Raw genomic sequence first — 55,694 nt, 5'->3', positions numbered from 1 at the left:
TCCGCACGCCGCTCGGCCACCGGCACCAGGCCCAGGTGCCGCGACGGCGTCGAGACGGCGGGCGCCCGCCGCAGCACGCCCAGCACGGGCACCCCCGACTCGCCCAGCGCCTCCCGCAGCAGATGCTCGTGCCGGTCGGTGGCGACCTTGTTCAGGATCACCCCGCCGATCCGCACCTCCGGGTCCCAGGACGCGAACCCGTGCACCAGCGCCGCCACCGAGCGGGACTGCGACGACGCGTCCACGACCAGCACCACCGGCGCCCGCAGCAACTTCGCCACCTGCGCCGTCGACGCCAGCTCGCCCTGGTCGGCGGCGCCGTCGTACAGCCCCATGACCCCCTCGACCACGGCCAGGTCGCAGCCGCGGGCGCCGTGCGCGAACAGCGGCGCCACCAGATCCGTACCGCACATGAACGCGTCGAGGTTGCGGCCGGGGCGGCCCGTCGCCAGCGCGTGGTACCCCGGATCGATGTAGTCCGGGCCCACCTTGTGCGGCGACACCGCCAGACCACGGCCGGCGAACGCGGCCATCAGACCGGTCGCGACCGTGGTCTTGCCCGCGCCGGACGACGGCGCGGCGATGACGAGACGTGCTACCACTCGATACCCCGCTGGCCCTTCTGACCGGCGTCCATCGGGTGCTTCACCTTGGACATGTCGGTGACCAGGTCCGCGAAGTCCATCAGCTCCTGCGGGGCGTTGCGGCCCGTGATGACCACGTGCTGCTGCCCCGGCCGGCCGCGCAGCACCTCGATCACCTCGGCCGTGTCGATCCAGCCCCAGTGCAGCAGATAGGCGAACTCGTCCAGCACGTAGAAGCGGTACGTCTCCGCCGCCAGGTCCCGCTTGACCTGCTCCCAGCCCTGCCGGGCCTTCTCCTCGTGCGACAGCTCGCCCTCGGCCGGCTCGCGCTGGATCCACGACCAGCCCTCGCCCATCTTGTGCCAGGTGACGGGTCCGCCCTTGCCGGTCTCGCCGAGCGCCTTGAGGGCGTTCTCCTCACCGACCTTCCACTTCGCGGACTTGACGAACTGGAACACCCCGACCGGCCAGCCCTGGTTCCAGGCGCGCAGCGCCATCCCGAAGGCGGCCGTGGACTTGCCCTTGCCCACACCCGTGTGGACCATCACCAGCGGGCGGTTGCGGCGCTGGCGGGTCGTGAGACCGTCGTCCGGAACGACGGTCGGCTGTCCCTGCGGCATTAAGCGGCCCTCCTCGTAGTACGAACATCCTTGACCAGCCCGGCGATCGCGTCCGCGCGCAGCTCGTCCAGCGTCACGGCCGTACCGCCCAGTCCCTGTGCGAGCTCCGCCGCGAGTCCGAGCCGCACGGGCCCGGTCTCGCAGTCCACGACGACCGCCGCGGTGCCCTCCGCCGCGTGCAGCCCCGCCGCGCGCGCGGCGAGCCCCAGCGGCTCCGGGCCCCCGGTCGCCCGCCCGTCCGTCACCACGACGAGCAGGGGACGCCGCGCCGGATCGCGCAGCCGCTCCGCGCGCAGCACGTCGTGCGCCTTCAACAGGCCCGCCGCCAGCGGCGTACGGCCGCCGGTCGGCAGCCGCTCCAGCCGGGCGGCGGCCGCGTCCACCGACGAGGTGGGCGGCAGCACCAGCTCCGCGTCCCGCCCCCGGAACGTCACCAGACCGACCTTGTCCCGCCGCTGGTACGCGTCCAGCAGCAGCGACAGCACGGCGCCCTTCACCGCGCCCATCCGCTGCCGCGCCGCCATCGACCCCGACGCGTCCACCACGAACAGCACCAGGTTCCCCTCGCGCCCCTCCCGCACCGCCTGGCGCAGGTCGTCGCGGTGGACGACGAGACCGGTGCCCGTCCGGCCGCGCGCCCGCTGGTGCGGGGCCGCCGCCTGCACGGTCGCCGCCAGGTGCAGCTTCGTCAGCGCCCCGCGGGGCCGCCGCGCCCCGGTGGTGCGCCCGTGCTCGGTGCGCGCGCGGGAGCGGCGCCCGGCGGCGCCGTCACCGATGCCGGGGACGGTGAGCACCTTCGTACGGAACGGTTCGGCGGACGCGACCGGCGACTGCTCGCGCGCCGGCCCCGTGCCGGGCGCGGGCGCGGGGCCCGCACCGGGGGACGGCTCGGCCTCCGGGCGGTCGCCGGACGGCTCACTCCCGGCGGACTCCGCCTCGGGGCCGGGCGCCTGCGGGGGCACGCCCCCGCCGCCGGGTCCGCCGCCGTCCCCGTCGGGGCCGCCGTCGGGGCCGCCGTCGTCCGGGCCGTCGCCGGGGTCCTGCGGGTCCGGCTCCGGCTCGTCGCCGCCGCCGAACTCCTCCAGCGTCCGGTCGAGCTTCTCCTCGTCCAGGCCGGGCGCGTCGAAGGGGGAGCGCCGCCGCCGGTGCGGCAGCGCCAGCAGCGCGGCCTGCCGCACGTCGTCCGCGGTCACGTCGGTCCGCCCGGCCCACGCGGCCAGCGCCGTCGCCGTACGGGCCATCACGATGTCCGCGCGCATGCCGTCCACCTCGAACGCCGCGCACGTCGCGGAGATCTGCCGCAGCACACCGTCCCCGAGCCGCACCTGCGGGAGCAGCGCCCGCGCGGCCACGATCCGGTCGCGCAGCGCGGCCTCCTCGTCCGCCCAGCGGGCCGCGAACCCGGCCGGGTCCTCGTCGTACGCCAGGCGCCGCCGCACCACCTCGACCCGCTGCTCGGGGTCGCGCGACGCGGCCACCTCCACGGTGAGGCCGAACCGGTCCAGCAACTGGGGCCGCAGCTCGCCCTCTTCCGGGTTCATCGTCCCGACCAGCAGGAACCGCGCCGCGTGCCGTACGGAGACGCCCTCGCGCTCCACGTGCGACGCGCCCATGGCGGCGGCGTCCAGCAGGAGGTCGACGAGGTGGTCGTGCAGCAGGTTGACCTCGTCGACGTAGAGGATGCCCCGGTGCGCCCGCGCGAGCAGGCCCGGCTCGAACGCCTTCACGCCGTCGGCGAGGGCCCGTTCGATGTCGAGCGCCCCGACGAGGCGGTCCTCGGACGCGCCGACGGGCAGTTCGACCAGCGGCGTGGGGCGCGAGACGCCCGGCGCGGACTCGTGCGGCCCGTCCGGGCAGTCCGGGTCGGGCGCGTCGGGCGCGCACGAGAAGCGGCAGCCGGGCACGACGTCCATGGCGGGCAGCAGCGCCGCGAGGGAGCGCACCAGCGTGGACTTGGCGGTGCCCTTCTCACCCCGGACGAGCACCCCGCCGATGCGCGGCGATACGGCGGTGAGCACCAGGCTCAGCCGCATGTCGTCCATGCCGACGACGGCGGTGAACGGGTAGGGAACCGAGGCCATTAACGGGCACCCCTTTCGAGGGAACAGCTGCGAGTGGGCACGTCTGCCTGGCTGGGGACGAACCGGCCGGGGACGCACCGGCCGCGGGAGGAAGGACCGGCGGCGGAGGCGCCGGGGGCGAAGGCGCCGGGGGCGGCAGGACCGGTGGCCGTCGGGCCGGCGGCGCCGCGGCCGGACCGCGGGCGCCCCGCCGCGGGACGGCCGGCGACCGGGCGGCGGCCCGGCTCCTGGCGGCCGCTCACGGCGCACCCGGCGGGACGAACGGCAGATCGCCGGGCGGCCCGTTCTCGATGAGCTTCCACAGCGCGTCCGTGTCCGCGTGCTCCTCGATCAGGTCCCCGAGCCGGTCGAGCTGCTCCTCGCGCAGCGCGCCGAACGACGTGTCGGGCGCCGGGACGAACCGCCGCCCGGCCGCCGCGGCGACCTCCCGCAGGAACGCCCGCCGGAACCCGTCGCTCTCCAGCGAACCGTGCCAGTGCGTGCCCCACACGGACCCGACGCGGCACCCGTCCAGGAACGGCTCCCCGCCCCGCACGTCCGCGACGCCGTGGTGGATCTCGTACCCCTCCACCGGTTCGCCCAGCGCCTCGCCGACCGGCCTGGCGAGGGTCTTCTCGGGCGCGAACCGCACCCGCACCGGCAGCAGGCCCAGCGCCTCGACGGCGCCCGCCCGCGACTCGACGTCGTCCTCGATGTGCTCGCCCAGCGCCTGGAAGCCGCCGCAGACGCCCAGCACCGGGCGCCCCTCGGCGGCCCGCCGCACCAGCGCGTCGGCCAGGCCCCGCTCCCGCAGCCACGCCAGCGCCCTCACCGTGCCGCGCGTGCCGGGCACGACCACCAGGTCCGCGTCGGCCAGCTCCTCGGGCCGGTCCACGAACCGCACGACGACGCCCGGCTCGGCGGCCAGCGCGTCGACGTCCGTGAAGTTCGACATCAGCGGTACGGCGCACACCGCGACCCGCAGCACGTCCTCGCCGACCGGCGGCGCGACCACCGACTCCCGCACGGCGCCCCGCAGCGACACCCGCAGGCCGTCCTCCTCGTCGATGCCCAGCCCGTGCGCGTACGGCAGCACCCCGAACGTCCGGCGCCCCGTCAGGCCGTGCAGCATGTCGAGGCCCGGCTCCAGCAGCGTCACGTCACCGCGGAACTTGTTCACCAGGTACCCGGCGACGAGCGCCTGGTCCTCGGGCGCCAGCAGCGCGGTCGTCCCGAAGAACTGGGCGAACACCCCGCCCCGGTCGATGTCGCCGACCACGACGACGGGGAAGCCCGCCGCCCGCGCGATGCCCATGTTGACGATGTCGTTGCGCCGCAGGTTGATCTCGGCGGGGCTGCCCGCGCCCTCGCAGATCACCACGTCGTGCGTGGCGCGCAGCTCCTGGAGGCACTCCACGACGGTGCCCAGCAGCGCCTGCTGCCGTCCGCCGTGGTAGCCGCGCGCGCTCAGCTCGCCGACCGGCCTGCCCATCAGCACGACCTGGCTGGACCGGTCGCTGCCCGGCTTGAGCAGCACCGGGTTCATCAGCGCGGTCGGCTCGACCCGGGCGGCCTGCGCCTGCATGGCCTGCGCCCGCCCGATCTCGGCGCCCTCGCGCGTCACGAACGAGTTGAGGGACATGTTCTGCCCCTTGAACGGCGCCACCTTCACGCCCTGCCGGACCAGCCAGCGGCAGATCCCGGCCGTCACCACGCTCTTGCCCGCGTCGGACGTCGTCCCCGCGACCAGCAGCCCCCCGCTCACGCGCTCCTCCGCTTCCAGGCCCCGTACAGCAGCCGCCCGCCCGCGCACACGGCGAGCGCCAGCCCGCCGACGCGCCGCGAGAGCCGCACGGCCCGCTCGATGTCCGCCACCTCGACGTCCCGCCCCGGTGCGTTCAGGACGGGCCGGTGCTCGACCCGCCCCCCGTACGACAGGGTCCCCCCGAGCCGTACGCCCAGGGCCCCCGCGAAAGCCGCCTCGACGGGCCCCGCGTTCGGCGACGGATGCCGCCGCGCGTCCGCCCGCCACGCCCGTACGGCCCCGCGCCGGTCACCGCCCGCGGCCACCGCGAGCGCCGCCGTCAGCCGGGCGCCGGGCGCCCCGGCCACGTCGTCCAGGCGCGCCGACGCCCACCCGAAGCGGCGGTAGCGCGGGGAGCGGTGCCCGACCATGGCGTCCAGCGTGTTGACCGCCCGGAACGCGACGAGGCCCGGCACGCCGCCCAGCGCACCCCACACGAGGGCGCCGACCACGGCGTCGGAGGTGTTCTCGGCGACGGACTCCACGACGGCCCGCGCGATGCCGGGACCGTCCAGGGCGTGCGGGTCGCGCCCGCACAGATGCGGCAGCCGCTCACGCGCGGCGTCCACGTCCCCCGCGGCCAGCGCCCCGCCGATGGCACGCGCCTCCCGGCCGAGCGAGGTGCCGCCGACGACGGCCCACACGGTGGCGGCGGTCAGCGCGACGGGCGCGGCGCCCCGGCCCCGTACGGCACGGGCCGCGAGCGCGGCGGCCGCGGCGGCGCCGCCGGCGCACACGGCGGTGTGCAGCGCGCCCCAGCCGCGGTGGTCGCGCCACAGCGCGCGCTCCACGGCCCCCGCGGCGCGCCCGAAGGCGGCGACGGGATGGCCGCGGCGGGGGTCCGCGAAGACGAGGTCGGCGAGGAGGCCGGCGGTGGCGCCGTAGGCGAAGACTCGGTCGTCCCGCATCGGCTCAGCAACCCGGTGCGCCGGACCGGCCACGGACCCACGAGGCGGGCCGTGAGCTCCTCGGCGTACGCGGCGTACCGCCGGACGTGGATCTGCGGGAACGGGCAGGAACGCAGCCGGGCATGCGCAATGTCCTCACTCAGGGTCCGCGCCCTGGCTCGACGTGACCGGCGGTGAGAGTTCCTGGCTCCCGGACGCCCCGCGGCGGCTGCCGCGCGGGAGTCCGGTGACAGTGGCGGGACCGCGCCGGATTCGCACCGGGCTTCCTCTCCTGCCGCCGGATATGGCCTGGGCAGTCCACCACGGCCCGCGAAGGCCCGTCAACTCACCCTTGACCTGCGGCTACGCGGTGTGCCGAGCCCCACAGGGGCGGGGTGCGAAGACGGCCGGGCCGGTCGTACCACGGGGGTACGACCGGCCCGGCCGGATGCTTCGGCCCTGGTCAGGCCACGATCAGATAGATCCCGTACGCGATGGCCGCGGAGCACAGCGCGAAGCAGGCGTACGCGCCGGTGCGGGCCAGTGCGGCGGAACCGCCCCGGGCGGAGGCCTGCTCCTGCTTGGAGAGGCCGATGAGGCCGAGGGTGAACACGCCGACGAGTGCGACGGTGGTGACGAGGCCCACGCCGAAGACGGAGCCGAGGGCTGCCCAGTCGATGTCCATAGCGATGCCGTTCTTTCCTTACACCGTGGCCGTGGGGGCCGCGCCGGAGGCGGCGGCCGGGGCCGGGATGGTGGTCTTGAGGGCGTCGTCGTCCGCCGGGTCGGCGGCGACGGTGCCGGCGGGCGGCGGGGTGACGGCCGCGATGGCGGTGGTGACGACCCCGGCGGGCTCGGCCTCGGGCGCCTCGGCGGCGTCCTCGACGTCGTTGACGTTGGTGTGGTCGACGACCTGGCGGCGCGAGATGAACCAGATGGCGGTGGAGGAGGCGACGAGGAAGGCGGAGACGACCGCGACGCCCCAGTCGCCCTGGCGGGCCACGAGCTCGGCGAGCGCGGCGACCAGGCCGGCGGCCGGCAGGGTGAGGCCCCAGGCGACGAACATCCGGGTGGCGGTGGACCAGCGGACCACGCCGCCCTTGCGGCCGAGGCCCGCGCCCATCACGGCGCCGGAGCAGACGTGCGTGGTGGAGAGCGAGAAGCCCAGGTGGGAGGAGGCGAGGATCACGGTCGCGGCGCCGGTCTGGGCGGCGAAGCCCTGCTGCGGCTGGAGGTCCGTGAGGCCCTTGCCCATGGTGCGGATGATGCGCCAGCCGCCCAGGTAGGTGCCGAGCGCGATGGCCAGACCGGCGGAGACGATGACCCAGACCGGCGGGTTGGAGCCGGGGGCGAGGGCGCCGCCGGCGACCAGGGCGAGGGTGATGATGCCCATGGTCTTCTGCGCGTCGTTGGTGCCGTGGGCCAGGGAGACCAGGCCCGCGGAGGCGATCTGGCCGGCCTTGTAGCCCTTGCGGCCGGTCTTCTCGTCGATGTTCGCGCCGACCTTGTACGTGAACCGGGCGGCGACCATCGAGGCGACACCGGCGACCACCGGGGCGGCGACGGCCGGGATCAGGACCTTGGTGAGGACGACGCCGCCGTTGACGCCGCTGATGCCGATCGACGCGACGGTGGCGCCGATCAGGCCGCCCATGAGGGCGTGCGAGGAGCTGGAGGGCAGGCCGACCAGCCAGGTCAGGAGGTTCCACAGGATCGCGCCGACGAGCGCGGCGAGGATGACCTCCGGTTGGATGCCCGTCTCGTCGACGAGTCCTTTGGAGATCGTCTTGGCGACCTCCACGGAGAGGAACGCGCCCACGAGGTTCAGCACGGCCGACATGGCCACCGCCGCCTTGGGCCGCATCGCGCCGGTCGAGATGGTCGTGGCCATCGCGTTGGCGGTGTCGTGGAAACCGTTTGTGAAATCGAACACGAGAGCTGTCACGACCACAATGGCGAGCAGCAGCGTGATGTGTTCCATTTACCCAGGCAATCGTTCGACGTCAGTGGCTCGCTGAACGTAGGCAACCTGGGTGAACGGAAGGTGAACTGAGCCAGGCTGCATGGTGTCCCAACCTGTGAAACGGGATTCCGGTTACGCCCGGGCCCCGGAATCGGGGGCTTCGGGGGCCGAAAAGGCCCGCGCCGAGACCCTCGTCACTTTTCGCCCGACTCGGCCCGCTGGCATGATCGGCACATGGCGGAGGACCCCCGGCGAGGACAGGACGAGGCATCCGGCGCGGCTGTGGCCGGGGCGTGGGACGCCCTGCTGGAGACGGCCCGCAGGACGGTCGCGGACGGGCTGGTCGTCGGCACCTCGGGCAATGTCTCCGTACGCGTCGGGGACCTGGTGCTGGTCACCCCGAGCGGCGTCCCCTACTCCCGGCTGGGCGCGGACGACGTCGTGGCGGTCGACCTGGACGGCCGGCGGGTGCGCGGCGCCCTCCCGCCCACCAGCGAGCTGCCGCTGCACCTGGCCGTGTACCGCTCCACCGGCGCCGGGGCGGTCGTCCACACCCACGCCGTGTACGCCACGGCCGTCTCGACCCTCGTCGACGAGCTGCCCCCGGTCCACTACATGACCGCCGCGCTCGGCGGCCCGGTCCGCACCGCCCCGTACGCCCTCTACGGCACACCGGAGCTGGCCGCCCACACGCTGGCGGCCCTGACCGACCGCACGGCCTGCCTCCTGCGCAACCACGGCACGATCGCGTACGGCGCGACGCTGGAGCAGGCGTACGACCGGACGGCGCAGCTGGAGTGGATGTGCCGGGTGTGGCTCACCGCGTCCTCCCACCCCACCCTGACCCCCACCCTCCTCACGGACGCCCAGCTCACGGAAGCCACCGCCAGACTCCACACCTACGGCCACCCCCACCCCTGACCCACACCCCACGCCTGCCGCCGCCGCTGTGGGCATGCGTTTCTCCCAAGGACTTCGTCCAGGGGCCCGGGGGAGGGGGCCGCAAGGGGGACGGGGGTCACCCCGGGGCGTGCGCCCACTGGCACGACCCCGTACTCGTACGGACACTGGGCAGATGCGTTCCGCTACAGCCGCGGCGCTGACCGCGGCCACAGTGATCGGTATCGGCACGGCCGCCGTCGCGGCCGGCCGGTACGCCAGCGGCGTGGCGCTCAAGCCCCGCCCCGGCCGCCCCCTCCCCGGCGAGCCGCGCCTCACCGTCCACGCCACCGGCCCCGGCCGCGTCACCCTCACCCGCGCCCTGCCCTCCCTGCGCCCCGGCGTCTACGGCCTGGAGGGCCCCGGCGTCCACGCCGTCGTCGGCCCCGTCCTGGACGAGGTCCCGCACGCCCCCGACACGGTCGTGCGCCGCCTGGAACGGGTCACGCACGGCACCCTGGAGACCGGCACCCGCGTCCGCCTCACCCCGCAGATCCACTCCGGCACCCCCGCCTCCGCGCTCGGCATCGCGTACGAGGACGTCGAGATGGTCGGCGAGCTGGGCCCCCTGCCCGCCTGGTACGTCCCCGCCACCCGCAACACCTGGGTGATCACCGCGCACGGCCTGGGCGCCACCCGCGAGCACCCGCTGAACCTGCTGGGCTTCCTCAGCGGCCGCCTGCGCTTCCCCGTGCTGGACATCGCCTACCGGGGCGACCCGGGCGCGCCCCGCCCCGCGGACGGCCTCGGCCACCTCGGCGAGTCCGAGTGGCGCGATCTCGACGCGGCCCTCCACCACGCCGTGCGCCACGGCGCGCGCAGCGTGATCCTGCACGGCTGGTCGACCGGCGCCGCCATGGCCCTGCACACCGCCGCGCACAGCCCCCTGCGCGACCGGATCGCCGGCGTCGTCCTCGACTCGCCGGTCCTCGACTGGGAGGCCGCCCTGCGCGCCCTGGCGGCCGCCCGCCGCGTCCCGGCCGTACTGCTGCCGCTCGCCGTGCGGGCCGCGCAGGGCAGGACGGGCCTGCGCGGCCCCGGCCCCGGCCAGACCGCCGACCCGGACGCGCTGAACGTGCCGGCGCTCGTCTTCCACGGACCCGGCGACGCCGTCGCCCCCTGGGCCGCCACCCGCGCCTTCGCCGAGCGCCGCCCGGATCTCGTCACCCTGCACACGGTCCGCGACGCCCCGCACGCCGCGATGTGGAACGCCGACCCGCAGCGGTACGAGGAGGCCATGCGCCGCTTCCTCACCCCGCTGCTCTGAAACCCCGCCGCACACGCCCCGCGGGTCAGGTCACCGCCCTCCGTTTGGGCTTTCGGGCCGTCAACGGGAAGACTGCCCCCGTGACGTCTCGAAAGCCTGATGAGCAACTGGCGCGCAACTCCAGACTCCGACTCGTCCGGCCGCGGTCGCTGGCGACGACCGCCCGGAGGGCGGTGGCCGACCGGCGGACGAGGCCGGCCCCGCGTCCGCCCGAGGGGACGCCGCCGCGGGGCGAGCTGGCCCGCCAGGCCCGGCAGGTCCTGGCGGACGCCGTACGCGTCGCCCGATGGGCCGCCGCCGACCGCGGCACCGTCACCGCATCCGGCTCCGCGCGGGAACGCGCCGCGGCGGCCCTCGGCCTGACACCCGAACAGATCCGCACCGCCTGGGACCGCGCCCGGCTGGCCGGTCTGGTGGAGATCCACGGCGACACGGTCCGCCCCGGCTGGCGGCTGCGCGCCTGGGACCGCGACGACTCCGCGGCGCTGCGCGGCTGGGTCGCGCTCCTCGACGCCTGGTCGCTCGCCCACCCGGCCCCGCAGGACGCCGAACCGGCCGCCGTCGCCGAGGTGGTGGAGGCCGTCCCCCAGGTCCTCTCGCTCCTCCAGCTGTCCGCGGGACCGGTCCTCGTCCCGGCCCTGCTGGACCTGCTGCAGCAGCGCGTCGCCGAACTGCGCGAGCAGCGCTGCGAGGTCCCGTACGCCGCCGACGCCGAACCGGCGGCGAACGGCGCGCCGCGGCGCGGCGCGGCGGAGACCGGCGGGGACGTCCCGGACCCGGACGCCCTGCCGCGCCTCCTGGACTGGGCGCTGGAGGGCCTCGCCTCCGTCGGCGCCCTCACCCTGGGCCCCGGCCAGGCCACGCTGACCCCGCTCGGCAACTGGGCGGTGTGGGTGAAGCTGGAGCAGATCTGCGTCGCCGCGCAGAGCCCCGCCGGGCACATCGAGCAGTCCGCCGAGGACATGCTGCGCGGCTGCGTCCGGCTCACCCCGGGCCCGGCCCGCGCCGAGTACCGCGCCTGGCTCGCGGCCCGCCCCGTCGGCAAGGCCGTCGCCGAGCTGCTCACCGTCGCCCGCGGCGACGACGCCCTCCTGCGCGGGCTGGCCTTCGAGGCCCTCCGCGTGGTGGGCGCCGCCGCCGAGGCCGAGGTGCGCGCCGCCGCGGAGGAACCTTCCCTCCGCCCGTACGCGCTGCTCTGGCTGGCCGAGCACGACGGGGCCGACCCGGACGAGGCGGCCGACGTCCTCACCCGCGAGGAGGCGACGTGGCTGTGGGTGGACACGGCCGCGGCCGTCGTCGACCACGGCGAGAGCGACCTGCTCGTACGGCACCTGGAGACCGCCGTGCAGGGCACCGTCCCGGCGCTGCTGAACGAGGTCCGCGAGGTCGGCCACCCGCGCACGGTGCAGGTGCTGGTCGCGCTGGCCGCCGCGCACCCGGACCCGGCCCTCGCCAAGGCGGTCCGCCGCGCCGCGTTCCAGGTCCACACCGGCGGCTCCTGACCGATCACGACCCGGCCGCGGGCGGTCCCGCCCCGGCCGGGCCCCCGGGGGCGCCCGAAGCAGGACTCGCCGATCCGCGGCAGCGCCCCTGCGGGCAGGCGTACGGGCCGGGAGCCGACGGCGGCCGCGCCACGGCTCCGGGGCGCATCACGGCCCCGGCCGCGCCGGGACCCGGAGCCCACGGCCCGCACCGGCGCGGCGCGCCGGTTCAGGCCGGGGTGCCGGGGGCGTAGGTCCCGAAGCTCCAGACGTTGCCCTCGGCGTCCCGCGCCATGTAGTCCCGCGAGCCGTAGTCCTGGTCGGTCGGCGGCATCAGCACCTCCACGCCGTGCTCCACCGCCCGCGCGTGGTGGGCGTCCGGGTCGTCCACCACCACGTAGACGCCGACCGGTCCCGCGTCCGCCATGGCCTTGGCGAACACCCCGTCACCGCCCTTGGTGCCCAGCATCACCATGCCGTCGCCGTAGGACAGCTCGGCGTGGACGACGTAGCCGTCCTCGTTCTCGTACAGGCTCACCTGGCGGAAGCCGAACGCCTCCGTCAGCGTCCGGATCGCGGCCTTCGCGTCCCGGTACAGGATCGTCGGGCAGATACTCGGTCCGGCGGCCATGCCGATCACCTCGGTTCGCACTCGTCGGCCCACTGGTGTGACGTGGGTCTCATTGGTCCCCAGTCTGTCACCGGCCGCCGACAGCGCCCGCCGGCTCAGCCGAAGGTGTCGCACCGGGCCGCGTCGCCCGTGCGGTACCCCTCCGAGAACCAGTGCTGCCGCTGCTGCGCCGACCCGTGCGTCCAGGACTCCGGGGTCACCCGCCCCTGGTGGCGCTGCTGGATGCGGTCGTCGCCCACCGCCGCCGCCGCGTCCAGCGCGTCCCGCACGTCCTGCCCGGTGACCCGCGCCAGCACCGGGCGGCCCGTCCGCTCGTCGGGCGTCGTCGCGGCGTGCCGCGCCCACACCCCGGCGTAGCAGTCGGCCTGGAGCTCCACCCGTACGGCGTTGCTGCCCGCGCCCTGCCGCCCGTCGTGGGCCCGGCTCAGCGTGCCGCGCAGGTTCTGCACATGGTGCCCGTACTCGTGCGCCACCACGTACGCCTGCGCGAACGGCCCGCCCGACGCCCCGAAGCGGTCCCGCAGCTCCCCGAAGAAGCCCACGTCCAGATAGACCTGCCGGTCGCCCGGGCAGTAGAACGGCCCCACCGCCGAGGTCGCCTGCCCGCAGGCGGTGCCGACCCGGTCGGTGAACAGCACCGTCCGGGCGTCCTCGTACCGCCCGCCCTCGCGCGCGTAGGCGGACCGCCAGTAGTCCTGCACGCTGTTGACGAAGGCGACGACCCGGCAGTCGTCGCGCGCCTCGGCGTCCGCGCCCGTCCGGCACGCCTCGCCCACCTCGCCCGCCGCCGACGGGCCGACCGCCGGGTCGGAGGCGCCGTCCTCGGTCAGCCCCAGCTGGTCGGGGCCCACCCCGAAGACGAGGGCGAGCGCCAGGGCGATCAGCCCGGCGATGCCTCCGCCGACGGTGGCCCGCCCGCCGGGCAGCCGACTGCCCCGGACGTCCCGCACCTCCGACGTGTCCAGGTCCGCTTCGTCGTCGAACCGCATGCTCCGGGCACCACCCTCCGTCGGTCCTGCGGCGAGTATCGGCGGCCTCGCCGACGGCCGCCCGCCATGCGCGGCCGAGGGAGTGCGCGTACCCGCCACGACGCCGGAAAAGCAGTTGCATACGCCCGTTAGACTGGCCCGTATGGCCATTCTCCCCGTGCATTAGACGGTGTCGACGTCACCGCAGCAGCCGTCCACCCACCGTCCACCCGCCCTGGAGTCTGTCCGTGATCACCGCCACCGGCCTCGAGCTGCGCGCCGGCGCACGCGTCCTCATCGAGTCCGCTTCCTTCCGCATCGCCAAGGGTGACCGCATCGGCCTCGTCGGCCGCAACGGCGCCGGCAAGACCACCCTCACCAAGTGCCTGGCCGGCGAGGGCGTCCCCGCCGCCGGCACCATCACCCGCTCCGGCCAGGTCGGCTACCTTCCGCAGGACCCCCGCACCGGCGACCTCGACGTGCTGGCCCGCGACCGCATCCTCTCCGCCCGCGGCCTCGACGTGCTGATCCGCAAGATGCGGCTCAACGAGGAGCGCATCGCCACCGGCAAGGGCGCCACCCGCGAGAAGGCCCTCAAGCAGTACGAGCGCCAGGAGACCGAGTTCCTGACCAAGGGCGGGTACGCCGCCGAGGCCGAGGCGGCCACCATCGCCGCCGCCCTCGGACTGCCCGACCGCGTCCTCGGCCAGCCGCTGCACACCCTCTCCGGCGGTCAGCGCCGCCGTATCGAGCTGGCCCGCATCCTCTTCTCGGACGCCGACACGCTCCTCCTGGACGAGCCGACCAACCACCTCGACGCCGACTCGATCACCTGGCTGCGCGACTACCTCAAGACCTACCGCGGCGGCTTCGTCGTGATCTCCCACGACGTCGACCTGGTCGAGACCGTCGTGAACAAGGTCTTCTACCTGGACGCCAACCGGTCCGTGATCGACATCTACAACATGGGCTGGAAGCTCTACCAGCGCCAGCGCGAGGACGACGAGAAGCGCCGCCGCCGCGAGCGGCAGAACGCCGAGAAGAAGGCCGCCGCGCTCAACGCCCAGGCCGACAAGATGCGCGCCAAGGCCACCAAGACGGTCGCCGCGCAGAACATGGCCCGCCGCGCCGAGAAGCTGCTGTCCGGCCTGGAGGAGCTGCGCCAGTCCGACAAGGTCGCCAAGCTGCGCTTCCCCGAGCCCGCGCCCTGCGGCAAGACCCCGCTCACCGCGGAGGGCCTGTCCAAGTCGTACGGCTCGCTGGAGATCTTCACCGACGTCAGCCTGGCCATCGACAAGGGCTCCCGCGTCGTGATCCTCGGCCTCAACGGCGCCGGCAAGACGACCCTGCTGCGTCTCCTCGCGGGCGTGGAGAAGCCGGACACCGGCCAGGTCACCCCCGGCCACGGGTTGAAGCTCGGCTACTACGCGCAGGAGCACGAGACCCTCGACCCGGACCGCACGGTCCTGGAGAACATGCGCTCGGCCGCCCCCGACCTGGACCTGGTGGAGGTCCGCAAGGTCCTCGGCTCGTTCCTGTTCTCCGGGGACGACGTCGACAAGCCGGCCGGGGTCCTCTCCGGCGGCGAGAAGACCCGTCTCGCCCTGGCCACCCTGGTCGTCTCCTCGGCGAACGTGCTGCTGCTCGACGAGCCGACGAACAACCTCGACCCCGCCAGCCGCGAGGAGATCCTCGGCGCGCTGCGCACCTACAAGGGCGCGGTCGTCCTGGTCACGCACGACGAGGGCGCCGTGGAGGCGCTCCAGCCGGAGCGGATCATCCTGCTCCCGGACGGTGTCGAGGACCTGTGGGGCGCCGACTACGCGGACCTGGTCTCGCTCGCCTGATCACGCGCGGCCACCCTCCGGTCACCCGCTGATCGTTCCCGTATGGATCATTCGGCCTAGTCGTGATCCTTCATCTGAGTGAGCCGATCTCATACCCCGGCGTGGCGTGCGGCAGATTTTCCGGTGCCCGCGCCACGCCGCCGGTTTCTTTACGGCACCCTTCTGACCTGGTACTTCGCTCCGGGGTGGGCGCCGCGTCCGGCATCGGGGCACCCCGCGGGGGCCGTCCGAACGGAAACCCGCGTCCACAGACCTTGTCGAATGGCTGGCCATGTGGCCCCGGAGGGGTGATCATGAGAAGTCCAGAGCGCACTTCCCATGAGGAGGCACGGGTGGCCGAGACTCTGAAGAAGGGCAGCCGGGTGACCGGCGCCGCGCGCGAGAAGCTCGCGGCAGACCTGAAGAAGAAGTACGACGCCGGCGTGAGCATCCGGGCCCTGGCCGAGGAGACCGGCCGGTCCTATGGATTCGTCCACCGGATGCTCACCGAATCCGGAGTCGTGTTGCGTGGACGTGGTGGAGCGACGCGCGGCAAGAAGGCCCCCTCGGCCTGATCGCCGTACGCGGGTCGTGAGGCGTCCCCGTAGGTCCGGCAGTGCCGTCCGGCCGTCGCCGGCCGCGGTTCTCCGCGGTCCGGCGGTCGACCGGATGGTTACCGTGCAGTAATTTGTCGGTCGGCGCAGCTCCACGCTGCGCCGCCCGACCGCTGCACCGGACCGGAGGCGCCCCATGACCACGCTCGACCCCGCCCTCGTGCTCGACAAGGACGGTGTACGTCTCACCGTCGAGGACGCCGTCGCCACGGTGACCCTCACCAACCCGGCGAAGCGCAACGCCCAGTCGCCCGCCCTGTGGCGGGCCCTCACCGAGGCCGGGCGGGCGCTCCCCGGCAGCGTGCGGATCGTCGTGCTGCGCGCGGAGGGCAAGTCGTTCTCCGCCGGTCTCGACCGGCAGGCGTTCACCGAGGAGGGGTTCGACGGCGAGCCGTCGTTCCTCGACATGGCGCGCGGTTCCGACGAGGAGCTCGACGCGCTCATCGCCGAGTACCAGGAGGCGTTCACCTGGTGGAGGCGGAGCGACATCGTGTCGGTCGCCGCCGTCCAGGGCCACGCCATCGGTGCCGGTTTCCAGCTCGCCCTCGCCTGCGACCTGCGGGTCGTCGCCGAGGACGTGCAGTTCGCGATGCGCGAGACCAGCCTGGGCCTGGTGCCGGACCTGACCGGGACCCACCCGCTGGTCGCCGCCGTCGGCTACGCCCGCGCCCTGGAGATCTGCGCCACGGGCCGGTTCGTCCACGCCGAGGAGGCCGAGCGGATCGGCCTGGCCAATCTGGTGGTGCCCGCCGGCGAGCTCGACGCGGCCGTACGGGACCTGTCGGCCGCGCTGCTGGCCGCGCCGCGCGACGCGGTCGTGGAGACCAAGGCGCTGCTGCGCGGCGCGTCCGGGCGAACGTACGAGGAGCAGCGCGCCGCCGAGCGCGCCGCACAGGCCCGCCGCCTGCGCGACCTGGCCGGCCTCTCCGACTGACCGCTCGCCGCCCCGCCCGCCCGGCCGGGTGCCGCCGGGCGGGCGGGGCGGGCGTCAGAAGCCGCGCCGGGCGCCGCCGTCCACGGGCAGCATGACGCCCGTCAGATACGACGCGGCGGGGGAGAGCAGGAACGCCGCCGTCGCGCCGAACTCCTCCGGCGTGCCGTAGCGGCGCAGCGGAATGCGCGACTCGTTGGCCGCCCGCGCCGCCGCCGCGTCGCCCGACAGGGCGTCCAGCTCCCGCACCCGGTCCGTGTCGATCCGCGACGGCAGCAGCCCCACCACGCGGATGCCGCGCGGGCCCAGCTCGTCGGCGAGGGACTTGGCGAAGCCGGCGAGACCCGGGCGCAGGCCGTTGGAGATCGTCAGGCCCGCGATCGGCTCGTGCACCGACGCGGACAGGACGAAGCCGATGACGCCGCCCTCGTTGAGCGCGGCCGCCGCGGCGCGCGCCATGCGCACGGCGCCCAGGAACACCGAGTCGAACGCCGCCCGCCACTGCTCGTCGGTGTTGTCGGCGGCGAAGCCGGGCGCGGGCCCACCCACGCTGACCAGCACGCCGTCGAAGCCGCCGAAGTGCGACCGGGCCGCCGCGATCAGCGCCTCGGCCGTGTCCGGATCGGCGTTGTCCGCCGCGACGCCGACGGCGCCGGGGCCCAGTGCGGCGGCGGCGTCCTCCACCGCCTTCGCGTCCCGCGAGGACAGGACGACCTTCGCGCCCTCCGCGACCAGTGCCTTCGCCGCCGCGTGCCCGAGGCCGCGCGAGGCGCCCGTGACCACGTACACGCGGTCCTTCAGTCCAAGATCCATGGTGCCTATCCTGCCGGGTCGCCGGGCGCCAGCGCGAGGGCCGTGGCGACCAGCCCGACATGGCTGAAGGCCTGCGGGTAGTTCCCCAGCTGGCGCCGCGCCACCGGGTCGTACTCCTCCGCCAGCAGCCCCACGTCGTTGCGCAGCGCGAGCAGCCGCTCGAACAGCTCCCGCGCCTCCTCCGCGCGGCCCATCATGCGCAGCGCGTCCGCCAGCCAGAACGAGCACGCGAGGAACGTCCCCTCGCCGCCGGGCAGGCCGTCCACCGCGATCCCGTCCGTGCTGTACCGGCGGATGTAGCCCTGGTGGCCCAGCTCCCTGCGCACCGCCTCCACCGTGCCCACCACGCGCGGGTCGTCCGGGGGGAGGAAACCGACCCGGGGGATCATCAGCGTCGCCGCGTCCAGCTCCGCCGAGCCGTACGACTGGGTGAAGGTGTTGCGCACCGGGTCGTAGCCCCGTTCGCACACCTCCCGGTGCACCTCGTCGCGCATCGTCCGCCAGCGGGCCACGTCGCCCGGCAGGGACGGGTCCTGTTCCAGCGTGCGCACCGCCCGGTCGGCCGCCACCCACGCCATCACCTTGGAGTGGACGAAGTGCCGGCGCGGGCCGCGCACCTCCCACAGCCCCTCGTCGGGCTGACGCCACGTCGACTCCAGGAACCCCAGCAGGCTCAACTGCAGCGCCCACGCCTGGCGCTGCGGGGGCATCCCCACCTCGCGCGCCAGCGCCAGCGAGTCCATGACCTCGCCGTACACGTCGAGCTGGAGCTGCTTCACCGCGGCGTTGCCGATGCGGACCGGGCGGGCCCCGCCGTAGCCGCGCAGCCACGGCACCTCGGTCTCCGGCAGCCGTCTCTCGCCCGCCAGCCCGTACATGATCTGGAGGTCCGCCGGATCGCCCGCGACGGCCCGCAGCAGCCAGTCCCGCCAGGCGGCGGCCTCCTCCACGTACCCGGCCGACAGCAGGGCCCGCAGCGTCAGCGTCGAGTCGCGCAGCCAGCAGTAGCGGTAGTCCCAGTTCCGCACGCCGCCGAGCTCCTCCGGCAGGGAGGTGGTCGCGGCCGCGACGATCCCGCCCGTCGGCGCGTACGTCAGCGCCTTGAGGGTGATCAGCGAGCGCATCACCGCCTCCCGGTACGGGCCCTCGTAGGTGCACTGCGCCGCCCAGGACTGCCAGTCCTCCAGGGTGTGCTCCAGCGCCATGTACGGGTCCACGAGCGGGGGGCGAGGCTCGTGGGAGGGGTGCCAGGTGAGGCAGAACGCGACCTTCTCGCCCGGACCGACGGTGAACGACGAGCAGGTGCTGTACTGCTGGCCCCAGGTCTTCACCCGCGGTTCGCTGCGCAGCCACACGGAGTCCGGCCCGGCGACGGCGACCCGGTGGCCGTCGGCGCGGCGCATCCACGGCACGACCGAGCCGTAGTCGAAGCGCAGCCGCAGCACCGACGACATCTCGACGCGCCCCGAGACGCCCTCCACGATCCGCATCACATCGGGGGAGCGGTCGCGGTGCGGCATGAAGTCGAGGACGCGGACCGTGCCGGTGCGGGTCTCCCAGACCGATTCGAGGACCAGCGAGTCGCCCACGTAGCTCCGCCGCGCGCAGGTCCGCGCCCCGGCCGGCGCGATCCGCCAGTGGCCGTTGTTCTCGTCGCCCAGGAGGGCGGCGAAGCAGGCGCCGGAGTCGAAGCGCGGCAGGCAGAGCCAGTCGATCGAACCGTCCCTGCCCACCAGAGCGGCGGTCTGCAGATCGCCGATGAGGGCATAGTCCTCGATGCGTTGGGTCACGTCTGGCGTGTTCCCGCAGCGGAGAAGCGCCAATCAGTCATACGGGCCCGCACCGCCCGTGGCCTGCGGCGGTGCGCTGTTCGATGTGCGCCGTGTCACACCTGCGAGGGGCGCGTACGCCGAAGGGGGCGCGGACCGGCGCGGGGTGGTGCGGGACGGTCGTGCGGTGGTGCGGAGGAGCACGCTACGCCTGCGCCGGCGTGTGCGAGGCGGCCACGCCGTCACCGGGGTCCCCGCCCCCGTCTGAGGCCCCCTCACCACAGGCGCCCGAGGCTCCCGGGGTGTCCGAGGCGCCGGAGGCGTCCTCATCGGAGCGGTCGCCGCCGGCCTCCCCCTCGCCGCCCTGCGCCTCGGCGGCCGCGCGGGCCTCCGCCTCGCGGTCGCGGCGCTCGCGGCGGACGAGGATCACCCAGCCCACCGGGACGCCCGCCGCGAACAGCCACCACTGCACGGCGTACGCCATGTGGGCGCCGATCGAGTCGTGGTCCGGGTCGGGGACCGGCTCGGGGGAGCCGCCGGCCGGTACGGGGTCGGTCAGGTCCAGATAGCCGCCGAGCACCTGGCGGCCGAGCCGCTCGGCCTGCTGCTCGCTGTTGATCAGCATGACCTGGCGCGGCGGCAGCCCCTTGAGGTCCTTGATGCCGCTGCTGCCGGTCGTCTGGTCGGCCATGAGCCGTCCGGTGACGGTCACCCGGCCCTTGGGGGCGGGCGGCACGTCCGGGTAGGCCTTCTGGTCGGGGGCGGCGGGGACCCAGCCGCGGTTGACGAGGACGACCCGCCCGTCGTCGAGGACGAGCGGGGTCAGGACGTGCATGCCGACCCGGTCGTCGGCGTTGGTCCGGCGGCGTACGACGACCTCTCGGGCCGTGTCGAACGTGCCGGTCGCGGTCGCGTGGCGCCAGAAGTCGGCGCGCGGGACCGTGTGGCCCGGTGCGGTGAGCTCGGTCACGGGGACCGGCTTCGCCTTCAGGTTGTCCTCGATCAGGGCGTTCTGGGCGACCCGGCGCTCATGCCGGTGGAACTGCCAGAAGCCCAGCTCGACCATCACCGGGATCAGGACGAGGGCGACGAGGGTGAGGATCACCCACTGCCGGGACAACAGGAAGCGGTACACCCCACGACGGTACCTCCGCCGCCGGCGCGCCCCGTCCCCGGGGGGACCCGCCGCCGGCCCCCGCCGGGTCACACCTTGTCGACGATGCCCACCTTTCCCTCCGCCCGGGCGCAGTGGGCGCCGCAGTACCAGCGGCCGTCCGCCTCGACGCCCTGCCCGATGATCTGGACCCGGCAGTGCTCGCAGATGGGCGCCATGCGGTGGATGGCGCAGGCGAAGCAGTCGAAGACGTGCACCGCGCCCTGCGCGTGCACCTCGAACGACATGCCGTACTCGTTTCCGCAGACCTCACAACGTGCCATGCGCCACAGGGTGCGGCGCGCGGCGGGCGCGGCGGCGGACGGCGCGCCCGTCCGTCACCCGTTCGACCCGCTCGCCGCGCGGCGGGGCGGCGGCCCCGCGCGCCGGGTTCCCGGAGCGGCCGGGCGGTCAGCCGTCGGCGGGGGCGACGTCCCGCAGCAGATGCGTGAAGGCGGCCTCGTCCACGATGGGCGTGCCGAACGACTTGGCCTTGACCACCTTCGAGGTGGCCGCGTCGGGGTCGTTGGTGACCAGCAGGCTGGTCAGCCGCGAGACGCTGGTCGCCACGTGCAGGCCCGCCTCGACGGCCCGGTCCTCCAGCAGCTCCCGCTCGGTGGACGTGTCGCCCGAGAAGGCCACCCGCATGCCCTGCTTGAGCGGTTTGTCCGGCTCGTATCGTCCGGGGTTGGGGTACGGGCACGCCGGGCGCTTGCGCGAAGGGCGCCAGCCGCCGGAGCCGTACGAGGCCTGACGGCCGATCCGGGGCGCGCCGTCGGCGGGCGGCGACGACCACTCGGTGATCGGGCGGCACTCCAGCAGCGGCAGCCGCACGCCCCGCTCGGCCGCCGCGCGCAGGCTCGGCCGGAACGCCTCGGCGAGCACCCGCGCGTCGTCCAGCGCGTTGTGCGCCTGGCGCTGCCGGACGCCGAAGTGGGCGGCGAGCGACTCCAGCTTCATGTTGGGCAGCGGCAGCGCCAGCTCCTTGGCGAGCGCTATGGTGCACAGCCGCTGCCGCACCGGCGCCGTACGGCGGGCGCGGGCGTACTCGCGGGCGATCATCGACCAGTCGAAGTAGGCGTTGTGCGCCACCAGGACGCGCCCGTCGAGCCGCTCGGAGAACTCGGCGGCCACATCGGCGAAGAGCGGCGCGTCCGCCAGCAGTTCGCTGGTCAGCCCGTGGATCGAGACCGGTCCGGGGTCGCGTTGCGGATTGACCAGGGTGTACCAGTGGTCCTCCACCTCGCCGCGCGCGTCGACCCGGTAGACGGCGGCGGACACGATCCGGTCGTGCGAGAAGAGCCCGGTGGTCTCCACGTCGACGACCGCGTACCCCTGCGGGTAGGCGGGCGGCCAGGCTGCTGCTGTCATGCGGTCGTCGAGCATGGTCATTGAGAATAGAGCCCTCCACTGACACCGCGGGACCCGGGCGCGTCCCGCGGACCGGGCCGCGGGGTCCGACACACCCTCAGAACGCCGGTGCCCGTCCACCCGTGCGAGGCGGAACCAGCGTGCCGTTTCCGGGTGTGCGCGCGCCGGGGTGAGACGCTCGGCGGCGTGACGGAACCGACGGAGCGGGAGGCGCACACCGAGGGGCTGGGGGTGCGGCTCAACTGGCTGCGGGCCGCGGTCCTCGGGGCGAACGACGGCATCGTGTCCACCGCCGGGCTCGTCGTGGGCGTCGCGGGCGCCACCGGTGAGCGCTCCACCCTACTGACGGCCGGGCTCGCCGGGCTGCTCGCCGGGTCCATGTCGATGGCGGTCGGCGAGTACGTCTCCGTGTCGACGCAGCGCGACTCCGAGAAGGCCGCCCTGGCCCAGGAGCGGCGGGAGCTGCGGGAGCGGCCGGAGGCCGAGCTGGACGAGCTGACCGATCTGCTCGCCGGGCGCGGGCTGAGCCGGGACGTCGCGCGCGAGGCCGCCGAGCAGCTGACGGAACGTGACGCGCTGCGGGCCCACGCGCGCGTGGAGCTGGGCATCGACCCGGACGACCTGACGAACCCCTGGCACGCGGCCGGCGCCAGCTTCCTGGCGTTCACGGTCGGCGCGCTGCTGCCGCTGCTGGCCATCGTGTGCCCGCCGGCGCCCGCCCGGCTGTGGGTCACCGTCCTGTCGGTCCTCGCCGCGCTGACGCTGACCGGCTGGTGGAGCGCCCGTCTCGGCTCGGCGCCCGCGCGGCCCGCGGTGGTACGGGTCGTGGGCGGGGGAGCGGTGGCCATGGCCGTGACGTACGGGGCGGGTTCGCTGCTCGGGGCGGCGGGGGTGTAGGCAATCGCGGCGACAACGGGCGTTATGCGGCGATATGGCAGTGCGGTGGTGTTGGACGGTCCCGCCAAAGACAGCTGACAGACCGTCTCGCATACTTGTCGGTAACCACCTCTAGCCCCGGCCCGACACCCGGCCCTACCGTGCTCGCATGTCGCCGAACCTGCCCGACGCCGTGCTGTGGTCGATCCCCGCCTTCGTCCTGCTCACCGCCGTGGAGATGGTCAGCTACCGGCTGCGCCCCGACGAGGACGCCGCCGGGTACGAGGTCAAGGACTCCGCCACCAGCGTCGGCATGGGTCTCGGCAGCATCGGCTTCGACCTGCTGTGGAAGATCCCCGCCCTGGCGCTGTTCACCGCCGTCTACGAGCTCACCCCGGCCCGCGTCCCCGTCACCTGGTGGACGCTCCCGCTGATGCTGCTCGCGCAGGACTTCTTCTACTACTGGTCCCACCGCGGCCACCACGTCGTACGGGTCCTGTGGGCGTGCCACGTCGTCCACCACTCCAGCCGCAGGTTCAACCTCACCACCGCCCTGCGCCAGCCCTGGACCTCGCTGACCGTCTGGCCGTTCTACCTGCCGATGGTCGCTTGCGGCGTGCCCCCGGCCGCCGTCTTCTTCTGCTACTCCGTCAACCTCGTGTACCAGTTCTGGGTCCACACCGAGCGCATCGGCACGCTGCCCCGGCCCGTCGAGTACCTCTTCAACACCCCCTCCCACCACCGGGTGCACCACGCCTCCCAGGGCGGCTACCTGGACCGGAACTTCGGCGGCATCCTCATCGTCTGGGACCGGATGTTCGGCTCCTTCACCGCCGAGTCCGAACGGCCCGTGTACGGCCTGACGAAGAACATCGACACCTACAACCCGCTGCGCGTCGCCACCCACGAGTACGCCGCCATCGCCCGCGACCTGCGCCGCGCCCGGACCTGGCGGGAGCGCGCCGGGCGGTTGTTCCGCGGCCCCGGCTGGCAGCCCGAGCCGCCCGCGCCCCCGGCCGCCGGGCCCGGACCCGGCCCCGCCGGCCCGGGACCCGCCGGTGCCGGTCCCGCCGGGTCGCGGGAGCGCGTCGCATGAGCCGCGCGCGCCTCGCCGGGCTGCTGCGGGCGGCGTTCGCCGCGGCCCTCGCCGCCGACCTCGTCGCCCTGCTCGCCGGCTCCGGCACGGGCCATCTGCTCGCCAAGCCGCTGCTGATGCCGCTGCTCGCCGCGTACGCCGCCGTGCGCGGCGCGCCCCGGTCGCTGCTCGCCGCGCTCGCCTTCGGCTGGGGCGGCGATGTGTTCCTGCTGGTGGACGCCGAGTGGGCGTTCCTCGCCGGGATGGGCTCGTTCGCCGCCGGGCACGTCTGCTACCTGCTGCTGTTCGGCCGCGCCCGTACGTCCCTGCCGCTCGGCGCCTGCTACGCCGCCGCGCTGGTCACCGCCGTCGCCCTGCTGTGGGGCGACCTCCCCGCCGACCTGCGGATACCGGTCGCCGGGTATGCGCTGCTGCTCACCGCGACGGCGTGGCGGGCGAGTTCCCTGGGGCCGGTCGCGGGGGTCGGCGGCGCGCTGTTCCTGCTGTCCGACACGCTCATCGCGACCGGGGTCGCCGCGTGGCCGCAGCTCCCCGTACCCGACTTCTGGATCATGCTCACGTACGGGGCGGCCCAGTACCTCCTGACGACCGGGGCGCTCACACCGTCCAGCGCGGGGCGTCCGCTCCCCATCGGCCCGGTGGCCGCGACCAGTCCGCCGGCCCGCCCTCGTAGCTGACGGGGGAGAGGGCGTGGCGCAGCCGGCCGAGCGGGGTGTCCCGCTCCCGCAGCCACCGCTCCGGCTCGTACGGGGTGGCGCCGTCGCCGGGCAGCGGCTCCCGGTCCGTGCCGTGCGTCAGCCAGTGCCCGGTCTGCGTGAGCGCGGCCTCCACCCGCCAGGTGCCGCCGCCCCGGTGGCGTTCCGTCAGGGCCCGCAGCACGGCCGCGGCCACCAGGTAGCCGGTGCCGTGGTCGAGGGCCTGCGCCGGGAGCGCGCCCGGTCGCTCCCCGCCGCCCTCCAGCACGGCGATGCCCGTCGCCGCCTGCACCAGGCTGTCGAAACCGCGCCGCCCGCCCCAGGGCCCGTACGCCCCCCACGCCGAGAGCCGCGCGACCACCAGTCCGGGGCGGCGCCCGGCCAGGGCGTCCGGGGCGAGCCCGAACCGGTCCAGGGCGCCCGGCCGGTAGCCGGTCACCACCACGTCGGCGGCGTCCAGCAGCGCGTCGAAGGCCCGCCGGTCCACGCCCCGCCGCAGGTCCAGCAGGGTCGAGCGCTTGCCCAGGCCCGTGTCGTTGTGGGCCTCCTGGCTCTCCGGCAGGTCCGGCGCGTCCACCCGCAGCACGTCGGCGCCCAGCAGCGCCAGGGTGCGCGTGGCGACCGGCCCGGCGAGCACCCGCGTCAGGTCCAGCACCCGCAGCCCCGCGCACGGCGCCCCGGTCCGCGCCCCGCCCGTCCCCCGCGAAGGCCCCGGCGCCGCGCCCACCCGCTCCAGCGTCAGCAGGGGCCGCCCGGCCACCAGGGCCCCCTGCTCCGACGCGGCCCACGCGGCGGGGTCCCGCACGGCGACGGCCAGGCCCCCCGCCCCGTACACCGCCTCCTCCACCTCCGCCGCGCTCCGCTCCGCCAGCGCCCCGGCGACCGCGTCGGCGCCCGCGCCCGCGGGCAGCCCCAGCGCGGCCGGGAGGGCCGCCGCGTGGTGCGGGTAGTTGGCGTGGGTGCGCACCCAGCCGTCGGCCGTGCGCCAGAACCGGGACAGCGGCGCGAAACCCTCCCAGGGCCGGCCGTCCATCCTCACGAACCGGTCGCTGCGGAAGGCGGTCGCCACGGCGCCGTCGTCCACGCGCACCCGCGGCACGGGGCCTTGGCCTGTGCCGCGTACGGCCGCCAGTTCCGCCGCGGCCAGGGCGCACACCGCGACCGTCGCGCGCGCCGCCTCCGCCACGGGCAGCCGCGCGGGCAGCACCCCGGGCAGCCGGTCGTACGAGACACGCTCCAGCAACCCTTGATCGGCACCGAGTGCCGCCCATGCCGCGACTGTCGCCCTGTTCATCCCTCGATCATGGCACTGCGTGCCACTCCGGGGAAGTGTTCCCGGACATGAAAGAGCCCGGGCGCGGCTCGCGCGCCCGGGCTCCCCCTCCCCAATCAGATGTGCGTCACCAGCGCACCGCGTCCAGCGCGTCGACCAGGCCGGCGCCGTAGAAGCCGTTGTGCAGCTTCCCGCCCTCGCAGACCGCGTCGACCTTGCCGTCGCCGTTGATGTCGTACGGGTTCGTGCAGGCGCGGTCGTCGGCCTGCGCGTACAGCAGACCCTTCACCATCGCGGGGGTGGCGTAGGGGTGCTTCGACTTGATCAGCGCGACGACGCCGGCGGCGTGCGGGGACGCCATCGACGTGCCGGCCTTGTAGTTGTAGCCGCCGTTGACCGTGGTCGACAGGATGCGGCCGTTCACGGCCGGGGCCGCGGGGGTCTGGTACTCGGTGCGGTCACCGCCCGGGGCGGCGATGTCCACGACACCCATGCCGTAGTTCGAGTACGACGCCTTCAGGTCCTTGGCGCCGGTCGAGGAGACGGTGACGATGCCGGGCAGCATGGTCGGGATGTCCGGGCACTCGCTCGGGTCGACGACGCGGTCGGCCGGGGTCGTGTCGTTCGGGCTCGTGGAGTCCGTGATCTCGTCGGACGCCAGGTCGTGCGCCGAGTTGCCGGCCGCGGCGACGTTGACGGTGCCCTTGCTCTCCGCGTACCGGGTGGCGCGCTTGAGGGCCTCGACCAGGGCGCCTTGGTCCGGGTCGTTCTTGCAGTTGTACAGCCACGGGTCGACGTAGTAGCTGTTGTTGGTGACCTCGACGCCGTGGTCGGCCGCCCACATGAAGCCGCAGACGACGGCCTCGGTGTAGAAGAACCCGTCCGGGTTCGACACCTTGATGCCGGAGACCTTCACGCCCGGCGCGACACCGGTGACGCCGACGCCGTTCTTCGCGGCGGCGATCGTACCGGCGACGTGCGTGCCGTGGTCGCTCTCGCCGGCGGCGGGACGCCACGAGCCCTCGGTCGTGTCGGCCTTGCCGGTCACGCAGTTCGCGGACGCGGCGCGGTCGAAGTTCGGCGCCAGGTCCGGGTGGGTGTCGTCGACACCCGTGTCGATCACCGCGACGGTGACCTTGCTGCTGCCCATGCTGATGTCGTGGGCCTTGTCCGCCTTGATGGCGGGCAGGCTCCACTGCAGCGGCTCCAGCGGGTCCTGGCCGTCCTCCGCCGCGGCGGCCGCCTCACGGGCCTCCTCGGCGGTGAGCGGCTCGGCGGCCTCGTCCATCTCCGTGGTCGCGACCGGCGTCAGCGGCGCGGTGCGCGTGGCGCCCGCCGACTGGACGCCGCCGACGGCGCGGATGGTCTCGGCGAAGGCCGGGTTCTTGGAGTGCGCCACGATGACGCCGATCGCGTCGTACGAGGTCACCACCGTGCCGCCGGCCTCGGATATCGCCTTCTTCACCTTGGCGAGGTGGCGGCCGCCCGCCGTGTTCACCACGTACGAGAGGTTCGGGCCGTCGGAGGCGACGGCGGTCGGAACACCCTCGGCGGGTGCGGCCGAGGCGGCGCCCGCCGGCAGGAAGCCGAGCGAGGCCGTGAGCGCCAGACCGACGGGCAGAGCGAGTGCGCGCCCGCGCCTGGTTCCCAGATGAGCCATGGGTTCTCCACATCATCCGTGACGTCCGCCCGCAGAACGAATTGGGCGGGTACATGACGAGCGAAGCTATCGCTGATCATCCCCGGTCAGCAATGAGTTCGGTGAAGAAAACGGGTGGAAAGAAGACGTGGGATGAACCTCGCGGGGCCGCCTCCCGTGACGTTGTCAGGGGAGGGAGCCCGAACGGCTCCCCGGCACCCGCGAGGTGACCCCGCCCCAGCCCACAGCACCCGCGCAGCGAGGAGTTCCCGTGGCCACCGAAGCACCGCCGCCCCCAGGGGGCGCGGACACCGCCCCCGTCCAGCCGTCGACGGAGTCCTTCGTCCAGACCCAGCGCAGCGAGGAGTTCGGCGAACTGCGCCGCGCCCACCGCTCGTTCGCCTTCCCGCTCACCGTCGCCTTCATCGCCTGGTACCTGCTCTACGTGCTGCTCTCCAACTACGCGGGCGGCCTGATGGGCACCCGCGTGGTCGGGAACATCAACGTGGCGCTCGTCCTGGGCGTCGCGCAGTTCGTGACGACGTTCCTCATCGCCTGGTTCTACGCCCGGCACGCGGCCGAGAAGCTCGACCCCAGGGCCGAGGCCATCAGAACCCGCATGGAGCACGAGCTGCGCACGGAGGCCGACGCATGAGCACCCCCCTCACCCTGGCCGCCCCGCTCGCCGCCGGCGGCGCCGCGAGCGAGCACCGGCCGCTCATCATCACCCTTTTCGCCTGCTTCGTCGTCGCGACCCTCTTCATCACCGTGTGGGCCGGCCGCCAGACCAGGAGCGCCGCCGACTTCTACGCCGGCGGGCGCCAGTTCACCGGCTTCCAGAACGGCCTGGCCATCTCCGGCGACTACATGTCCGCCGCGTCCTTCCTCGGCATCGCCGGCGCCATCGCCCTCTTCGGGTACGACGGCTTCCTCTACTCCATCGGCTTCCTCGTCGCCTGGCTGGTCGCCCTGCTGCTCGTCGCCGAGCCGCTGCGCAACTCCGGCCGCTTCACGATGGGCGACGTCCTCGCGTACCGGATGCGGCAGCGGCCCGTCCGCACCGCCGCCGGCACGTCCACCATCGTCGTCTCGATCTTCTACCTGCTGGCGCAGATGGCCGGCGCGGGCGTCCTCGTCTCGCTGCTGCTCGGCATCACCAGCGACATGGGCAAGATCGCCATCGTCGCCCTGGTCGGCGTGCTGATGATCGTCTACGTGACCATCGGCGGGATGAAGGGCACGACGTGGGTGCAGATGGTCAAGGCCGTCCTGCTCATCGCGGGCACCCTGCTCATCACCTTCCTGGTCCTGCTGAAGTACGGCTTCAACATCTCCGAGCTGCTCGGCAAGGCGGCCGAGAACAGCGGCAAGGGCGCCGCCTTCCTGGAGCCCGGCCTCAAGTACGGCGTAAGCGCCACCTCGAAGCTGGACTTCATCTCGCTCGGCATCGCCCTGGTCCTCGGCACCGCGGGCCTGCCGCACATCCTCATCCGCTTCTACACGGTGCCCACCGCGAAGGCCGCCCGTAAGTCCGTCAACTGGGCCATCGGCATCATCGGCGCCTTCTACCTGATGACCATCGCGCTCGGCTTCGGCGCCGCCGCCATCGTCGGCCCCGAGGAGATCAAGGCGTCCAACAAGGCGGGCAACACCGCCGCCCCGCTGCTCGCCCTCCACATCGGCGGAGCGGACTCCCCGGGCGGCGCGATCCTGCTCGCCGTCATCTCGGCGGTCGCCTTCGCGACGATCCTCGCCGTCGTCGCCGGGCTCACCCTCGCCTCGTCCTCGTCGTTCGCCCACGACATCTACGCGAGCGTCATCCGCAAGGGCCAGGCGACCGAGAAGGAGGAGGTCCGCGCCGCGCGCTGGGCGACCGTCCTCATCGGCGTCGTCTCCATCGGGCTCGGCGCGCTCGCCCGCGACCTCAACGTCGCCGGACTGGTCGCCCTCGCCTTCGCGGTCGCCGCGTCCGCCAACCTGCCGACGATCCTCTACAGCCTGTTCTGGAAGCGCTTCACCACCCAGGGCGCCCTGTGGTCGATCTACGGCGGCCTGACCGCGTCCGTCGTCCTCGTGCTGTTCTCGCCGGTCGTCTCCGGCAAGGCCACCTCGATGTTCCCGGACGTCGACTTCGCCTGGTTCCCGCTGGAGAACCCCGGCCTCATCTCCATCCCGCTCGGCTTCCTCCTGGGGTGGCTCGGCTCCCTGCTGTCCAAGGAGCGCCCCGACGCCGGAAAGTACGCCGAACTGGAGGTCAAGTCCCTCACCGGTGTCGGAGCGCACTGATCCGCACACCCTGAGCGATCACCGGCGGCCGTGTCGTAGGACCCTACGACACGGCCCCGCCGCTTCCTGGGCCAAACGCCCCACGAAGCGGCGCGCCCGGTCGCGTAGGCTCGGAGAAAGACCGCATACGAACAGCAGGTCGAACCGGGAGGGCGCCCACCGTGCTCATCGACACCTACGGCCGTGTGGCCACGGACCTGCGGGTCTCGCTGACCGACCGGTGCAACCTGCGCTGCACGTACTGCATGCCCGAGGAGGGCCTGCAGTGGCTCGGCAAGCCCGACCTCCTCACGGACGACGAGATCGTCCGCCTGATCCGGATAGCCGTGACCGACCTCGGTGTCACCGAGGTCCGCTTCACCGGCGGCGAGCCCCTGCTGCGCCCCGGCCTGGTCTCCATCGTCGAGCGGTGCGCCGCCCTGGAGCCCCGCCCGCGCATGTCGTTGACCACCAACGGCATCGGACTCAAGCGCACCGCCACCGCCCTCAAGGACGCCGGGCTCGACCGGGTCAACGTCTCCCTGGACACGCTGCGGCCCGACGTCTTCAAGGCCCTCACCCGCCGCGACCGCCACCACGACGTCCTCGACGGGCTGGCCGCCGCGCGCGACGCCGGACTGACACCGGTGAAGGTCAACGCGGTCCTGATGCCCGGCCTCAACGACGACGAGGCCCCCGACCTGCTCGCCTGGGCCGTCGCCCACGACTACGAACTGCGGTTCATCGAGCAGATGCCGCTCGACGCCCAGCACGGCTGGAAGCGCGACGGCATGATCACCGCCGGGGACATCCTCGCCTCGCTGCGGACCCGCTTCACGCTCACCCCGGAGGCCGACGAGGAGCGCGGCTCCGCGCCCGCCGAGCGGTGGATCGTGGACGGCGGCCCGCACCGCGTCGGCGTGATCGCCTCCGTGACCCGCCCGTTCTGCCGCGCCTGCGACCGCACCCGGCTCACCGCCGACGGCCAGGTCCGCACCTGCCTGTTCGCCCGCGAGGAGACCGATCTGCGCGGGGCGCTGCGCTCGGACGCGCCCGACGAGGAGATCGCCCGGATCTGGCGGCAGGCCATGTGGGGCAAGAAGGCCGGCTCGGGGCTCGACGACCCGTCGTTCCTCCAGCCCGACCGCCCGATGTCCGCGATCGGCGGCTGAACGCGCGACCGGCGTCCGGCCCCGCCACGGGGGTCCGGTCCCGCGACGGGCGCCCGGGCCCGGGACGGGCGGCTGTACGCGCGACCGGCGGCCGGGCCGGGGAGCCGGGACGCTACCCGGACGCGCCGGGGGCCGTACCGGAGCCGGGGGCCGACTCCCAGTCGGCGAGCGTCACGACGTCCTTGAGGAAGCCCCGTACGCCGAGGAACTGCGACAGGTGCTCGCGGTGCTCCTCGCACGCCAGCCAGGTCTTGCGGCGCTCCGGTGTGTGCAGCTTCGGGTTGTTCCACGCCAGCACCCACACGGCGGCGGTCCGGCAGCCCTTGGCGGAACAGATCGGGTGGTTCTCGTCGCTCACAGCACATTCCCAACAACCACGTACGGACAAAGGCGACGCCGGGCAGCCACGGGGGGAGCTGCCCGGCGTCGGTCCGTCGCTCCGACGGGGGATGCGGAGCGCTCACGCAGTATGTCACGCACGACCCGGTGAAGTGCACCGGAACTTCACTATTGATCTGAGCTTTTCTTGAGCTTTCTCTCCTCGGCGTTCCCCGCCGCGTGATCGGCCGGACGGTCCGCCGCCTCGTCGTCCGGACGGCCCGCCGGGTGATCGGCCCGGTCGTCGGCGGGAGGGCCCGCAGGGCCGTCGGCCGGCGGCACCGCGGACGCCTCCAGCGCCGGGTGCGAGACCGGCGGCACCGAGACGAAGGTCGAGGGCAGCTTCGGCGCGGTCTCCCGGCCGGCGTTCGCGATGACCACCGCGACATACGGCAGGACCGCCCCGAGGACGAGCGCCACGATCGCCACATGCCGCTCGACGTTCCACAGCGCCGCCGCCGCGATCACCGACACCGTACGGACGGACATCGAGATCACATACCGCCGCTGCCGCCCGCGGACGTCGTCCGCCAGCCCCTGCCGGGCGCCCGTGATCGTGAAGACCTGGGCGCCGCCGTGCTTCCGCATCGCGTTCCACCACCGACCCTGCGCGCCGGTCGCTTCCCGGACCGGACCTCCTTCCACGGTACGCCCGCCGCCTCGCGGTCCCGCGCCCGGCCCCGCCCGCTCCGTCCCCGCTCCGGACCCGTGTGGACCCTCCGACATGCGAGGTGCGCCCGGCGGGCCGAAACTGTCAGGGACTGCTCACGTCGATCCGTTCCGAGGAGGCAGCCATGGGCTGGTTGTGGGCGATTATCGTGGGATTCGTGCTGGGCCTGCTGGCCAAGGCCATCATTCCGGGCAAGCAGCACAGTCCCCTCTGGCTGATCACCATCTTCGGCATCATCGGCGGCATCGCCGGAAACGCCCTCGCCCGAGCGTTCGGGATCGAGGCGACGCCCGGCATCGACTGGGGCAGGCACGCGCTCCAGGTCGTCGCCGCGGTGGTCGTCGTCGGGCTCGGCGACATGCTGTACATGGCCATGCGCGGCAATCGCCAGCGCGCCTGACCGGCCGGTACGCCCGCCCCACGGCCCGGCGGCCCGCCCGGCGGGGCACCCACCCAGAACGACGGGGGCGGCCCGGAAGCGCGAAGCTCCCGGACCGCCCGGCCGTTCGTCCGTACCGCCCGACGCTACGCCTTGACCTCGATCGCCGCCAGGTTCTTCTTGCCCCGGCGCAGCACGAGCCACCGCCCGTGCAGCAGATCGCCGGCGGAGACCACGGCGTCCTCGGAGGTCACCTTCGCGTTGTTCACGTAGGCGCCGCCCTCCTTCACCGTGCGCCGCGCCGCCGACTTGCTCGGTACGAGCCCGACCTCGGCGAACAGGTCCACCACGGGCCCGACCTCCGCGACCTCGGCCTTCGGCAGCTCCGACAGCGCGGCCGCCAGCGTCGCCTCGTCCAGCTCCGCCAGCTCGCCCTGCCCGAAGAGGGCCTTCGACGCGGCGATCACGGCGGCGCACTGCTCCGCGCCGTGCACCAGCGTCGTCAGCTCCTCGGCCAGCGCGCGCTGCGCCATACGGGCCTGCGGGCGCTCCTCGGTGACCTTCTCCAGCTCCTCCAGCTCCTCGCGGCTCTTGAAGCTGAGGATGCGCATGTAGCCGGAGATGTCCCGGTCGTCCACGTTCAGCCAGAACTGGTAGAACGCGTACGGCGTGGTCATCGCCGGGTCCAGCCAGACGGCGCCGCCCTCGGTCTTGCCGAACTTGGTGCCGTCCGCCTTCGTCATCAGCGGCGTCGCCAGCGCGTGGACGTGCGCGTCCGGCTCCAGGCGGTGGATCAGGTCCAGCCCGGCCGTGAGGTTGCCCCACTGGTCGCTGCCGCCCTGCTGGAGGACGCAGCCGTACCGCCGGTACAGCTCCAGGAAGTCCAGGCCCTGGAGCAGCTGGTACGAGAACTCCGTGTAGCTGATGCCCTGCTCGGACTCCAGGCGCCGGGCCACGGAGTCCTTGGTCAGCATCTTGTTGACCCGGAAGTGCTTGCCGATGTCCCGCAGGAACTCGATGGCGGACATGCCGCCGATCCAGTCCAGGTTGTTGACCATCGTGGCCGCGTTGTCGCCCTCGAAGAAGAGGAACGGCTCGATCTGCGAGCGCACCCGCTCCACCCACTCGGCGACCGTCTCCGGGGAGTTCAGCGTCCGCTCGGCGGTCGGCTTGGGGTCGCCGATCTGCCCGGTCGCCCCGCCCACCAGCGCCAGCGGGCGGTGCCCCGCCAGCTGGAGCCGGCGCATGGTGAGCACCTGCACCAGGTGGCCCACATGCAGGCTGGGGGCGGTCGGGTCGAAGCCGCAATAGAACGTGACCGGACCGTCCGCGAGAGCCTTGCGCAGGGCGTCCTCGTCGGTGGACTGGGCGAACAGCCCGCGCCACTTGAGCTCGTCGACGATGTCCGTCACGGGTCCCTTGCCTCCTCGATACGTGTCTGACAACCCCGCCAGTCTATGGGTCACACCCCCTGGCTCACCGAACTCATATGGAAGTCCGGCACCCGCAGCGGCGGCATCGCGGCCCGCGTGAACCAGTCGCCCCACTCGCGCGGCAGCGTCCGCTCCGTACGGCCCGCCTCGGAGGCCCGGCCCAGCAGGTCGACCGGCGACTCGTTGAACCGGAAGTTGTTCACCTCGGCCACCACCTCGCCGTCCTCCACCAGGTACACCCCGTCCCGGGTGAGCCCGGTCAGCAGCAGCGTCGCCGGGTCGACCTCGCGGATGTACCACAGGCACGTCAGCAGCAGCCCCCGGCGGGTCCCCGCGACCATCTCCTCCAGCGACCGGCCGTCCCCGCCGTCCAGGACCAGGTTCCCGGCGCCCGGCGCCACCGGCGAACCGGTCAGCGCCGCGGTGTGCCGGGTCGTGACCAGCCGCTCCAGCCGGCCCTCCCTGATCCACTCGACCGGCTCCACCGGCAGCCCGTTGTCGAACACGGACGCGTCGTCGCCCGACGAGTGGGCGATCACGAACGGCGCCGACTCCAGGCCGGGCTCCGCCGGGTCGCTGCGCAGCGTCAGCGGAAGCGGCGCCAGCCGCTCCCCGACGCGCGTACCGCCGCCCGGCCGGGAGAACACCGTCCTGCCCTCCGCCGCGTCCCGCGCCGCCGCCGACCACTGCTGGTAGATCAGCAGGTCCGCCACGGCCGTCGGCGGCAGCAGCGTCTCGTACCGGCCCGCGGGCAGCTCCACCCGGCGCCGCGCCCACCCGAGGCGCCGCGCCAGGTCCTCGTCCATCGCCAGCGGGTCCACGTCCGCGAAGTCGCGCGTCGCCCGGCCCGCCCACGCCGAACGCGAACGGTCCGGCGACTTGGCGTTCAGCTCCAGCGTCCCGTTCGGCTGGTCGTGCCGCAGCCGCAGCCCCGTCGACGTACCCAGGTACGTGGACGTCAGCTCGTGGTTGGCGAACCCGTACAGCTCGCGGCCCCCCGCGCGGGCCCGGCCGAAGGCCTCGCCCAGCGCGGGCGCGAACGCCCCGAACACCGCCGACGACGTCTCCGCCGGCGCGTCCCGGAAGTCCGGCGACTCCGGCACCCCGGCGACCAGCGGCTGCGCGTCCTCGGCGGGGCCCGCCGACCGCGCGGCCGCCTCCGCCGCCCGCACCAGCGGCTCCAGCTCGTCGGCCGTCACCGCCGAGCGGGACACCACACCGGACGCGGTGCCCTCCGCCCCGTCGACCGTGGCGATCACCGTGAGGGTGCGGCCCCGGGTGACGCCGTTGGTGGTCAGGGCGTTGCCCGCCCAGCGCAGGTTCGCCGAGGAGTGCTCGTCCGCGATGACCACGCACCCGTCCGCGCGGGACAGCTCCAGCGCCCGCTCGACGATCTCGTACGGCTTGCTCACCCGACTCATCGACCGGCCTCCTGCGCGGTGTTCAAGATGTTCACGCCCCGGAACAGGGCCGACGGGCAGCCGTGCGAGACCGCCGCGATCTGGCCCGGCTGGGCCTTGCCGCAGTTGAACGCGCCGCCCAGGACGTACGTCTGCGGGCCGCCGACCTTCTCCAGCGAGCCCCAGAAGTCCGTCGTCGTCGCCTGGTACGCCACGTCCCGCAGCTGGCCGGTGAGCCGGCCGTTCTCGATGCGGAAGAACCGCTGACCGGTGAACTGGAAGTTGTACCGCTGCATGTCGATCGACCAGGACCGGTCGCCGACCACGTAGATGCCCCGCTCGACCCCGCCGATCAGGTCCTCCGTGGACAGGCCGCCCGGCTCCGGCAGCAGCGACACGTTCGCCATCCGCTGCACCGGCACATGCGACGGCGAGTCCGCGAACGCGCACCCGTTGGACCGCCCGAGCCCCGTGAGCCGCGCGATCCGCCGGTCCAGCTGGTAGCCGACCAGCACCCCGTCCTTCACCAGGTCCCACGACTGCGCCTCGACGCCCTCGTCGTCGTACCCGATCGTCGCGAGCCCGTGCTCGGCCGTCCGGTCGCCCGTCACGTTCATCACGGGCGAGCCGTACCGCAGCGTCCCCAGCTGGTCGAAGGTGGCGAAGGACGTGCCCGCGTACGCCGCCTCGTAGCCGAGCGCCCGGTCCAGCTCCGTCGCGTGGCCGACCGACTCGTGGATGGTCAGCCACAGGTTCGACGGGTCGACGACCAGGTCGTACGTCCCCGCCTCCACGCTCGGCGCGCGCATCTTCTCCGCCAGCAGCGCCGGGATCTCCTCCAGCTCCGCGTCCCAGTCCCAGCCGGTCCCGGTCAGGTACTCCCAGCCGCGCCCGGCCGGCGGCGCCAGCGTCCGCATCGACTCGAACTCGCCGCTCGTCGCGTCCACCGCCACCGCCGTCAGCTGGGGGTGCAGCCGGACCCGCTGCTGCGTGGTGACCGTCCCCGCCGTGTCGGCGTAGAACTTGTTCTCGTGGACGGTCAGCAGCGACGCGTCCACGTGCGCCACCCCGTCCGCGCGCAGCAGCCGGGCGCTCCACTCCGCGAGCAGCGCGCTCTTGTCCGCGTCCGGCACGGTGAACGGGTCGATCTCGTACGAGGAGACCCACGTCCGCTCCGCGTGCACCGGCTCGTCCGCCAGCTCCACCCTCCCCCAAGGACTTCGTCCAGGGGGTGCCCCCACGTCGCTGCCCGCCGCCGCGATCACCCGCGCCGACAGCTGCGCCATGGCCACCGCCTGCGAGGCGACCTTCGCGGCGGCGTCCATGGTCAGGTCCACGCCCGACGCGAACCCCCACGCCCCGCCGTGCACCACCCGCACCGCGTACCCGAGGTCCGTCGTGTCGGACGACCCGGCGGGCTTGGCGTCCCGCAGCCGCCACGAGGCGCTGCGCACCCGCTCGAACCGGAAGTCTGCGTGGTCGGCGCCCAGCGCCCGCGCCCGGGCGAGCGCCGCGTCCGCGAGCGCCCGCAAGGGCAGGGCGAGGAACGCCTCATCGATGTCATGGGCCACAGGCGGCCTTCCCTTCACACACGTCACACATGGTCGCGTCGTTCGTCTTCCACTACGGCGATCACTATGGCGCAGGCGGCCGCCGGCTGCGCAGACCCGGCCGCCGGCTGCGCAGACCCGGACGCCGACTGCGCGGACCCGGACGCCGGCTGCGCGGACCCGGCGGGCGACTCGTAGCCCCGGCGGGCGACCGGGCAGCCCCGCCGCCGCTGCTCCCGCGGTGTCCGGAGCCCCCGCCGCCGGTGTTCCCGCGGTGTCCGGAGCCCAGGCCGACTGTAGAGATCCAACAGCCAGGGAACCGAGGCGCTGTCGAGGCCGGATTCGGTCGAAGGCCGGTCGTGGCGATAGTTTCGACGCGTACCAGACCGCTATCGAAAGGGTGATCCGATGAGCCGCTCGGTTCTCGTCACCGGAGGCAACCGGGGCATCGGCCTCGCCATCGCCCGCGCTTTCGCCGACGCCGGCGACAAGGTCGCGTTCACCTACCGGTCCGGCGAGCCGCCCGCCGAGCTGGTCGAGCTGGGCTGCCTGGGCGTCCGGTGCGACATCACCGACTCCGAGCAGGTGGAGACCGCCTACAAGGAGATCGAGGAGAAGCACGGCCCCGTGGAGGTCCTCGTCGCTAACGCCGGCGTCACCAAGGACCAGCTGCTCATGCGGATGTCCGAGGAGGACTTCACCTCCGTCCTCGACACCAACCTCACGGGCACCTTCCGCGTCGTGAAGCGGGCCAACCGCGGCATGCTGCGCGCCAAGAAGGGCCGCGTCGTGCTCATCTCGTCCGTCGTCGGCCTGCTCGGCTCGGCGGGCCAGGCGAACTACGCCGCCTCCAAGGCCGGCCTCGTCGGCTTCGCCCGCTCGCTCGCCCGTGAGCTGGGCTCCCGCAACATCACCTTCAACGTCGTCGCGCCCGGCTTCGTGGACACCGACATGACGAAGGTGCTCACCGACGAGCAGCGCGCCGGCATCGTCTCGCAGGTGCCGCTGGGCCGCTACGCGCAGCCTGAGGAGATCGCGGCCGCGGTGCGCTTCCTGGCGTCGGACGACGCCTCGTACATCACTGGAGCCGTCATCCCCGTTGACGGCGGATTGGGCATGGGTCACTGAGTCACATGAGCGGAATCCTCGAGGGCAAGCGCATCCTCATCACCGGTGTGCTGATGGAGTCCTCCATCGCGTTCCACACCGCCAAGGTGGCCCAGGAGCAGGGCGCCGAGGTCATCCTCACCGCGTTCCCCCGCCCCACCCTCACCGAGCGCATCGCCAAGAAGCTGCCGAAGCCGGCCAAGGTCTTCGAGCTGGACGTCACCAACGACGAGCACCTCGCCCGCGTCGAGGACATCGTCCGCGCGGAGCTCGGCGGCCTCGACGGCGTCGTCCACTCCATCGGCTTCGCCCCGCAGGACGCCCTCGGCGGCAACTTCCTGAACACGCCGTTCGAGTCGGTCTCCACGGCCATGCACGTCTCGGCGTTCTCGCTGAAGTCGCTGACGATGGCCTGCCTGCCGCTCATGGTCCCGTCCGACGGCGCCCCCGGCGAGGGCGGCGGCTCGGTGGTCGGCCTGACCTTCGACGCGCAGTTCGCCTGGCCGCAGTACGACTGGATGGGCCCGGCCAAGGCGGCCCTGGAGGCCACCAACCGCTACCTGGCGCGCGACCTCGGCAAGCAGAACGTCCGCTGCAACCTGATCTCCGCCGGCCCGCTCGGCTCGATGGCCGCCAAGTCCATCCCGGGCTTCGGCGACCTGGCGAAGGTCTGGGACGAGCGCTCCCCGCTCGCCTGGGACATGTCCGACCCGGAGCCGGCCGGCCGCGGTGTCGTCGCCCTGCTCTCGGACTTCTTCCCGAAGACCACGGGCGAGATCATCCACGTGGACGGCGGCGTCCACATCATGGGTGCCTGACACCCCGTACCACCCCGCCTGACCAGGCGTTTCCTCGACGAGGCCGCGTGACCGTCACCCGATCGGCGCGCGGCCTCGGCGTGTCTGCGGCACACTGGGAAAGCCGGGTGGCCCCAGTCCCCGGCGCCCGGGGAGGAGGGTGTGGCCGTGGCGATACGACTCCGACACCACCGGCCGGCCGGTCCGGCCGCCGGCCGCCTCCGCGTCCCGCTCCTCGCCGCCGCCGCGCTGCTGGCGGGCCACGCCGCGCTGACCGGCCCCGCCGCGGCGGACGCGCGGGACACGGCGCCGGCCGGGCACACCGGCGCGTCGTGCCGCACGGAGGTCGAGGGCTCCGCCGTCACCGCGTACTGCCACAACCCCTATCCCCGCACCGACCGGGTGCGCCTGCACGTCGAGTGCGCCCGCTGGTGGGACGTGGACGCCGACAGCGCGCCGGTCGAGGTGCCCCCCACCGCGTACGTCGAGCTGGGCGAGCGGTGCTGGAAGGAGGTCCGGGCCGCGTGGATCAGCCACGACCCGCTTCCGGCTCCGGGCTCCTGAGGCACAGGAACGGGTAGCCCGCCGCCTCGGCCGCCGCCGTCTCGGCGTCCCCCGCGCGGATCGCCTCCACCAGCCGCCCGTGGTCCATGTGGTGCTCCGGGCGCAGCCGCTGCCCCACGTCGTCGCGGAGCCAGGCCCGCAGCAGATGCCCCAGGTCGGCGTAGAGCTCGATCAGCACGTCGTTGTGCGAGGCCGCCACCACCGCCAGGTGGAACGTCGCGTCGGCCGCCACGAACACGTCCGCGTCGCCCGTCGCCCACGCCTCCTCCCGCCGAGCGAGCAGCGTGTCGAGCTGCCTCAGGTCCCGCTCGGTGCGCCGCCCGGCCGCCAGCCGCGCCGCCGACGCCTCCAGCGTGGAGCGCAGCTCCGCGACATGCCGCGGGTCGGCGTCGGCGAAGCGGCGGTGCATCACGCCGGCCAGCTCGCTCGTCGCGATGACGTACGTGCCCGAGCCCTGCCGGATGTCGAGCAGCCCGTTGTGGGCGAGGGCCCGGACCGCCTCGCGGACGGTGTTGCGGGCGACGCCCAGCTGCTCGACGAGCTCCGGTTCGGTGGGGATACGGGAGCCGACCGGCCACTCGCCGGACGTGATCTGGTTCCGCAGCTGCGCGATCACCTGGTCGGAGAGCGCGGACCGGCGGGGCGAGCTGAGCGCCATGGGTGCTTCCTCGGAGTCGTAGGGGCGGGACGCAGGGAGCGTACGGGGGGAAGCGGCGGACGGGGAGCGGGACCGGCCGCCGGGGTTCACCGGCGGGACGGCCCGCAGCCGTTCAAGGTTCGTTCAGGATTGGACAACCAATCATCCCATGATTCTATGATGGCTGTATGTCCGACGAGCCGCACACCCCCACGCAGACCCCCGTCCGTACGACCCCACGGCCCGCCGCCCCGCCCGAGGCGCGCACCGGGGAACCGGCGGCCACCGGGCGAGCGGCGGCCCCCGGGCAGCCGGGGCGCACCGGGGAACCGGCGGCCGCCGACGGCGCGGCGGCGGCCCCCGCGCGAGCGGCGGCGGCCCCCGCGCGAGCGGCGGCGGCCCCGCGCACCCCCTCCGGCGTCTGGCTGCGCCGCCTCCTCGTCGTCGGCCTCGTCCTCGCGGCGCTCAACCTCCGCCCCGCCATCACCAGCCTGGGCGCCCTCCTGGAGGAGGTCCGCACGGGCCTCCACATGAGCGGCGGCGTCGCCGGGCTGCTCACCTCCGTACCGCCGCTGTGCTTCGCCGTCTTCGGTGTCGCCGCGCCCCGCCTCGCCCGCCGCTTCGGCCCGGCGGCGGTGGTGTGCGCGGGCATGGCGGCCATCGCGGCGGGCGTGCTGCTCCGCCCCTTCGCGGGCGGCACGCCGGGCTTCCTCGCCGCGAGCGCCCTCGCCCTCATGGGCATCGCCCTCAGCAACGTGCTGATGCCCGTCATCGTCAAGCGGTACTTCCCCGACCGCGTGGGCACGATGACCGGCCTGTACTCGATGGCCCTCGCCCTCGGCACCTCCCTCGCGGCCGCCGCGACCGTCCCGCTCACCGCGGCCCTCGGCGGCGGCTGGCAGACGGGCCTCGCGGTGTGGGCCGCCCTGGCCGCGCTGGCCGTCCTGCCCTGGATTCCGGTCGTACGGGACCACCGCGCCACGGCGCACCCCGCGGTCCCCGGCCACGCCCCCGCCACGGCGGCCACCACCCCGCCCGCACCCGCGTCCCCCACCACCCCGCGCGACGCGTCGGCCGGGGCCCCGGCCGTCCCGGCGACCGCCCCCGCCGCCCCCGCGGGCCCGCGCATGGCCCGCAGCCGCACGGCCTGGGCGCTCGCCTGCTTCTTCGGCCTGCAGGCCACGGGCGCGTACATCACCATGGGCTGGCTGCCGCAGATCTTCCGCGACGCGGGAGTGCCCGCCGGCACGGCCGGCGTCCTGCTGGCCGTCACCATGGTCATGGGCGTTCCGCTGGCCTTCGTCATCCCGCGCGTCGCCGGCCGAATGCGGCACCAGGGGCCCATCGTGATCGCCCTGGGCCTGTCGGGCCTCGCCGGGTACGCCGGGCTGCTCACCGCGCCGGCCGCCGGGGCCTGGCTGTGGGCGGTGCTGCTCGGCGTCTCCAACTGCGCGTTCCCGCTCGCCCTCACCATGATCGGCATGCGGGCCAGGACGGGCACCGGCGTCGTACGGCTGTCCGCGTTCGCGCAGTGCGCCGGATACCTGCTCTCGGTGCCCGGACCGATCCTGGTGGGCGCCCTGTACCAGCACAGCGGCGGCTGGACCGCGCCGCTCGCGCTGATGGCCGGGCTGATGGTGCCGCAGATGGCGGCCGGTGTGCTCGCCGGACGGGACCGCACCGTCGAGGACGGGAACTGAGGGTGCGAGACTGGGTCCATGCCTGTGCTCGACCCGAACCCTCAGAACGGTCAGAAGAAGCTCCTCGGCGTCTTCGGCGCGATGCTCGCGATCGGTGTGGTGATCGCCATCGTCGCCACGATCGCCTCCCCGTGACCCCGCCGCGCGGACCGCGCGCCGTGCCGCCGGTCCGCGCCTGACCCGCCCGCCCCCGCCCGACGCGGTCGCGGGGGTGGGGTTGTCCCCCCGTCCCCTAGGGGGCGTTCCCAGGGACATATGGGGGGATCACCCCATGGGCCGCCGCCCGGCGCCTGCGTAGCGTGGAACCACCACGCTCCACGGACCCCGCGACGACCACGGAGGCGGCCATGCCGGCCCGTACACCCGCCCGACGCCACGCGCCCGCCCCCGCCGCGGCCACCACCCCCGCGCACGCCGGGGCCGTCGCGCCTGCGCGGGCCGCCGCCACCGCGCGCACGCGCGCCGGGGCCGTCGCCGCCGCGCCCGCCGCCTCGAAGGCGGCCACCGGGGCGGGCGCCCGGCTGCCGTGGTGGGCGATAGCCCTCCCCGCCGCCGCGTTCACGGCGCTGTTCCTGCTCCACACCACGGCGCAGCCGCCCGCGCCGGAGGGGCGCCCCGCCGTCGGCCGGTTCCTCGAACAAGTCCGCCACACCGTCGCGCCGTAGCCGCCGCGTCCGGGGTCGCCCGCGCGGTCCGGACGCGCCCGCGCCCCCGCCGCCCCGGCCCCTCACCCGCGCCGGGCGAACGCTCCAACACCCTGCGCCAGAAGGTCCGTTTCGTGCGAAGCTGGGGACATGAGCGTCGATACACCTCGCAGGATCGTGCTACTCCGGCACGCGAAGGCCGACTGGTCCCAGGACGCGGACCACGAGCGTCCGCTGGCCGACCGGGGCCGCCAGGAGGCGCCCCTCGCCGGCCGTCGGCTCGCGAGCGCCGGCATCACCCCCGACCTGACCCTGTGCTCGACCGCCGTACGCACCCGCGAGACGTGGAAGCTGGTGGTCTCCGAGCTGCCCCAGCGGCCCAGGACCGTCTACGACGAGCGGATCTACGAAGCCTCACTCGGCGAGCTGATCGCCCTGCTCAACGAGACCCCCGAGGACGTCGACGACCTCCTCGTCGTCGGGCACAACCCCGGTATCCACGCCCTCGCGGACGCCCTCGCCGGTGAGGCCGAGGGCGACATCCTGCCCCGGATGAACCGCAGCGGCTTCCCGACCTCCGCCCTCGCCGTCCTCACGTTCGACGGCGAGTGGAAGTCCGTGGAGCACGGCGTCGCCAGGCTGGTCGACTTCTGGGCGCCCCACGCGTGAGCCGCGCGTGACCCCGGCCCGACCGCGCGCGGCGGGCGGGTAGGCCGACGGCCCGGACACCACGGTGTCCGGGCCGTCGCACGTCCCCGGCCCGTCCGGCCGGGCGCCGGTCAGGCGGGCTCGGCCACGTCCGCCGCCTCGACCTCCTCGCGGGTGATGCCCAGCAGGTAAAGCACGGTGTCCAGGAACGGCACGTTGACCGCCGTGTCGGCGGCGCGGCGGACCACCGGCTTCGCGTTGAAGGCCACGCCCAGGCCCGCGGCGTTCAGCATGTCGAGGTCGTTCGCGCCGTCCCCGATCGCCACCGTCTGCGCCAGCGGCACACCGGCCTCCACCGCGAACCGGCGCAGCAGCCGCGCCTTCCCGGCCCGGTCCACGACCTCGCCGGTCACCCGGCCGGTCAGCTTCCCGTCGACGATCTCCAGCGTGTTGGCGGAGGCGAAGTCCAGGCCCAGCCGCACCTTCAGGTCGTCCGTGACCTGCGTGAACCCGCCGGAGACGACCCCCACCTGGTAGCCGAGTCGTTTCAGCGTACGGATCAGGGTGCGGGCGCCCGGCGTGAGCCGCACCTCGGCGCGCACCTTGTCCACGACCGACTCGTCCAGGCCCTCCAGCAGCGCCACCCGCGCGTGCAGCGACTGCTCGAAGTCCAGCTCGCCCCGCATCGCCGAGGCCGTGATCTCCGCGACCTTGTCCTCGCACCCGGCGTGCGCGGCGAACAGCTCGATGACCTCGTCCTGGATGAGCGTCGAGTCGACGTCCATGACCACCAGCCGCTGCGCCCGGCGGTGCAGCCCGGCCGACACCACGGCGACGTCCACGCCCAGCTCGTGGGCCTCGGTGGCGAGCGCGGTCCGCAGCGGCTCGGTCTCCACGCCGGACACGGCGAACTCCACCGCCGTCACGGGGTACTTGGCCAGGCGGAAGATGCGGTCGATGTTGCCGCCGGCGCGGGTGATGGTGGCCGCTATGGCCGCGGAGTTCTCCGCGGTCAGCGGGTTGCCGAGGACGGTCACATGGGAACGGCCGTGACCGCGGGGCCGGTTGTCGCCCGTACCGGAGATGATCTCCGCCTGGAGCTTCAGGGACTCGGCCCAGCTGTGGACGGTGGCCCGCAGTTCGCCCTCCGTGCTGACCGTCGGCTCCGTGACGAGCGCGCACAGGACGATACGGCCGCGCGTGACGACCTGCTCGATGTCGACGACGTCGACGGAGAACGCGGCAAGGGTGTCGAACAGCCCGGCGGTGATGCCGGGGCGGTCCTTCCCGAAGATCTGCACAAGAAGGGTGGGGACGTCTGAGGTCTGTGATGCGCTCATGGTCCCTCCACCGTATCCGCCCGGCCGCACGCCCACCGCCCCTGTCCCGCCCTGCGGACATCGCGTCCCGCGCGGACCCCCGAACCGCCCGGCGTCAGGGGCGAACCACAGCCATGAGGCTTACGTCCGTGGTGGAATCATGTCTTCACACCGCCCGACTTTCGGATCGGGGACCCGGCCTGAAATAGTTCCTCCTCGATGTTCGCCATCCCTAGACTCCCAGCGACGGGGGTACCTCGGGGGACAACTACGTGGGGCATGGAGTGCCGGAACTCGTACTGGAACTGAACGGAAGGACCTGGACCCTCGATCCGTCCAGGTCGTACACCCTCGGGCGCGACCCGCAGGGTGACGTGGTGATCGACGACGCACGGGTCTCGTGGCGGCACGCCACGGTGAGCTGGGGCGGCCGGAGTTGGGTCATCGAAGACCACGGCTCCACCAACGGCACCTATGTGCAGGGCCAGCGGATCCACCAGCTGGAGATCGGGCCCGGTGCCACCGTGCACCTGGGCAACGCCACCGACGGCCCCCGGCTGGACTTCACCGGCGCCGCCGCGCCCGCCGCCGACGCCGCGCCCGCCGGCGCGTACCAGGCGCCGCAGGCACAGCAGCCCTGGCCCGGCCAGCCGGCACCCGCCGCCCAGACCCCCCAGCAGCCGCAGCAGCACCACCAGCCGCAGCCGCACCAGCCGCAACAGCACCACCAGGAGCTCCAGAAGACCCACCAGCCGCCCCAGCAGGCCCACCACCAGCAGCCCGCCTGGCAGCAGAACCAGCAGCAGGCCCCGCACCAGCAGATCCCGCACCAGCAGGGCGCCGCCGCACCCCGCCAGGCACCGGCCGCACCCGCGCACGCCGGGGACCGCAGCCCCACCACCTTCCACCAGCTGGCCCTGGGCCGCGTCATGCGCATCGGCCGCGCGCTCGAGAACGAACTGGTCGTCTCCGACCTCCAGGTCTCGCGCCACCACGCCGAGTTCACCGCGCACCCCGACGGCCGCTTCGAACTGCGCGACCTCGGCTCGCACAACGGCACGTACGTCAACGGCCAGCCGATCGCCAAGTCCGGCACCGTCCTCATCGGCCCGAACGACATCGTCGGCGTCGGCCACTCGACGTTCCGGATCGTCGGCGACCGCCTGGAGGAGTTCGTCGACACCGGCGAGGTCTCCTTCTCCGCCCGCCACCTCACGGTCACCGTCGACGGCGGCAAGCAGATCCTGAAGGACGTCTCCTTCGGCGTGCCCGAGAAGTCGCTGATCGGCGTCATCGGCCCCTCCGGCTCCGGCAAGTCGACGCTCCTGAAGGCGCTCACCGGCTACCGCCCCGCCGACCAGGGCGACGTCCTCTACGACAACCGCAGCCTGTACAAGCAGTTCGCCGAGCTGCGCCAGCGCATCGGCCTGGTCCCGCAGGACGACATCCTGCACAAGGAGCTGACCGTCCAGAAGGCGCTGCGGTACGCGGCCAAGCTCCGCTTCCCCGGCGACACCGCCGCGGCCGAGCGCGAGGCCCGCATCGACGAGGTCCTGCGCGAGCTGAAGCTCGACATCCACAAGGAGAAGAAGGTCACCTCCCTCTCCGGTGGCCAGCGCAAGCGCGTCTCCGTCGCCCTGGAGCTGCTGACCAAGCCGTCCCTGATCTTCCTGGACGAGCCGACCTCCGGCCTCGACCCGGGCATGGACCGCGACGTGATGCAGCTGCTGCGGGGCCTGGCCGACGACGGCCGCACGGTCCTCGTCGTCACCCACTCCGTCGCCGAGCTGGGGCTGTGCGACAAGCTGCTGGTGATGGCGCCGGGCGGTTCCGTCGCCTACTTCGGCCCGCCCGAGGAGGCGCTGAACTTCTTCGGGTACGAGTCGTGGGCGGACGTCTTCTCCGCGTTCGAGAACTACCGCGACTACGACTGGGCCGGCCGCTGGAAGGGCTCCCAGCACTACCAGCTGTACGCGGCGGACATCGACGCCGTCGCCGCGCAGCCGGTCCAGATGCCGGTGCAGTCCGCCGCCCGGCCGCCCAAGCCGCAGAGCTGGGGCGCCCAGCTGTGGACCCTGATCCGCCGGTACGTCTCCGTGATCGCCTCCGACCGGGGCTTCCTCGCCCTGATGGTCATCCTCCCGGCGGTCCTCGGAGCGGTCTCCGTGGTCATCCCGGCCGACTTCGGCCTGGCCCCGCCGACCCCGCCGTCCCGGTTCAACGGCGACGCCGGCACGATCATGCTCATCCTCGCGGTCGGCATGTGCTTCTCGGGCGCGGCCAACTCCGTACGAGAGCTGATCAAGGAACGGGTGATCTACGAACGGGAACGCGCCACCGGCCTGTCCCGCTCGGCGTACCTGATGTCCAAGGTGATCGTCCTCGGCCTCATCACGGCCTTCCAGGGCGTCATCATCTGCGCCATCGGCTTCACCCCGCGCGAGCTGCCCGCCGAGGGCCTGATCATGCCGCCCGCCGTCGAGCTGTGCGTCGTCGTCATCGCGCTCGGCCTGACCTCGATGATGGTCGGCCTGGTCATCTCCTCCCTGGTGAAGACCGCGGAGAAGACCATGCCGCTGCTGGTGATGTTCGCGATCGTCCAGGTCGTCTTCACCGGCATCCTGTTCAAGGTGTACGGCTCGCCCGGCCTGGAGCAGTTCGCCTGGCTCATGCCGTCCCGCTGGGCCATCGCCGGCGCGGGCTCCACGCTCGACCTGGCGCACCTCATGCCGCCGTGGGACCACAAGAACCCCACCGACCTGGACCCGCTGTGGGAGAGCACGGCCGGCCAGTGGGCGATGAACGTGTCGGTCCTGCTCGTCATGGCCCTCGCCCTCGGCTTCGTCGTGGCGCGCCTGCTGCGCCGCCACGAGCCGGAGGTCATGCGCAAGTGACCCGCGCCGCGCGCGCGTGAAGGGCGGCACCCCCGCGGGGGTGCCGCCCTTGTGCGTGCCAGGCGGGATCAGTAGGCGCTGTTCACGTTGTCCATCGAGCCGTACCGGTCCGCGGCGTAGTTGCACGCGGCGACGATGTTGGCGACCGGGTCCCACTGGCTCTTCTTGGTGCCGGGGACGTGGTACGCGTCGAACGTCGGCTTGATGACCTGGAGCAGGCCGATCGACGGGACGCCGTTGCGGGCGTTGATGTCCCAGTTGTTGATCGCGTTCGGGTTGCCGCTGGACTCCCGCATGATGTTGCGGTGGATGCCCTCGTAGGTACCCGGGATGTTGTGCTTCTTCATGATGTGCAGCGCCTCGCGGATCCAGCCGTCGAGGTTGTTCGCGAAGACCGGCGTGCGCGCGGCGGCGCGGCTCGCGGCGGCCTTGGCGGCGGCGCGCTCCTTGGCGGCGGCCTCCGCCTTCGCCTTGGCCTGGGCGGCGGCCTTCGCCTGGGCGGCGGCCTTGGCCTTGGCGGCCTTAGCCTTCGCGGCGGCCTGCGCCTTCACCTTGGCGGCGGCCTCGGCCTTCGCCTTCGCCTCGGTGGCGGCCTGCAGCTCGAACGCCGACTTCTGCCCGGCGATGCCGGCCTGCAGTTCCGCGGTCCGGTAGCCGCTCCACGCGGCGGCCGGGGCGGCGGCCACCTCCTTGACCTCCGCCTCGGCCGAGGCGTCGCTCGGGACCAGGGAGAAGGACACGGCGGCGGCGGCGACGGCGGCCACGCCGGCGAGGGACAGCTTGTGGTTCTTCTTGAGACGGCTGAGACCAGGAGTACTGGACGGGGACATACAGTCGTACCTCTTCGAATCGCGGGAGTCGCACGCCGGGGCGGCGTTGCGCCTGGCTTGGCGGGCGACGCCAGCAATTCTTAGCGGCCGCAAAAACCCGTGGCAAAGGTGTGACGTACGACCCGGGGTAGTGGATCAGCGGCCGGTCCCCGACCTCTCAGCCGCCCCACCACACGCGCCCGACCAGCACTGATCGGCCCGGGTACGGCTCCACTACGGAGTTTCGTACGTGATCTGGGCCCTATGCGCGGCCTCACACCGGCACTCCGCCGACCTCACCGCCTGTTGCGCAAGCAATGCGTTGCGTAAGGCGCATTTCCGGGCATCCGCGGGCATCGGGGAGCATCCGGCGGAGGGCCTACGCCCCGCGACCCAGACACCGCCGCCCACAGGCGGATACGGGCCGTCACTCCGCGTCGGTACGGTGAACGCATGACCGACCGACCCCGCTCCGGCCTCGCCGCGGTGAGCACGGCCCTGCTGGAGATGAGCCGGCAGCTGGAGGTCCGCGACGTCCTCAAGACGATCGTGGCCTCCGCCCGCGACCTGCTCGACGCCGAGTACGCCGCCCTCGGCGTCCCCGACGACCACGGCGGCTTCGCCCAGTTCGTCGTCGACGGCGTCAGCGACGAGCAGTGGAAGGCCATCGGCCCGCTGCCCCGGCAGCACGGCATCCTCGCCGCCATGCTCCACAGCGAGCGGCCCGAGCGCCTCGCCGACGTCCGCGAGGACCCCCGCTTCGAGGGCTGGCCCAGCACCCACCCCGACATGTCGGACTTCCTCGGCCTGCCGGTCCGCGACGGCGACGAGACGATCGCCGCCCTGTTCCTCGCCAACAAGCGCTGCCCCTCACCCGACGGCGGCTGCGGCTTCACCGCCGAGGACGAGGAACTGCTGGGCATCCTCGCCCAGCACGCCGCGATCGCCCTCACCAACGCCCGCCTCTACGAGCGCAGCCGCGAGCTGACCATCGCCGAGGAGCGCTCCCGCCTCGCCCACGAGCTGCACGACGCCGTCAGCCAGAAGCTGTTCTCCCTGCGCCTGACCGCCCAGGCCGCCGCCGCCCTGGTCGACCGCGACCCCGCCCGCGCCAAGGGCGAGCTCCAGCAGGTCGCCGCCCTCGCCGCCGAGGCCGCCGATGAGCTCCGCGCCGCCGTCGTGGAGCTGCGCCCCGCCGCCCTCGACGAGGACGGCCTCGTCCACACCCTCCGCAGCCACGTCCAGGTGCTTGACCGCGCGCACACCGCCCGCGTCACCTTCGACGGCGGCGGCATACGGGCCCTGCCCGCCGCCCAGGAGGAGGCGCTCCTCCGCGTCGCCCAGGAGGCGCTGCACAACGCCCTGCGCCACTCCGGCGCCGGCGAGGTCGCCGTACGCCTCGCCCGCCACGGCCAGGGCGCCCGCCTCACCGTCACCGACGACGGCAAGGGCTTCGACCCGCGCGCCGTCCGCCGCGCCGGCCGCCACCTGGGACTCGTGTCCATGCGCGACCGGGCGAGCGGCGTCGGCGGCGCGCTCACCGTGCACTCGGCGCCCGGTGAGGGCACCACGATCGAGATGGAGGTCCCCGGTGGCTGACCACGAGACCGGCAGCGCCGCGCGAGCGGGGGAGGGCCGCGCCATCCGCGTCCTCCTCGTCGACGACCACCAGGTCGTCCGCCGCGGACTGCGCACCTTCCTGGAGGTCCAGGACGACATCGAGGTCGTCGGCGAGGCCGCCGACGGCTCCGAGGGCGTCGCCCGCACGGAGGAGCTGCGCCCCGACGTCGTCCTCATGGACGTGAAGATGCCCGGCACGGACGGCATCGAGGCCTTGCGCAGACTGCGGGACCTGGGCAACCCGGCGAAGGTCCTGATCGTCACCAGCTTCACCGAGCAGCGCACGGTCGTCCCCGCCCTGCGCGCCGGCGCCGCCGGATACGTCTACAAGGACATCGACCCGGACGCCCTCGCCGGAGCCATCCGCTCCGTCCACGCCGGCCACGTCCTGCTCCAGCCCGAGGTGGCCGGGGCGCTGCTCAGCCAGGAGGAGGGGAACGGCGGCTCCGGCGGCCGCGGCGGCACCCTCACGGAACGGGAGCGCGAGGTCCTCGGCCTGATCGCCGACGGCCGCTCCAACCGCGAGATCGCCCGCGCCCTGGTCCTCTCCGAGAAGACGGTGAAGACCCATGTCTCCAACATCCTCATGAAGCTGGACCTGGCCGACCGTACCCAGGCGGCCCTCTGGGCGGTCCGCCACAACCTCACCACCTGACCGCGCACCGGGGGCCGGGGCGGCACGCCACCCTCCCGGCCCCCGGCTCCGCCCCGCCCCCGGCCCACACCCCAGCGAGCCCCGGCACCACCGCACCGCCCCGGCCGCCCCCGCCCCGCCGGCCGCCGCCCCCGCCCGTTCAGGGCCTCCCGCGCTCCCGCTCCTCCACGTACGCGTTGAACGCCGCCACCTGCGCACGCCGCGCCACCCGCTCCACCGGCCGCAGCGCCTCCGCGCGCGCCGCCATCTCCGACGCGCTCACCGCGCCCCCGTGCCCGTTCTCGTACGCCAGCGACACCAGCAGCGCCACCCGCCGCGCCAGCTCCAGCACCCGCACCGCCCGCGGCGGATACCCCGGCGCCAGCAGCTCACCCCCCGCGTGCGCCCTCGCCCGGTACGCGTCCAGCGCCGCCTCCGCCACCGGACCCGAGGCCGCCACGTTCAGCCGCGTCAGCACCACCGTCGCCTCCCGCAGCGCCTCCGCCAGCTCCCGCTCCGCCTCGCCCAGCGACGGCACGTCCGCCGGCGGCGCCTCCCGCACCGGCAGGCACCGCCACACCACCTCCACGTGCACGTCCCCCGCCGGACCGGCCTCGCTCACCTCCGGTACGAGCCCGAGCCCCGCCCCGTGCCCGACGGCGGCCTCCTCCGCCTCCAGCGCCCGCGCGTTGAACTCCGGCGGACCGCTCAGCCCCAGCGGATGCCCCGGAGCGGGCAGCGCCACCCGCCACCCCGTGACGCCCAGGGACCGCAGCCGCCCCAGCGCCAGCGTCAGCCCCACGGGCCCCGGCTCACCCGGCAGCCCCTCCACCCGGTGCAGCGCGTCGTCGCCGACGATCGCGCCCGCCGCCTCGTCGGGCGACACCAACCCGGCCAGCAGGGCGTTCCCCCATGCGGCCAACCGTCCTGAACGTGGTTCCGAAAGCATGGTCCCCAGCCTAGGGAGTGCCCCACGGGTACGGGTCCCACCACAGGTGGCGTAGGTTTTCCCTGGGAGCCTGCGCCCGCCGCCCACCGCGGCGACCGCGCGCGTACCGACGACGAAGCAACGACCGCAAGGGGAGACAACGCGCTCATGAGCGATGTACTGGAGCTGGTGGACGTATCCGTGGTCCGCGACGGACGCGCTCTGGTGGACGAGGTCTCCTGGTCGGTCAAGGAGGGCCAGCGCTGGGCCATCCTCGGCCCGAACGGCGCGGGCAAGACCACCCTCCTGAACGTCGCCTCCACCTACCTCTTCCCCACCCGCGGCACCGCCCGCGTCCTCGGCGACCAGCTCGGCAAGGTCGACGTCTTCGACCTGCGCCCCCCGCGTCAGCATGGCCGGCATCGCCATGGCCGAGAAGCTCCCCAAGGGCCAGAGCGTCCTCCAGACCGTCCTCACCGCCGCGTACGGCATGACCGCCACCTGGCGCGAGGACTACGACGCCGTGGACGAGGACCGCGCCCGCGCCTTCCTCGACCGCCTCGGCATGTCCGGATTCCTCGACCGCAAGTTCGGCACCCTCTCCGAGGGCGAGCGCAAGCGGACCCTCATCGCCCGCGCCCTGATGACCGACCCCGAGCTGCTCCTCCTCGACGAGCCGGCCGCCGGCCTCGACCTCGGCGGCCGCGAGGACCTCGTCCGCCGCCTCGGCCGCCTCGCCCGCGACCCGCACGCCCCCTCCATGATCATGGTCACCCACCATGTCGAGGAGATCCCGCCGGGCTTCACCCATGTCCTGATGATCCGCCAGGGCAAGGTGCTCGCCGCCGGCCCCGTGGAGACCGAACTCACCTCCAGGAACCTCAGCCACTGCTTCGGCCTGCCCCTCGTCGTCGAGCGCGTCGGCGACCGCTACACCGCCCAGGGCCTCCCCCTCGGCTGACCCGCCCCCACCCGTCCACCCCGGAGGGCCCCGCCGGCGGGCCCTCCGGCGCCCTGTCCCCGACGCCCCCGCGCACCTACCATGACGACGTGGACATCGACGCATGGGTCTGGTGGCTGATCGCGGCGGTGGGGCTGGGCATCCCGCTCGTCATCACCGCGATGCCCGAATTCGGCATGTTCTCCGTCGGGGCGGTCGCGGGCGCCCTCACCGCGGGACTCGGCTTCGGAGTGGTGGCCCAGGTCATCGTCTTCGTCGTCGTCTCCGTCGCGCTCCTCGCCGTCGTACGGCCCATCGCGGCCAGACACCGCGCGGGCCAACCCGCCCACGCCACCGGCGTGGACGCCCTGAAAGGCCGTCAGGCCGTCGTGGTGGAACGGGTCGACGGCTCCGGCGGACGCGTCAAGCTCGCGGGAGAGATCTGGTCCGCCCGCTCCTACAGCCCCGACCAGGTCTTCGAACCGGGCCGCCAGGTGGACGTCGTCGACATCGACGGAGCGACCGCACTCGTCCTGTGACGAGACGTCAACAACCGCCGTACAAAAGCCATTCACCAGCAGAACCGGCCGAACCGCCGACACGACCGCCCGCCGTCTGGGAAAATCGATCACCGACAACAACCGGCAGCGAAGGGCACGGAGAGCACGATGCCATCAGTCATCATCGTTCTGGTCATTCTGGTGGTGCTTGTCTTCATCGCCCTGATCAAAACGATCCAGGTGATCCCCCAGGCAAGCGCCGCCATCGTCGAGCGCTTCGGCCGCTACACCCGCACCCTCAACGCGGGCCTCAACATCGTCGTCCCGTTCATCGACACCATCCGCAACCGCATCGACCTGCGCGAACAGGTCGTCCCCTTCCCGCCCCAGCCGGTCATCACCCAGGACAACCTGGTCGTCAACATCGACACCGTCATCTACTACCAGGTGACCGACGCCCGAGCCGCCACCTACGAGGTCGCCAGCTACATCCAGGCCATCGAGCAGCTCACCGTCACCACCCTGCGCAACATCATCGGCGGCATGGACCTGGAGCGCACCCTCACCTCCCGCGAGGAGATCAACGCCGCCCTCCGCGGCGTCCTCGACGAGGCCACCGGCAAGTGGGGCATCCGCGTCAACCGCGTCGAGCTGAAGGCCATCGAGCCGCCCACCTCCATCCAGGACTCGATGGAGAAGCAGATGCGCGCCGAACGGGACAAGCGCGCCGCCATCCTCACCGCCGAAGGCGTCCGCCAGTCCCAGATCCTCACCGCCGAGGGCGAGAAGCAGTCCGCCATCCTCCGCGCCGAGGGCGAGGCCAAGGCCGCGGCCCTGCGCGCCGAGGGCGAGGCCCAGGCGGTCCGCACCGTCTTCGAGGCCATCCACGCCGGCGACCCCGACCAAAAGCTCCTCTCCTACCAGTACCTCCAGATGCTCCCGAAGATCGCCGAAGGCGACGCCAACAAGCTCTGGATCGTCCCCAGCGAGATCGGCGACGCCCTCAAGGGCCTCTCCGGCGCCTTCGGCAACCTCGGCAACGGCGCCCCCGGCTTCGACACCTCCGCCAAGGAGCAGCGCCGGGAGAACCCGCCCGTCGACTGACCCGGCCCCCGGCGCACCGCCCACCCACCGGACCCCTGTCGACTCACCCCCGTGCCCTCGTGCATGATCGGTTCATCCACCACCGATCCGCACGGGGGCACAGTGACGTACTGGGAGATGCTCGCCGTCTTCGCGGCCGGCATCGGCGCGGGCACCATCAACACGATCGTCGGCTCGGGCACGCTCATCACGTTCCCCGTCCTCCTGGCCACCGGCCTCCCGCCGGTCACCGCCACGGTCTCCAACGCCCTCGGCCTGATCCCCGGCTCCATCAGCGGAGCCATCGGCTACCGCGCCGAACTCAAGGGCCAGCGCGACCGCGTCCTGCGCCTGTCGATCGCCGCCGCCATCGGCGGCCTCTGCGGCGCCGTCCTCCTGACCGTCCTGCCCTCCACGGCCTTCGAGACGATCGTCCCCGTCCTCGTCGCCCTCGCCCTGGTCCTGGTCGTCTTCCAGCCGCGCATCACCCGCGCCGTCCAGGCCCGCCGCGAACGCGACGGCGCCACCGACGCCCCCCGCCACGGCGGCCCCCTCCTCTTCACCGGCATGCTCCTCGCCAGCGTCTACGGCGGGTACTTCACCGCGGCCCAGGGGATCATCTACCTCTCCCTCATGGGCATGCTCATCGACGACAGCCTCCAGCGCCTCAACGCCACCAAGAACATCCTCGCCGCCGTCGTCAACACCATCGCCGCCCTGTTCTTCGTCTTCGCCGCCGACTTCGACTGGACCGCCGTCGCCCTCATCGCCGTCGGCTCCACCATCGGAGGCCAGCTCGGCGCCCGCGTCGGCCGCCGCCTCCCCGCCAAGGTGCTGCGCGCCCTGATCGTCGCCATCGGCAGCGCCGCGATCATCCAGCTCGCCGTCCGGTGAACGACGGGAGCCCGCCCCCGGCGAACCGGGAACGGGCTCCCTCCCCACACGGCCAGGCACTCACGCGGCGGCCGCCTCCGGACGCTGCGCCGTCAGCCACTCGGGCAGCTCCGCCCGCTCACCCGCCCGCAGCGACAGCAGCATCGCGTCCGCCGGGCTCGGCACGAACGGCCGGTGCAGCAGCGGCATCCCCGCCTCCTCCGGCGTGCGGTCCGCCTTGCGGTGGTTGTCCTCCGCGCACGACGCCACCGTGTTCAGCCAGCTGTCCGCACCCCCCTGCGACCGCGGTACGACGTGGTCCACCGTCGTCGCCCGCCGCCCGCAGTACGCGCACCGGTGCCGGTCCCGCGCCAGCACCCCCCGCCGCGACCACGGCGCGTGTCTTCGGAACGGCACCCGTACGTACCGGCACAACCGGATCACCTGGGGGACGGGCAGCTCCATCGCGGCGGCCCTCAGCCGGAGCCCCGGATGCGCCTGCTCCACGACGGCCTTGTCCTGCAGCACCAGCACCACCGCCCGGTGCAGCGACACCGTCGACAGCGGCTCGAAGCTCGCGTTGAGAACCAGCGTGTCCCGCATTGCGCCCACCTCCGTGTGCCGGCCGTCCCCCTGACGTGCCTGGACCAACTCTGTCGGGGCGGCACCGAACGGGACAACGCAATATCCGCGGAACGAAAAATGCCCGCCCCCGGCCTCGTACGGGCCAGGAGCGGGCGAACGGCGGGCGAACTCTCAGCCCTCCGCGGGTGTCTCGTACTCCCCGATCAGCTGTGCGCGCGCCAGCGTGTGGAAGCGCAGGTTGAAGCCGACGACCGCCGGCGACGCCCCGTCGTCCGGCCCCAGCTTCTCCTGGTCCACCGCGTACACGGTGAACACATACCTGTGCGGGCCGTCCCCGGCCGGCGGCGCGGCACCGCCGAAGTCCCGCGTCCCGTAGTCGTTGCGGACGTGCATCGCGCCCTCGGGCAGCCCCTCGAACTTCCCGCCGCCCGCGCCCGCCGGCAGCTCCGTCACCGACGCCGGGATGTCGAACAGCACCCAGTGCCAGAAGCCGCTGCCGGTCGGCGCGTCGGGATCGAAGCACGTCACGGCGAAGCTCTTCGTCTCCGCCGGGAAACCCTCCCACCGCAGATGCGGCGACGTGTTGCCCTTCGCGTACACCTGCGCGTCCGCCAGCACACCGCCCGGCGCCACGTCGTCGCTCACCACCGTGAACGACGGCACCTCCGGGTGGAAGTCGTGGGGGAGCGGCGGCCTCTTCGCCTCGGCCACGTCAGAACCTCCGATCGCTTCGGAACGTCACAACCTCGAACGTCGAAACCCGAGCCTAGAGCCAGTTGCGGCGCCCGCCGACATCGGCGAGCCACTGGTTCAGGTACGCCGCCCAGTCGGTGCTCCGGTAGTCGTCCAGCCCCACCACGAACGCCCGGTACGAGTCGCTGCCCTCGGCGAACAGCCCGCCCTTC

At 73.8% G+C, this 55,694-nt stretch carries 54 protein-coding genes, 1 pseudogene and 1 riboswitch (2 of these 56 cut by a window edge); of the genes and pseudogenes, 27 read left to right on the top strand and 28 right to left on the bottom strand.

The genetic code is table 11. From position 1 onward, the window contains the following. The 7 genes from ACSUPT_RS05755 to ACSUPT_RS05725 all read right to left on the bottom strand — a co-directional run. Positions 1-602, bottom strand: the 5' portion of a protein-coding gene (locus ACSUPT_RS05755) for a cobyrinate a,c-diamide synthase (RefSeq protein WP_351965469.1). Its footprint begins 811 nt before the window's first position; only the first 602 of its 1,413 coding nucleotides appear in the window; its start codon is at positions 600-602; its stop codon lies beyond the left edge, outside the window. Continuing rightward, positions 596-1,204: a cob(I)yrinic acid a,c-diamide adenosyltransferase gene (gene cobO, locus ACSUPT_RS05750; protein ID WP_351965470.1), complete on the bottom strand. Its 609-nt coding sequence runs from the start codon at positions 1,202-1,204 to the stop codon at positions 596-598. The genes ACSUPT_RS05755 and cobO overlap by 7 nt, the downstream gene beginning before the upstream one ends. Continuing rightward, a complete protein-coding gene (locus tag ACSUPT_RS05745) occupies positions 1,204-3,285 on the bottom strand; it encodes a putative cobaltochelatase (RefSeq protein WP_436943587.1) in 2,082 nt (693 codons plus the stop codon). The genes cobO and ACSUPT_RS05745 overlap by 1 nt, the downstream gene beginning before the upstream one ends. A gap of 238 nt (positions 3,286-3,523) precedes the next feature. Then, positions 3,524-5,029, bottom strand: a complete 1,506-nt coding sequence (locus ACSUPT_RS05740; RefSeq protein ID WP_361658030.1) for a cobyric acid synthase — start codon at positions 5,027-5,029, stop codon at positions 3,524-3,526. Continuing rightward, on the bottom strand, positions 5,026-5,976 hold the full coding sequence (locus ACSUPT_RS05735) for a cobalamin biosynthesis protein (protein ID WP_351965473.1): 951 nt from the start codon (positions 5,974-5,976) through the stop codon (positions 5,026-5,028). Before ACSUPT_RS05735 ends, ACSUPT_RS05740 begins: the two co-directional genes overlap by 4 nt. 178 nt (positions 5,977-6,154) lie before the next feature. Continuing rightward, positions 6,155-6,244, bottom strand: a riboswitch (cobalamin riboswitch). 174 nt (positions 6,245-6,418) lie between these two features. Next, positions 6,419-6,640, bottom strand: coding sequence for a hypothetical protein (locus ACSUPT_RS05730; RefSeq protein ID WP_351965474.1), 222 nt, complete (start codon positions 6,638-6,640; stop codon positions 6,419-6,421). Between the two features lie 18 nt (positions 6,641-6,658). After that, positions 6,659-7,936, bottom strand: a complete 1,278-nt coding sequence (locus ACSUPT_RS05725) for an anion permease (protein WP_436943585.1) — start codon at positions 7,934-7,936, stop codon at positions 6,659-6,661. A 216-nt stretch (positions 7,937-8,152) separates the two neighbouring features. Between ACSUPT_RS05725 and ACSUPT_RS05720 the strand changes: the two genes are divergently transcribed. The 3 genes from ACSUPT_RS05720 to ACSUPT_RS05710 all read left to right on the top strand — a co-directional run bounded on the left by ACSUPT_RS05720 (position 8,153) and on the right by ACSUPT_RS05710 (position 11,626). Further along, a complete protein-coding gene (locus ACSUPT_RS05720) occupies positions 8,153-8,839 on the top strand; it encodes a class II aldolase/adducin family protein (protein WP_351965476.1) in 687 nt (228 codons plus the stop codon). A gap of 154 nt (positions 8,840-8,993) precedes the next feature. After that, positions 8,994-10,124, top strand: a complete 1,131-nt coding sequence (locus tag ACSUPT_RS05715) for an alpha/beta hydrolase family protein (RefSeq protein WP_365726130.1) — start codon at positions 8,994-8,996, stop codon at positions 10,122-10,124. Between the two features lie 80 nt (positions 10,125-10,204). Beyond that, entirely contained in the window at positions 10,205-11,626 is a 1,422-nt protein-coding gene (locus ACSUPT_RS05710; RefSeq protein WP_399217468.1) for a hypothetical protein, read from the top strand. 208 nt (positions 11,627-11,834) lie between these two features. Here the strand turns inward: ACSUPT_RS05710 and ACSUPT_RS05705 are convergent, their stop codons facing one another. Then, positions 11,835-12,236, bottom strand: coding sequence for a VOC family protein (locus ACSUPT_RS05705; protein ID WP_361658042.1), 402 nt, complete (start codon positions 12,234-12,236; stop codon positions 11,835-11,837). 95 nt (positions 12,237-12,331) lie between these two features. Further along, positions 12,332-13,225 (bottom strand): KPN_02809 family neutral zinc metallopeptidase, encoded by an 894-nt coding sequence (ypfJ, locus tag ACSUPT_RS05700; protein ID WP_436943581.1) that lies wholly within the window; start codon positions 13,223-13,225, stop codon positions 12,332-12,334. A 227-nt stretch (positions 13,226-13,452) separates the two neighbouring features. Here ypfJ and abc-f point away from each other — a divergent pair, with 227 nt between their 5' ends. The 3 genes from abc-f (at position 13,453) to ACSUPT_RS05685 (ending at position 16,578) form a co-directional block, all read left to right on the top strand. Continuing rightward, complete coding sequence (gene abc-f, locus ACSUPT_RS05695) at positions 13,453-15,051, top strand: ribosomal protection-like ABC-F family protein (RefSeq protein WP_351965480.1); 1,599 nt, start codon at positions 13,453-13,455, stop codon at positions 15,049-15,051. A gap of 332 nt (positions 15,052-15,383) precedes the next feature. Beyond that, positions 15,384-15,605 (top strand): helix-turn-helix domain-containing protein, encoded by a 222-nt coding sequence (locus tag ACSUPT_RS05690; RefSeq protein WP_023589331.1) that lies wholly within the window; start codon positions 15,384-15,386, stop codon positions 15,603-15,605. Positions 15,606-15,780: 175 nt separating this feature from the next. Further along, on the top strand, positions 15,781-16,578 hold the full coding sequence (locus ACSUPT_RS05685; protein WP_351965481.1) for an enoyl-CoA hydratase/isomerase family protein: 798 nt from the start codon (positions 15,781-15,783) through the stop codon (positions 16,576-16,578). 54 nt (positions 16,579-16,632) lie between these two features. Here ACSUPT_RS05685 and ACSUPT_RS05680 read toward each other — a convergent pair whose 3' ends face one another. The 5 genes from ACSUPT_RS05680 to ACSUPT_RS05660 all read right to left on the bottom strand — a co-directional run bounded on the left by ACSUPT_RS05680 (position 16,633) and on the right by ACSUPT_RS05660 (position 21,702). Further along, complete coding sequence (locus ACSUPT_RS05680; RefSeq protein ID WP_351965482.1) at positions 16,633-17,388, bottom strand: SDR family oxidoreductase; 756 nt, start codon at positions 17,386-17,388, stop codon at positions 16,633-16,635. A gap of 5 nt (positions 17,389-17,393) precedes the next feature. Next, positions 17,394-19,178 carry a glycoside hydrolase family 15 protein gene (locus ACSUPT_RS05675; protein ID WP_436943579.1) on the bottom strand — a complete coding sequence of 595 codons (1,785 nt, stop codon included), beginning with the start codon at positions 19,176-19,178 and terminating at the stop codon, positions 17,394-17,396. 184 nt (positions 19,179-19,362) lie between these two features. Beyond that, a complete protein-coding gene (locus ACSUPT_RS05670; protein ID WP_436943578.1) occupies positions 19,363-20,292 on the bottom strand; it encodes an SURF1 family cytochrome oxidase biogenesis protein in 930 nt (309 codons plus the stop codon). Between the two features lie 68 nt (positions 20,293-20,360). Continuing rightward, the gene (locus ACSUPT_RS05665; RefSeq protein WP_351965485.1) at positions 20,361-20,594 is read right to left on the bottom strand and encodes a hypothetical protein; all 234 of its coding nucleotides are present in this window, start codon (positions 20,592-20,594) and stop codon (positions 20,361-20,363) included. A gap of 127 nt (positions 20,595-20,721) precedes the next feature. Further along, positions 20,722-21,702 carry a DEDDh family exonuclease gene (locus tag ACSUPT_RS05660; RefSeq protein ID WP_436943576.1) on the bottom strand — a complete coding sequence of 327 codons (981 nt, stop codon included), beginning with the start codon at positions 21,700-21,702 and terminating at the stop codon, positions 20,722-20,724. Between the two features lie 165 nt (positions 21,703-21,867). Here ACSUPT_RS05660 and ACSUPT_RS05655 point away from each other — a divergent pair, with 165 nt between their 5' ends. The 3 genes from ACSUPT_RS05655 (at position 21,868) to ACSUPT_RS05645 (ending at position 24,330) form a co-directional block, all read left to right on the top strand. Beyond that, on the top strand, positions 21,868-22,578 hold the full coding sequence (locus tag ACSUPT_RS05655) for a VIT1/CCC1 transporter family protein (protein ID WP_351965487.1): 711 nt from the start codon (positions 21,868-21,870) through the stop codon (positions 22,576-22,578). Between the two features lie 148 nt (positions 22,579-22,726). Further along, positions 22,727-23,653 (top strand): sterol desaturase family protein, encoded by a 927-nt coding sequence (locus ACSUPT_RS05650; protein WP_351965488.1) that lies wholly within the window; start codon positions 22,727-22,729, stop codon positions 23,651-23,653. Further along, positions 23,650-24,330 (top strand): lysoplasmalogenase, encoded by a 681-nt coding sequence (locus tag ACSUPT_RS05645; protein WP_436943573.1) that lies wholly within the window; start codon positions 23,650-23,652, stop codon positions 24,328-24,330. Before ACSUPT_RS05650 ends, ACSUPT_RS05645 begins: the two co-directional genes overlap by 4 nt. Here the strand turns inward: ACSUPT_RS05645 and ACSUPT_RS05640 are convergent. Next, positions 24,251-25,642, bottom strand: coding sequence for a CoA transferase (locus ACSUPT_RS05640; RefSeq protein ID WP_436943571.1), 1,392 nt, complete (start codon positions 25,640-25,642; stop codon positions 24,251-24,253). The two genes, ACSUPT_RS05645 and ACSUPT_RS05640, sit on opposite strands and share 80 nt — an antisense overlap. 106 nt (positions 25,643-25,748) lie before the next feature. Further along, a complete protein-coding gene (locus tag ACSUPT_RS05635) occupies positions 25,749-27,281 on the bottom strand; it encodes a S8 family peptidase (RefSeq protein ID WP_351965491.1) in 1,533 nt (510 codons plus the stop codon). A gap of 250 nt (positions 27,282-27,531) precedes the next feature. Here ACSUPT_RS05635 and ACSUPT_RS05630 point away from each other — a divergent pair, with 250 nt between their 5' ends. The 3 genes from ACSUPT_RS05630 (at position 27,532) to moaA (ending at position 30,697) form a co-directional block, all read left to right on the top strand. Continuing rightward, entirely contained in the window at positions 27,532-27,915 is a 384-nt protein-coding gene (locus ACSUPT_RS05630; RefSeq protein WP_351965492.1) for a DUF485 domain-containing protein, read from the top strand. Then, positions 27,912-29,546, top strand: coding sequence for a solute symporter family protein (locus ACSUPT_RS05625; RefSeq protein ID WP_351965493.1), 1,635 nt, complete (start codon positions 27,912-27,914; stop codon positions 29,544-29,546). The genes ACSUPT_RS05630 and ACSUPT_RS05625 overlap by 4 nt, the downstream gene beginning before the upstream one ends. Before the next feature lie 161 nt (positions 29,547-29,707). Next, positions 29,708-30,697, top strand: coding sequence for a GTP 3',8-cyclase MoaA (gene moaA / locus ACSUPT_RS05620; protein ID WP_403500779.1), 990 nt, complete (start codon positions 29,708-29,710; stop codon positions 30,695-30,697). A gap of 112 nt (positions 30,698-30,809) precedes the next feature. Here moaA and ACSUPT_RS05615 read toward each other — a convergent pair whose 3' ends face one another. Both ACSUPT_RS05615 and ACSUPT_RS05610 read right to left on the bottom strand, forming a co-directional pair. After that, positions 30,810-31,055 carry a hypothetical protein gene (locus tag ACSUPT_RS05615; RefSeq protein WP_351965495.1) on the bottom strand — a complete coding sequence of 82 codons (246 nt, stop codon included), beginning with the start codon at positions 31,053-31,055 and terminating at the stop codon, positions 30,810-30,812. A gap of 149 nt (positions 31,056-31,204) precedes the next feature. Next, positions 31,205-31,663 (bottom strand): DUF3099 domain-containing protein, encoded by a 459-nt coding sequence (locus ACSUPT_RS05610; protein ID WP_399217473.1) that lies wholly within the window; start codon positions 31,661-31,663, stop codon positions 31,205-31,207. A 206-nt stretch (positions 31,664-31,869) separates the two neighbouring features. On the opposite strand from ACSUPT_RS05610, the gene ACSUPT_RS05605 reads away from it, so the two are divergent. Beyond that, on the top strand, positions 31,870-32,145 hold the full coding sequence (locus ACSUPT_RS05605) for a GlsB/YeaQ/YmgE family stress response membrane protein (protein ID WP_351965497.1): 276 nt from the start codon (positions 31,870-31,872) through the stop codon (positions 32,143-32,145). A gap of 125 nt (positions 32,146-32,270) precedes the next feature. On the opposite strand, the gene tyrS is transcribed toward ACSUPT_RS05605, so the two are convergent. The 3 genes from tyrS to ACSUPT_RS05590 are packed head-to-tail and all read right to left on the bottom strand — an operon-like array spanning position 32,271 to position 36,528. Beyond that, the gene (gene tyrS / locus ACSUPT_RS05600; RefSeq protein WP_351965498.1) at positions 32,271-33,536 is read right to left on the bottom strand and encodes a tyrosine--tRNA ligase; all 1,266 of its coding nucleotides are present in this window, start codon (positions 33,534-33,536) and stop codon (positions 32,271-32,273) included. 50 nt (positions 33,537-33,586) lie between these two features. Further along, positions 33,587-34,978, bottom strand: a complete 1,392-nt coding sequence (locus tag ACSUPT_RS05595) for a metallopeptidase TldD-related protein (RefSeq protein WP_403500771.1) — start codon at positions 34,976-34,978, stop codon at positions 33,587-33,589. Further along, positions 34,975-36,528 (bottom strand): TldD/PmbA family protein, encoded by a 1,554-nt coding sequence (locus ACSUPT_RS05590; RefSeq protein WP_351965500.1) that lies wholly within the window; start codon positions 36,526-36,528, stop codon positions 34,975-34,977. Before ACSUPT_RS05590 ends, ACSUPT_RS05595 begins: the two co-directional genes overlap by 4 nt. Positions 36,529-36,915: 387 nt before the next feature. Here ACSUPT_RS05590 and fabG point away from each other — a divergent pair, with 387 nt between their 5' ends. The 3 genes from fabG (at position 36,916) to ACSUPT_RS05575 (ending at position 38,975) form a co-directional block, all read left to right on the top strand. Further along, entirely contained in the window at positions 36,916-37,635 is a 720-nt protein-coding gene (gene fabG / locus ACSUPT_RS05585) for a 3-oxoacyl-[acyl-carrier-protein] reductase (protein ID WP_351965501.1), read from the top strand. 5 nt (positions 37,636-37,640) lie between these two features. After that, positions 37,641-38,432 carry an enoyl-ACP reductase FabI gene (gene fabI / locus ACSUPT_RS05580; protein ID WP_361658078.1) on the top strand — a complete coding sequence of 264 codons (792 nt, stop codon included), beginning with the start codon at positions 37,641-37,643 and terminating at the stop codon, positions 38,430-38,432. A gap of 147 nt (positions 38,433-38,579) precedes the next feature. Then, positions 38,580-38,975, top strand: coding sequence for a hypothetical protein (locus tag ACSUPT_RS05575; protein WP_399217475.1), 396 nt, complete (start codon positions 38,580-38,582; stop codon positions 38,973-38,975). Here the strand turns inward: ACSUPT_RS05575 and ACSUPT_RS05570 are convergent. Next, positions 38,941-39,633, bottom strand: a complete 693-nt coding sequence (locus ACSUPT_RS05570) for a FadR/GntR family transcriptional regulator (protein ID WP_361658081.1) — start codon at positions 39,631-39,633, stop codon at positions 38,941-38,943. The genes ACSUPT_RS05575 and ACSUPT_RS05570 overlap by 35 nt on opposite strands. Positions 39,634-39,800: 167 nt before the next feature. Here ACSUPT_RS05570 and ACSUPT_RS05565 point away from each other — a divergent pair, with 167 nt between their 5' ends. The 4 genes from ACSUPT_RS05565 to ACSUPT_RS05550 all read left to right on the top strand — a co-directional run bounded on the left by ACSUPT_RS05565 (position 39,801) and on the right by ACSUPT_RS05550 (position 42,625). Beyond that, positions 39,801-41,312 (top strand): CynX/NimT family MFS transporter, encoded by a 1,512-nt coding sequence (locus ACSUPT_RS05565; protein WP_436943566.1) that lies wholly within the window; start codon positions 39,801-39,803, stop codon positions 41,310-41,312. A gap of 18 nt (positions 41,313-41,330) precedes the next feature. Next, entirely contained in the window at positions 41,331-41,447 is a 117-nt protein-coding gene (locus ACSUPT_RS05560) for an SGM_5486 family transporter-associated protein (RefSeq protein ID WP_351965505.1), read from the top strand. A 212-nt stretch (positions 41,448-41,659) separates the two neighbouring features. Further along, the gene (locus ACSUPT_RS05555) at positions 41,660-41,977 is read left to right on the top strand and encodes a hypothetical protein (protein ID WP_436943565.1); all 318 of its coding nucleotides are present in this window, start codon (positions 41,660-41,662) and stop codon (positions 41,975-41,977) included. Between the two features lie 129 nt (positions 41,978-42,106). Beyond that, on the top strand, positions 42,107-42,625 hold the full coding sequence (locus ACSUPT_RS05550) for a SixA phosphatase family protein (protein WP_351965507.1): 519 nt from the start codon (positions 42,107-42,109) through the stop codon (positions 42,623-42,625). Between the two features lie 110 nt (positions 42,626-42,735). On the opposite strand, the gene serB is transcribed toward ACSUPT_RS05550, so the two are convergent. After that, positions 42,736-43,944 (bottom strand): phosphoserine phosphatase SerB, encoded by a 1,209-nt coding sequence (gene serB, locus ACSUPT_RS05545; protein ID WP_436943563.1) that lies wholly within the window; start codon positions 43,942-43,944, stop codon positions 42,736-42,738. A gap of 263 nt (positions 43,945-44,207) precedes the next feature. Here serB and ACSUPT_RS05540 point away from each other — a divergent pair, with 263 nt between their 5' ends. Beyond that, positions 44,208-46,817, top strand: coding sequence for an FHA domain-containing protein (locus tag ACSUPT_RS05540; RefSeq protein WP_436943561.1), 2,610 nt, complete (start codon positions 44,208-44,210; stop codon positions 46,815-46,817). A gap of 68 nt (positions 46,818-46,885) precedes the next feature. Here ACSUPT_RS05540 and ACSUPT_RS05535 read toward each other — a convergent pair whose 3' ends face one another. Next, the gene (locus ACSUPT_RS05535) at positions 46,886-47,647 is read right to left on the bottom strand and encodes a transglycosylase SLT domain-containing protein (protein WP_436943559.1); all 762 of its coding nucleotides are present in this window, start codon (positions 47,645-47,647) and stop codon (positions 46,886-46,888) included. A gap of 432 nt (positions 47,648-48,079) precedes the next feature. Here ACSUPT_RS05535 and ACSUPT_RS05530 point away from each other — a divergent pair, with 432 nt between their 5' ends. Both ACSUPT_RS05530 and ACSUPT_RS05525 read left to right on the top strand, forming a co-directional pair. Further along, complete coding sequence (locus ACSUPT_RS05530) at positions 48,080-49,225, top strand: GAF domain-containing sensor histidine kinase (RefSeq protein WP_351965511.1); 1,146 nt, start codon at positions 48,080-48,082, stop codon at positions 49,223-49,225. Then, positions 49,218-49,901: a response regulator transcription factor gene (locus ACSUPT_RS05525; protein ID WP_351965512.1), complete on the top strand. Its 684-nt coding sequence runs from the start codon at positions 49,218-49,220 to the stop codon at positions 49,899-49,901. Before ACSUPT_RS05530 ends, ACSUPT_RS05525 begins: the two co-directional genes overlap by 8 nt. Positions 49,902-50,040: 139 nt before the next feature. Here the strand turns inward: ACSUPT_RS05525 and ACSUPT_RS05520 are convergent, their stop codons facing one another. Then, a complete protein-coding gene (locus ACSUPT_RS05520; protein WP_351965513.1) occupies positions 50,041-50,829 on the bottom strand; it encodes a hypothetical protein in 789 nt (262 codons plus the stop codon). Positions 50,830-50,976: 147 nt separating this feature from the next. Between ACSUPT_RS05520 and ACSUPT_RS05515 the strand changes: the two are divergent. From ACSUPT_RS05515 to ACSUPT_RS05500, 4 genes and pseudogenes are all read left to right on the top strand, one after another. Continuing rightward, a pseudogene (locus ACSUPT_RS05515) lies at positions 50,977-51,769 on the top strand (ABC transporter ATP-binding protein). Between the two features lie 89 nt (positions 51,770-51,858). Continuing rightward, positions 51,859-52,287 carry an NfeD family protein gene (locus tag ACSUPT_RS05510; RefSeq protein ID WP_351965515.1) on the top strand — a complete coding sequence of 143 codons (429 nt, stop codon included), beginning with the start codon at positions 51,859-51,861 and terminating at the stop codon, positions 52,285-52,287. A gap of 129 nt (positions 52,288-52,416) precedes the next feature. Further along, positions 52,417-53,352 (top strand): SPFH domain-containing protein, encoded by a 936-nt coding sequence (locus ACSUPT_RS05505; RefSeq protein ID WP_351965516.1) that lies wholly within the window; start codon positions 52,417-52,419, stop codon positions 53,350-53,352. A gap of 102 nt (positions 53,353-53,454) precedes the next feature. Beyond that, the gene (locus ACSUPT_RS05500) at positions 53,455-54,225 is read left to right on the top strand and encodes a sulfite exporter TauE/SafE family protein (protein ID WP_436946174.1); all 771 of its coding nucleotides are present in this window, start codon (positions 53,455-53,457) and stop codon (positions 54,223-54,225) included. Between the two features lie 60 nt (positions 54,226-54,285). Here ACSUPT_RS05500 and ACSUPT_RS05495 read toward each other — a convergent pair whose 3' ends face one another. The 3 genes from ACSUPT_RS05495 to ACSUPT_RS05485 form a co-directional block, all read right to left on the bottom strand. Continuing rightward, the gene (locus tag ACSUPT_RS05495; protein ID WP_351965517.1) at positions 54,286-54,807 is read right to left on the bottom strand and encodes an HNH endonuclease; all 522 of its coding nucleotides are present in this window, start codon (positions 54,805-54,807) and stop codon (positions 54,286-54,288) included. A gap of 153 nt (positions 54,808-54,960) precedes the next feature. Next, positions 54,961-55,500, bottom strand: coding sequence for a YbhB/YbcL family Raf kinase inhibitor-like protein (locus ACSUPT_RS05490; RefSeq protein ID WP_403500748.1), 540 nt, complete (start codon positions 55,498-55,500; stop codon positions 54,961-54,963). Between the two features lie 55 nt (positions 55,501-55,555). Then, on the bottom strand, positions 55,556-55,694 hold the end of the coding sequence (locus ACSUPT_RS05485; protein ID WP_351965519.1) for a sporulation protein. It continues 644 nt past the right edge of the window; 139 of the gene's 783 nt are visible here — the last part of the coding sequence; its start codon lies off the right edge, out of view — the gene reads right to left on this strand; the stop codon is at positions 55,556-55,558.

Source organism: Streptomyces sp. SudanB25_2051, assembly GCF_964272635.1.
Lineage (GTDB): Bacteria > Actinomycetota > Actinomycetes > Streptomycetales > Streptomycetaceae > Streptomyces.
The sequence above is the reverse complement of the archived record's forward strand: the minus strand, read 5'-3'. Positions and strand labels throughout refer to the sequence as shown.

Bases quoted from the DNA above. Each gene is read 5' to 3' on its own strand.
- cobO (WP_351965470.1), bottom strand. From the start codon at position 1,204: ATGCCGCAGGGACAGCCGACCGTCGTTCCGGACGACGGTCTCACGACC.
- ACSUPT_RS05745 (WP_436943587.1), bottom strand. From the start codon at position 3,285: ATGGCCTCGGTTCCCTACCCGTTCACCGCCGTCGTCGGCATGGACGAC.
- ACSUPT_RS05735 (WP_351965473.1), bottom strand. From the start codon at position 5,976: ATGCGGGACGACCGAGTCTTCGCCTACGGCGCCACCGCCGGCCTCCTC.
- ACSUPT_RS05730 (WP_351965474.1), bottom strand. From the start codon at position 6,640: ATGGACATCGACTGGGCAGCCCTCGGCTCCGTCTTCGGCGTGGGCCTC.
- ACSUPT_RS05725 (WP_436943585.1), bottom strand. From the start codon at position 7,936: ATGGAACACATCACGCTGCTGCTCGCCATTGTGGTCGTGACAGCTCTC.
- ACSUPT_RS05720 (WP_351965476.1), top strand. From the start codon at position 8,153: ATGGCGGAGGACCCCCGGCGAGGACAGGACGAGGCATCCGGCGCGGCT.
- ACSUPT_RS05715 (WP_365726130.1), top strand. From the start codon at position 8,994: ATGCGTTCCGCTACAGCCGCGGCGCTGACCGCGGCCACAGTGATCGGT.
- ACSUPT_RS05705 (WP_361658042.1), bottom strand. From the start codon at position 12,236: ATGGCCGCCGGACCGAGTATCTGCCCGACGATCCTGTACCGGGACGCG.
- ypfJ (WP_436943581.1), bottom strand. From the start codon at position 13,225: ATGCGGTTCGACGACGAAGCGGACCTGGACACGTCGGAGGTGCGGGAC.
- ACSUPT_RS05685 (WP_351965481.1), top strand. From the start codon at position 15,781: ATGACCACGCTCGACCCCGCCCTCGTGCTCGACAAGGACGGTGTACGT.
- ACSUPT_RS05680 (WP_351965482.1), bottom strand. From the start codon at position 17,388: ATGGATCTTGGACTGAAGGACCGCGTGTACGTGGTCACGGGCGCCTCG.
- ACSUPT_RS05665 (WP_351965485.1), bottom strand. From the start codon at position 20,594: ATGGCACGTTGTGAGGTCTGCGGAAACGAGTACGGCATGTCGTTCGAG.
- ACSUPT_RS05660 (WP_436943576.1), bottom strand. From the start codon at position 21,702: ATGACCATGCTCGACGACCGCATGACAGCAGCAGCCTGGCCGCCCGCC.
- ACSUPT_RS05650 (WP_351965488.1), top strand. From the start codon at position 22,727: ATGTCGCCGAACCTGCCCGACGCCGTGCTGTGGTCGATCCCCGCCTTC.
- ACSUPT_RS05645 (WP_436943573.1), top strand. From the start codon at position 23,650: ATGAGCCGCGCGCGCCTCGCCGGGCTGCTGCGGGCGGCGTTCGCCGCG.
- ACSUPT_RS05640 (WP_436943571.1), bottom strand. From the start codon at position 25,642: ATGAACAGGGCGACAGTCGCGGCATGGGCGGCACTCGGTGCCGATCAA.
- ACSUPT_RS05635 (WP_351965491.1), bottom strand. From the start codon at position 27,281: ATGGCTCATCTGGGAACCAGGCGCGGGCGCGCACTCGCTCTGCCCGTC.
- ACSUPT_RS05625 (WP_351965493.1), top strand. From the start codon at position 27,912: ATGAGCACCCCCCTCACCCTGGCCGCCCCGCTCGCCGCCGGCGGCGCC.
- ACSUPT_RS05610 (WP_399217473.1), bottom strand. From the start codon at position 31,663: ATGCGGAAGCACGGCGGCGCCCAGGTCTTCACGATCACGGGCGCCCGG.
- ACSUPT_RS05605 (WP_351965497.1), top strand. From the start codon at position 31,870: ATGGGCTGGTTGTGGGCGATTATCGTGGGATTCGTGCTGGGCCTGCTG.
- ACSUPT_RS05595 (WP_403500771.1), bottom strand. From the start codon at position 34,978: ATGAGTCGGGTGAGCAAGCCGTACGAGATCGTCGAGCGGGCGCTGGAG.
- fabG (WP_351965501.1), top strand. From the start codon at position 36,916: ATGAGCCGCTCGGTTCTCGTCACCGGAGGCAACCGGGGCATCGGCCTC.
- fabI (WP_361658078.1), top strand. From the start codon at position 37,641: ATGAGCGGAATCCTCGAGGGCAAGCGCATCCTCATCACCGGTGTGCTG.
- ACSUPT_RS05570 (WP_361658081.1), bottom strand. From the start codon at position 39,633: ATGGCGCTCAGCTCGCCCCGCCGGTCCGCGCTCTCCGACCAGGTGATC.
- ACSUPT_RS05565 (WP_436943566.1), top strand. From the start codon at position 39,801: ATGTCCGACGAGCCGCACACCCCCACGCAGACCCCCGTCCGTACGACC.
- ACSUPT_RS05560 (WP_351965505.1), top strand. From the start codon at position 41,331: ATGCCTGTGCTCGACCCGAACCCTCAGAACGGTCAGAAGAAGCTCCTC.
- ACSUPT_RS05555 (WP_436943565.1), top strand. From the start codon at position 41,660: ATGCCGGCCCGTACACCCGCCCGACGCCACGCGCCCGCCCCCGCCGCG.
- ACSUPT_RS05550 (WP_351965507.1), top strand. From the start codon at position 42,107: ATGAGCGTCGATACACCTCGCAGGATCGTGCTACTCCGGCACGCGAAG.
- serB (WP_436943563.1), bottom strand. From the start codon at position 43,944: ATGAGCGCATCACAGACCTCAGACGTCCCCACCCTTCTTGTGCAGATC.
- ACSUPT_RS05535 (WP_436943559.1), bottom strand. From the start codon at position 47,647: ATGTCCCCGTCCAGTACTCCTGGTCTCAGCCGTCTCAAGAAGAACCAC.
- ACSUPT_RS05530 (WP_351965511.1), top strand. From the start codon at position 48,080: ATGACCGACCGACCCCGCTCCGGCCTCGCCGCGGTGAGCACGGCCCTG.
- ACSUPT_RS05520 (WP_351965513.1), bottom strand. From the start codon at position 50,829: ATGCTTTCGGAACCACGTTCAGGACGGTTGGCCGCATGGGGGAACGCC.
- ACSUPT_RS05505 (WP_351965516.1), top strand. From the start codon at position 52,417: ATGCCATCAGTCATCATCGTTCTGGTCATTCTGGTGGTGCTTGTCTTC.
- ACSUPT_RS05495 (WP_351965517.1), bottom strand. From the start codon at position 54,807: ATGCGGGACACGCTGGTTCTCAACGCGAGCTTCGAGCCGCTGTCGACG.